Annotated in this window: 63 protein-coding genes and 1 tRNA gene (1 of these 64 cut by a window edge); 25 read left to right on the top strand and 39 right to left on the bottom strand. The window is 69.5% G+C overall.

Annotation, left to right across the window (positions count from 1 at the left end):
- Positions 1-527 carry the 5' portion of a flagellin gene (locus AC1U89_RS09785; RefSeq protein ID WP_479899515.1) on the bottom strand. 307 nt of this gene lie to the left of the window's left edge, so 527 of the gene's 834 nt are visible here — the first part of the coding sequence; its start codon is at positions 525-527; its stop codon lies off the left edge, out of view.
- A 107-nt stretch (positions 528-634) separates the two neighbouring features.
- Positions 635-1,651: an SDR family oxidoreductase gene (locus tag AC1U89_RS09780; RefSeq protein ID WP_479899514.1), complete on the bottom strand. Its 1,017-nt coding sequence runs from the start codon at positions 1,649-1,651 to the stop codon at positions 635-637.
- Between the two features lie 131 nt (positions 1,652-1,782).
- Here AC1U89_RS09780 and AC1U89_RS09775 point away from each other — a divergent pair, with 131 nt between their 5' ends.
- Positions 1,783-3,159 carry an MATE family efflux transporter gene (locus tag AC1U89_RS09775; protein ID WP_479899513.1) on the top strand — a complete coding sequence of 459 codons (1,377 nt, stop codon included), beginning with the start codon at positions 1,783-1,785 and terminating at the stop codon, positions 3,157-3,159.
- A 154-nt stretch (positions 3,160-3,313) separates the two neighbouring features.
- Here the strand turns inward: AC1U89_RS09775 and AC1U89_RS09770 are convergent, their stop codons facing one another.
- Both AC1U89_RS09770 and mdoH read right to left on the bottom strand, forming a co-directional pair.
- The gene (locus AC1U89_RS09770) at positions 3,314-4,231 is read right to left on the bottom strand and encodes a cobalamin biosynthesis protein CbiG (protein ID WP_479899512.1); all 918 of its coding nucleotides are present in this window, start codon (positions 4,229-4,231) and stop codon (positions 3,314-3,316) included.
- 91 nt (positions 4,232-4,322) lie between these two features.
- The gene (gene mdoH / locus AC1U89_RS09765; RefSeq protein ID WP_479899511.1) at positions 4,323-6,329 is read right to left on the bottom strand and encodes a glucans biosynthesis glucosyltransferase MdoH; all 2,007 of its coding nucleotides are present in this window, start codon (positions 6,327-6,329) and stop codon (positions 4,323-4,325) included.
- A 311-nt stretch (positions 6,330-6,640) separates the two neighbouring features.
- Here mdoH and AC1U89_RS09760 point away from each other — a divergent pair, with 311 nt between their 5' ends.
- The gene (locus tag AC1U89_RS09760; protein WP_479899510.1) at positions 6,641-6,985 is read left to right on the top strand and encodes a copper-binding protein; all 345 of its coding nucleotides are present in this window, start codon (positions 6,641-6,643) and stop codon (positions 6,983-6,985) included.
- Here AC1U89_RS09760 and AC1U89_RS09755 read toward each other — a convergent pair.
- A complete protein-coding gene (locus AC1U89_RS09755) occupies positions 6,982-7,590 on the bottom strand; it encodes a LysE family translocator (protein WP_479899509.1) in 609 nt (202 codons plus the stop codon). The genes AC1U89_RS09760 and AC1U89_RS09755 overlap by 4 nt on opposite strands.
- Positions 7,591-7,705: 115 nt before the next feature.
- Here AC1U89_RS09755 and AC1U89_RS09750 point away from each other — a divergent pair, with 115 nt between their 5' ends.
- A complete protein-coding gene (locus AC1U89_RS09750) occupies positions 7,706-8,014 on the top strand; it encodes a hypothetical protein (protein WP_479899508.1) in 309 nt (102 codons plus the stop codon).
- Positions 8,015-8,246: 232 nt separating this feature from the next.
- Positions 8,247-8,669: an RcnB family protein gene (locus AC1U89_RS09745; RefSeq protein WP_479899507.1), complete on the top strand. Its 423-nt coding sequence runs from the start codon at positions 8,247-8,249 to the stop codon at positions 8,667-8,669.
- 59 nt (positions 8,670-8,728) lie between these two features.
- On the opposite strand, the gene AC1U89_RS09740 is transcribed toward AC1U89_RS09745, so the two are convergent.
- The 7 genes from AC1U89_RS09740 to AC1U89_RS09710 all read right to left on the bottom strand — a co-directional run bounded on the left by AC1U89_RS09740 (position 8,729) and on the right by AC1U89_RS09710 (position 15,621).
- Positions 8,729-10,327 (bottom strand): hypothetical protein, encoded by a 1,599-nt coding sequence (locus AC1U89_RS09740; RefSeq protein ID WP_479899506.1) that lies wholly within the window; start codon positions 10,325-10,327, stop codon positions 8,729-8,731.
- Between the two features lie 48 nt (positions 10,328-10,375).
- Positions 10,376-11,593, bottom strand: a complete 1,218-nt coding sequence (locus tag AC1U89_RS09735) for an RtcB family protein (protein ID WP_479899505.1) — start codon at positions 11,591-11,593, stop codon at positions 10,376-10,378.
- A gap of 333 nt (positions 11,594-11,926) precedes the next feature.
- A complete protein-coding gene (locus tag AC1U89_RS09730; protein WP_479899504.1) occupies positions 11,927-12,232 on the bottom strand; it encodes an EF-hand domain-containing protein in 306 nt (101 codons plus the stop codon).
- Positions 12,233-12,329: 97 nt separating this feature from the next.
- A complete protein-coding gene (locus tag AC1U89_RS09725) occupies positions 12,330-12,719 on the bottom strand; it encodes an ExbD/TolR family protein (protein ID WP_479899503.1) in 390 nt (129 codons plus the stop codon).
- A gap of 3 nt (positions 12,720-12,722) precedes the next feature.
- On the bottom strand, positions 12,723-13,667 hold the full coding sequence (locus AC1U89_RS09720) for a prephenate/arogenate dehydrogenase family protein (protein ID WP_479899578.1): 945 nt from the start codon (positions 13,665-13,667) through the stop codon (positions 12,723-12,725).
- Positions 13,667-14,788, bottom strand: a complete 1,122-nt coding sequence (gene hisC, locus AC1U89_RS09715; protein WP_479899502.1) for a histidinol-phosphate transaminase — start codon at positions 14,786-14,788, stop codon at positions 13,667-13,669. Before hisC ends, AC1U89_RS09720 begins: the two co-directional genes overlap by 1 nt.
- 32 nt (positions 14,789-14,820) lie before the next feature.
- Complete coding sequence (locus tag AC1U89_RS09710; RefSeq protein ID WP_479899501.1) at positions 14,821-15,621, bottom strand: chorismate mutase; 801 nt, start codon at positions 15,619-15,621, stop codon at positions 14,821-14,823.
- A 241-nt stretch (positions 15,622-15,862) separates the two neighbouring features.
- Between AC1U89_RS09710 and AC1U89_RS09705 the strand changes: the two genes are divergently transcribed.
- Positions 15,863-16,150 (top strand): type II toxin-antitoxin system RelE/ParE family toxin, encoded by a 288-nt coding sequence (locus AC1U89_RS09705; RefSeq protein ID WP_479899500.1) that lies wholly within the window; start codon positions 15,863-15,865, stop codon positions 16,148-16,150.
- Positions 16,151-16,189: 39 nt separating this feature from the next.
- Complete coding sequence (locus tag AC1U89_RS09700) at positions 16,190-16,510, top strand: HigA family addiction module antitoxin (protein ID WP_479899499.1); 321 nt, start codon at positions 16,190-16,192, stop codon at positions 16,508-16,510.
- Here the strand turns inward: AC1U89_RS09700 and AC1U89_RS09695 are convergent.
- A complete protein-coding gene (locus AC1U89_RS09695; protein ID WP_479899498.1) occupies positions 16,507-17,517 on the bottom strand; it encodes a DUF2125 domain-containing protein in 1,011 nt (336 codons plus the stop codon). The two genes, AC1U89_RS09700 and AC1U89_RS09695, sit on opposite strands and share 4 nt — an antisense overlap.
- Before the next feature lie 30 nt (positions 17,518-17,547).
- Between AC1U89_RS09695 and AC1U89_RS09690 the strand changes: the two genes are divergently transcribed.
- Positions 17,548-18,111, top strand: a complete 564-nt coding sequence (locus AC1U89_RS09690; protein WP_479899497.1) for a gamma-glutamylcyclotransferase — start codon at positions 17,548-17,550, stop codon at positions 18,109-18,111.
- Here AC1U89_RS09690 and AC1U89_RS09685 read toward each other — a convergent pair.
- The gene (locus AC1U89_RS09685) at positions 18,108-19,238 is read right to left on the bottom strand and encodes an aspartyl beta-hydroxylase (RefSeq protein WP_479899496.1); all 1,131 of its coding nucleotides are present in this window, start codon (positions 19,236-19,238) and stop codon (positions 18,108-18,110) included. The genes AC1U89_RS09690 and AC1U89_RS09685 overlap by 4 nt on opposite strands.
- Positions 19,239-19,292: 54 nt before the next feature.
- Here AC1U89_RS09685 and AC1U89_RS09680 point away from each other — a divergent pair, with 54 nt between their 5' ends.
- Complete coding sequence (locus AC1U89_RS09680) at positions 19,293-19,898, top strand: aspartyl/asparaginyl beta-hydroxylase domain-containing protein (protein WP_479899495.1); 606 nt, start codon at positions 19,293-19,295, stop codon at positions 19,896-19,898.
- 51 nt (positions 19,899-19,949) lie between these two features.
- On the opposite strand, the gene AC1U89_RS09675 is transcribed toward AC1U89_RS09680, so the two are convergent.
- The 4 genes from AC1U89_RS09675 to ftsE are packed head-to-tail and all read right to left on the bottom strand — an operon-like array spanning position 19,950 to position 22,925.
- Positions 19,950-20,660, bottom strand: a complete 711-nt coding sequence (locus AC1U89_RS09675) for a lysophospholipid acyltransferase family protein (RefSeq protein WP_479899494.1) — start codon at positions 20,658-20,660, stop codon at positions 19,950-19,952.
- On the bottom strand, positions 20,657-21,280 hold the full coding sequence (locus tag AC1U89_RS09670) for a YdcF family protein (protein ID WP_479899493.1): 624 nt from the start codon (positions 21,278-21,280) through the stop codon (positions 20,657-20,659). The genes AC1U89_RS09675 and AC1U89_RS09670 overlap by 4 nt, the downstream gene beginning before the upstream one ends.
- Positions 21,277-22,167, bottom strand: a complete 891-nt coding sequence (locus AC1U89_RS09665) for a cell division protein FtsX (RefSeq protein WP_479899492.1) — start codon at positions 22,165-22,167, stop codon at positions 21,277-21,279. Before AC1U89_RS09665 ends, AC1U89_RS09670 begins: the two co-directional genes overlap by 4 nt.
- Complete coding sequence (gene ftsE, locus AC1U89_RS09660) at positions 22,164-22,925, bottom strand: cell division ATP-binding protein FtsE (protein WP_479899491.1); 762 nt, start codon at positions 22,923-22,925, stop codon at positions 22,164-22,166. The genes AC1U89_RS09665 and ftsE overlap by 4 nt, the downstream gene beginning before the upstream one ends.
- Before the next feature lie 83 nt (positions 22,926-23,008).
- On the opposite strand from ftsE, the gene AC1U89_RS09655 reads away from it, so the two are divergent.
- Positions 23,009-23,941 (top strand): MJ0042-type zinc finger domain-containing protein, encoded by a 933-nt coding sequence (locus AC1U89_RS09655; protein WP_479899490.1) that lies wholly within the window; start codon positions 23,009-23,011, stop codon positions 23,939-23,941.
- A 15-nt stretch (positions 23,942-23,956) separates the two neighbouring features.
- A complete protein-coding gene (locus tag AC1U89_RS09650; protein WP_029916943.1) occupies positions 23,957-24,484 on the top strand; it encodes a phosphoribosyltransferase in 528 nt (175 codons plus the stop codon).
- Between the two features lie 180 nt (positions 24,485-24,664).
- Here AC1U89_RS09650 and AC1U89_RS09645 read toward each other — a convergent pair whose 3' ends face one another.
- The 4 genes from AC1U89_RS09645 to argH form a co-directional block, all read right to left on the bottom strand.
- Positions 24,665-26,263 (bottom strand): methyl-accepting chemotaxis protein, encoded by a 1,599-nt coding sequence (locus AC1U89_RS09645; RefSeq protein WP_479899489.1) that lies wholly within the window; start codon positions 26,261-26,263, stop codon positions 24,665-24,667.
- 108 nt (positions 26,264-26,371) lie between these two features.
- The gene (gene lysA / locus AC1U89_RS09640; protein ID WP_479899488.1) at positions 26,372-27,637 is read right to left on the bottom strand and encodes a diaminopimelate decarboxylase; all 1,266 of its coding nucleotides are present in this window, start codon (positions 27,635-27,637) and stop codon (positions 26,372-26,374) included.
- 10 nt (positions 27,638-27,647) lie between these two features.
- Positions 27,648-27,953 carry a hypothetical protein gene (locus AC1U89_RS09635; RefSeq protein WP_479899487.1) on the bottom strand — a complete coding sequence of 102 codons (306 nt, stop codon included), beginning with the start codon at positions 27,951-27,953 and terminating at the stop codon, positions 27,648-27,650.
- The gene (gene argH, locus AC1U89_RS09630) at positions 27,950-29,368 is read right to left on the bottom strand and encodes an argininosuccinate lyase (protein WP_479899486.1); all 1,419 of its coding nucleotides are present in this window, start codon (positions 29,366-29,368) and stop codon (positions 27,950-27,952) included. The genes AC1U89_RS09635 and argH overlap by 4 nt, the downstream gene beginning before the upstream one ends.
- Between argH and AC1U89_RS09625 the strand changes: the two genes are divergently transcribed.
- The 3 genes from AC1U89_RS09625 to AC1U89_RS09615 all read left to right on the top strand — a co-directional run bounded on the left by AC1U89_RS09625 (position 29,369) and on the right by AC1U89_RS09615 (position 31,213).
- Positions 29,369-29,998, top strand: a complete 630-nt coding sequence (locus AC1U89_RS09625; protein ID WP_479899485.1) for a TlpA family protein disulfide reductase — start codon at positions 29,369-29,371, stop codon at positions 29,996-29,998.
- Positions 29,999-30,187: 189 nt separating this feature from the next.
- Entirely contained in the window at positions 30,188-30,391 is a 204-nt protein-coding gene (locus tag AC1U89_RS09620; RefSeq protein WP_479899484.1) for a cold-shock protein, read from the top strand.
- 72 nt (positions 30,392-30,463) lie between these two features.
- On the top strand, positions 30,464-31,213 hold the full coding sequence (locus AC1U89_RS09615; protein ID WP_479899483.1) for a GNAT family N-acetyltransferase: 750 nt from the start codon (positions 30,464-30,466) through the stop codon (positions 31,211-31,213).
- Positions 31,214-31,223: 10 nt separating this feature from the next.
- On the opposite strand, the gene AC1U89_RS09610 is transcribed toward AC1U89_RS09615, so the two are convergent.
- The 3 genes from AC1U89_RS09610 to AC1U89_RS09600 all read right to left on the bottom strand — a co-directional run bounded on the left by AC1U89_RS09610 (position 31,224) and on the right by AC1U89_RS09600 (position 34,127).
- Positions 31,224-31,610: a YidH family protein gene (locus AC1U89_RS09610; RefSeq protein ID WP_479899482.1), complete on the bottom strand. Its 387-nt coding sequence runs from the start codon at positions 31,608-31,610 to the stop codon at positions 31,224-31,226.
- A 9-nt stretch (positions 31,611-31,619) separates the two neighbouring features.
- Complete coding sequence (locus AC1U89_RS09605; protein WP_479899481.1) at positions 31,620-32,423, bottom strand: hypothetical protein; 804 nt, start codon at positions 32,421-32,423, stop codon at positions 31,620-31,622.
- 273 nt (positions 32,424-32,696) lie between these two features.
- The gene (locus AC1U89_RS09600; protein WP_479899480.1) at positions 32,697-34,127 is read right to left on the bottom strand and encodes an alpha/beta hydrolase; all 1,431 of its coding nucleotides are present in this window, start codon (positions 34,125-34,127) and stop codon (positions 32,697-32,699) included.
- 168 nt (positions 34,128-34,295) lie between these two features.
- On the opposite strand from AC1U89_RS09600, the gene AC1U89_RS09595 reads away from it, so the two are divergent.
- Genes AC1U89_RS09595 through AC1U89_RS09585 form a run of 3 tightly spaced genes read left to right on the top strand, consistent with a single transcriptional unit; the run spans position 34,296 to position 36,515 of the window.
- Positions 34,296-35,513, top strand: coding sequence for an acyltransferase family protein (locus AC1U89_RS09595; RefSeq protein ID WP_479899479.1), 1,218 nt, complete (start codon positions 34,296-34,298; stop codon positions 35,511-35,513).
- 35 nt (positions 35,514-35,548) lie between these two features.
- Positions 35,549-36,193 carry a hypothetical protein gene (locus AC1U89_RS09590; protein ID WP_479899478.1) on the top strand — a complete coding sequence of 215 codons (645 nt, stop codon included), beginning with the start codon at positions 35,549-35,551 and terminating at the stop codon, positions 36,191-36,193.
- 7 nt (positions 36,194-36,200) lie between these two features.
- A complete protein-coding gene (locus tag AC1U89_RS09585) occupies positions 36,201-36,515 on the top strand; it encodes a winged helix-turn-helix domain-containing protein (RefSeq protein ID WP_479899477.1) in 315 nt (104 codons plus the stop codon).
- 3 nt (positions 36,516-36,518) lie between these two features.
- Here the strand turns inward: AC1U89_RS09585 and gluQRS are convergent, their stop codons facing one another.
- Together gluQRS and AC1U89_RS09575 are read right to left on the bottom strand one after the other, a co-directional pair.
- Complete coding sequence (gene gluQRS, locus AC1U89_RS09580) at positions 36,519-37,358, bottom strand: tRNA glutamyl-Q(34) synthetase GluQRS (protein ID WP_479899476.1); 840 nt, start codon at positions 37,356-37,358, stop codon at positions 36,519-36,521.
- Positions 37,359-37,364: 6 nt separating this feature from the next.
- Positions 37,365-38,000 carry a TetR/AcrR family transcriptional regulator gene (locus AC1U89_RS09575; protein WP_479899475.1) on the bottom strand — a complete coding sequence of 212 codons (636 nt, stop codon included), beginning with the start codon at positions 37,998-38,000 and terminating at the stop codon, positions 37,365-37,367.
- A 541-nt stretch (positions 38,001-38,541) separates the two neighbouring features.
- On the opposite strand from AC1U89_RS09575, the gene greA reads away from it, so the two are divergent.
- Positions 38,542-39,021, top strand: a complete 480-nt coding sequence (greA, locus tag AC1U89_RS09570) for a transcription elongation factor GreA (RefSeq protein WP_479899474.1) — start codon at positions 38,542-38,544, stop codon at positions 39,019-39,021.
- On the opposite strand, the gene AC1U89_RS09565 is transcribed toward greA, so the two are convergent.
- Positions 39,018-39,857, bottom strand: a complete 840-nt coding sequence (locus tag AC1U89_RS09565; RefSeq protein ID WP_479899473.1) for a TolB family protein — start codon at positions 39,855-39,857, stop codon at positions 39,018-39,020. The two genes, greA and AC1U89_RS09565, sit on opposite strands and share 4 nt — an antisense overlap.
- Positions 39,858-40,069: 212 nt before the next feature.
- Between AC1U89_RS09565 and AC1U89_RS09560 the strand changes: the two genes are divergently transcribed.
- The 3 genes from AC1U89_RS09560 to AC1U89_RS09550 all read left to right on the top strand — a co-directional run bounded on the left by AC1U89_RS09560 (position 40,070) and on the right by AC1U89_RS09550 (position 41,305).
- A complete protein-coding gene (locus AC1U89_RS09560) occupies positions 40,070-40,633 on the top strand; it encodes an HNH endonuclease (RefSeq protein ID WP_479899577.1) in 564 nt (187 codons plus the stop codon).
- Positions 40,634-40,784: 151 nt separating this feature from the next.
- Positions 40,785-40,910: a hypothetical protein gene (locus tag AC1U89_RS09555; protein ID WP_255347309.1), complete on the top strand. Its 126-nt coding sequence runs from the start codon at positions 40,785-40,787 to the stop codon at positions 40,908-40,910.
- Positions 40,911-41,020: 110 nt separating this feature from the next.
- Positions 41,021-41,305, top strand: a complete 285-nt coding sequence (locus AC1U89_RS09550; RefSeq protein ID WP_479899472.1) for a hypothetical protein — start codon at positions 41,021-41,023, stop codon at positions 41,303-41,305.
- Positions 41,306-41,311: 6 nt separating this feature from the next.
- On the opposite strand, the gene AC1U89_RS09545 is transcribed toward AC1U89_RS09550, so the two are convergent.
- The 5 genes from AC1U89_RS09545 to AC1U89_RS09525 form a co-directional block, all read right to left on the bottom strand.
- A complete protein-coding gene (locus AC1U89_RS09545) occupies positions 41,312-41,842 on the bottom strand; it encodes a VanZ family protein (protein ID WP_479899471.1) in 531 nt (176 codons plus the stop codon).
- Positions 41,843-41,977: 135 nt separating this feature from the next.
- On the bottom strand, positions 41,978-43,738 hold the full coding sequence (locus AC1U89_RS09540; RefSeq protein ID WP_479899470.1) for a M1 family metallopeptidase: 1,761 nt from the start codon (positions 43,736-43,738) through the stop codon (positions 41,978-41,980).
- A 113-nt stretch (positions 43,739-43,851) separates the two neighbouring features.
- Positions 43,852-44,412: a demethoxyubiquinone hydroxylase family protein gene (locus AC1U89_RS09535; protein ID WP_479899469.1), complete on the bottom strand. Its 561-nt coding sequence runs from the start codon at positions 44,410-44,412 to the stop codon at positions 43,852-43,854.
- A 1-nt stretch (position 44,413) separates the two neighbouring features.
- Positions 44,414-44,983, bottom strand: coding sequence for a disulfide bond formation protein B (locus tag AC1U89_RS09530; RefSeq protein ID WP_479899468.1), 570 nt, complete (start codon positions 44,981-44,983; stop codon positions 44,414-44,416).
- Positions 44,980-45,585: a YqaA family protein gene (locus AC1U89_RS09525; protein ID WP_479899467.1), complete on the bottom strand. Its 606-nt coding sequence runs from the start codon at positions 45,583-45,585 to the stop codon at positions 44,980-44,982. Before AC1U89_RS09525 ends, AC1U89_RS09530 begins: the two co-directional genes overlap by 4 nt.
- 160 nt (positions 45,586-45,745) lie before the next feature.
- On the opposite strand from AC1U89_RS09525, the gene AC1U89_RS09520 reads away from it, so the two are divergent.
- On the top strand, positions 45,746-46,000 hold the full coding sequence (locus AC1U89_RS09520) for a DUF3297 family protein (RefSeq protein WP_479899466.1): 255 nt from the start codon (positions 45,746-45,748) through the stop codon (positions 45,998-46,000).
- A gap of 5 nt (positions 46,001-46,005) precedes the next feature.
- Positions 46,006-46,428: a hypothetical protein gene (locus AC1U89_RS09515; RefSeq protein WP_479899465.1), complete on the top strand. Its 423-nt coding sequence runs from the start codon at positions 46,006-46,008 to the stop codon at positions 46,426-46,428.
- On the opposite strand, the gene AC1U89_RS09510 is transcribed toward AC1U89_RS09515, so the two are convergent.
- Complete coding sequence (locus AC1U89_RS09510; RefSeq protein ID WP_029916884.1) at positions 46,425-46,607, bottom strand: DUF3606 domain-containing protein; 183 nt, start codon at positions 46,605-46,607, stop codon at positions 46,425-46,427. The two genes, AC1U89_RS09515 and AC1U89_RS09510, sit on opposite strands and share 4 nt — an antisense overlap.
- A gap of 108 nt (positions 46,608-46,715) precedes the next feature.
- Between AC1U89_RS09510 and AC1U89_RS09505 the strand changes: the two genes are divergently transcribed.
- The 3 genes from AC1U89_RS09505 (at position 46,716) to AC1U89_RS09495 (ending at position 48,529) form a co-directional block, all read left to right on the top strand.
- Positions 46,716-46,961: a hypothetical protein gene (locus AC1U89_RS09505; protein ID WP_479899576.1), complete on the top strand. Its 246-nt coding sequence runs from the start codon at positions 46,716-46,718 to the stop codon at positions 46,959-46,961.
- Between the two features lie 73 nt (positions 46,962-47,034).
- A complete protein-coding gene (locus AC1U89_RS09500) occupies positions 47,035-47,808 on the top strand; it encodes a hypothetical protein (protein ID WP_479899464.1) in 774 nt (257 codons plus the stop codon).
- Positions 47,809-48,007: 199 nt separating this feature from the next.
- Positions 48,008-48,529, top strand: a complete 522-nt coding sequence (locus tag AC1U89_RS09495) for a MarR family winged helix-turn-helix transcriptional regulator (protein ID WP_479899463.1) — start codon at positions 48,008-48,010, stop codon at positions 48,527-48,529.
- 48 nt (positions 48,530-48,577) lie between these two features.
- Here the strand turns inward: AC1U89_RS09495 and AC1U89_RS09490 are convergent.
- The 5 genes from AC1U89_RS09490 to kduI all read right to left on the bottom strand — a co-directional run bounded on the left by AC1U89_RS09490 (position 48,578) and on the right by kduI (position 52,604).
- A tRNA-Leu gene (locus AC1U89_RS09490) sits at positions 48,578-48,662 on the bottom strand.
- A 95-nt stretch (positions 48,663-48,757) separates the two neighbouring features.
- Complete coding sequence (locus tag AC1U89_RS09485; RefSeq protein ID WP_479899462.1) at positions 48,758-49,714, bottom strand: DUF4861 family protein; 957 nt, start codon at positions 49,712-49,714, stop codon at positions 48,758-48,760.
- A gap of 12 nt (positions 49,715-49,726) precedes the next feature.
- Entirely contained in the window at positions 49,727-50,488 is a 762-nt protein-coding gene (locus AC1U89_RS09480) for a FadR/GntR family transcriptional regulator (protein WP_479899461.1), read from the bottom strand.
- Positions 50,489-50,523: 35 nt separating this feature from the next.
- Entirely contained in the window at positions 50,524-51,714 is a 1,191-nt protein-coding gene (locus tag AC1U89_RS09475; RefSeq protein ID WP_479899460.1) for a glycoside hydrolase family 88/105 protein, read from the bottom strand.
- 47 nt (positions 51,715-51,761) lie between these two features.
- Positions 51,762-52,604, bottom strand: coding sequence for a 5-dehydro-4-deoxy-D-glucuronate isomerase (gene kduI, locus AC1U89_RS09470; protein ID WP_479899459.1), 843 nt, complete (start codon positions 52,602-52,604; stop codon positions 51,762-51,764).
- Positions 52,605-52,746: the final 142 nt, after the last annotated feature.

Below are 52,746 nucleotides of genomic sequence, written 5' to 3'. Positions count from 1 at the left end.
ATGCCCGACAGGGCCGAGCCGGTGGTCGACAGGTCCACGTGGTCGACGTCGATGGTGTCGGTGGCGTTTGCGTTGGCCAGGGCGCGGATCTGGCCGGTCGAGCCCGACGAGATCAGGTTGATCCCGTTGAAGTCGGCGGCGCCCACGGTGCGGTCGATCTGGCGCTTGAGGTTCAGGTAGTCGTCGTTCAGGGCCTTGCGGCTGGCGGTGGACAGGCTGGTGTCGGACGCCGCCAGCATCTTCTCGCGCATCTGGGTCAGCAGGTCGGTGACCGTTTCGCCGKCCGCCAGGGCGACGTCGGTGACCGACTGGCCGCGCTGCAGCGAGGCGCGCACGGCGTCCAGCGACTTGGACTCGGCGCGCTGGTTCTGGGCGATGGCCCAGACGGCGGGATTGTCCTTGGGGCTGGAGATCGCCAGGCCGGTGGCGATGTGGCGCAGGGTGTCGGACAGGTCGCGGTTGATCGCGTTCAGCGATTGCAGGGCGATCATCGCCCCGACATTCGTGTTGATGCTGTTCAACGACATCGACGGTCCGGTTCCAGGTTCGGCCGGGAAGCCGAAGGCGCGTTTTGCGCTTGGGAGCAACCTAGACGGGCAGGCTTAGCCGTTCGTTAGCGGTCGAGGTTAAGAGCCTAGCCCCCGTTGTACCCGCCGATGATCGGCAGCACCTCGCCGGTGATGTAGCTGGAGGTCTGGGGCGAGGCGAGGAACACATAGGCCGGGGCGATCTCCTCGGGTTGAGCCGGGCGTTTCATCGGGGTCTTGCCGCCGAACTGGGCCACCTGAGGCCCCAGCTTGTCGGCGGGGTTCAGGGGCGTCCAGACCGGGCCCGGGGCCACGGCGTTGACCCGGATGCCCTTGTCGATCAGGTGCGTGGCCAGCGATCGGGTGAAGGCGTGGATGCCACCCTTGGTCATCGAATAGTCCAGCAGGTCCTTGTTGCCGAGCAGGCCGGTGACCGAGCCGGTGTTGACGATCGCCCCGCCGGGCGGGATCACCTTCACCGCCGCCTGGGCCATGTGGAAATAGCCGTAGAGATTGGTCTTCAGGGTGCGATCGAAGTGCGCCTCGGTCAGGTCCTCGAAGTCCAGCACGTGCTCCTGGAAGGCGGCGTTGTTGACCAGGATGTCCAGCTTGCCCAGTTCGGCGACCGTGCGCTCGACGGCGGCCTTGGCGTAGGCCGGGTCGGCCACGTCGCCGGACAGCACAATGGCGCGGCGGCCCTCCATCTCGACGGCCAGTCGGGTGGCCTCGGCGTCCTTCTCCTCGTCCAGATAGCCGATGGCGATGTCGGCCCCTTCGCGGGCGAACAGCACCGCCACGGCGCGGCCGATGCCGCTGTCGGCGCCGGTGATCAGCGCCACCTTGCCCTCCAGCTTGCCCGAGCCCTTGTAGAACGGCGCGTCGTACATCGGGGCCGGATCGAGCCTGGCCTCGACCCCCGGCTTGACCTGGTGCTGCTCGGGGAAGGGCGGGGCGGGATAGGGGCGGGCGCCGGCCTGCATCGCCGGCTTGTCGTCCTCGTCCGCCTTGAATGAGCGCTCTTCCTTGGCGTCCAGCGGAGCCTGGATGTCGCGTTCGGCCTGGGCCGTCCGGTCGGCGGCGGCTTCGAATTCCGGGGTTTCGACGCCAAAATTATCGGGGGACATCTCAAGGCTCCTGAAGCTGAGACGGCGAAACCGGCGGGGCGGCCGGATGTTCCAAGCGCCACCGGCGGGACCGGGGTTGCCCAAAGCGCGGGCATCGGTCACCTTCCGCCCCTCTTTGAAAGGCCCTGAAGATGTCGCGTCCCGCGGCCGCGCCGGCTCCCCGCCCTGGGAAGCCGCACGGCGTCATTGTCTCCGACCTGATCGAACTGCTGCGCCTGGCCGGGCCGGTGGTGCTGTCGCGCCTGGGCATCATGGTCATGGGGCTGACCGACGCCATCGTGGTGGGGCACTACTCGGCCCGTCAGCTGGGCTTCCACGCCATGGCCTGGGCGCCGACCTCGATCTTCGTGACCGTGACCGTCGGCCTGCTGGTGGGGACCCAGGTGATGGGCTCGCGCGCCATGGGGGCGGGGCGGCCGCACGAGGCGGGGGCGGTGCTGCGCCGGGGCGTGGTCTACGCCTTCTGGCTGGGCCTGGCCGGTTCGGTCCTGCTGGTCCTGGCCGCCCCGCCGCTGCTGCACCACGCCGGCATCGAGAAGGCCCTGGCCGACGGCGCCACCGCGCCGCTGATCGTCTTCTCGCTGTCGATGACGCCGTATGCGCTGAGCGTGGCGCTCAGCTTCTGGCTGGAGGGCCTGGGCCGGCCGGGCCTGGTCACGATCAACATGTGGGTCGCCAACCTGGTGAACCTGGCCGTCAACCTGCTGCTGGTGCCGGGCACGTTCGGCCTGCCGGCCCTGGGCGCGGTGGGGGCGGCCTGGTCGACCTTCGTGGCCCGCAGCGTCTTCGCCCTGATGCTGGCCGTGGTGATCGTGCGCCTGAAGGACGCCCGGGCCGTGGGCGTGTTCGACAAGCCCGCCCATGACCCCGTCGCCGCCAAGGAGCAGCGCCGCGTCGGCTATGGGGCGGGGACGTCCAACCTGTTCGAGGTCTCGGCCTTCGCGGGCATGAGCCTGGTGGCCGGCTGGCTGGGCGGGCTGAACGTCGCCGCCTGGGCGGTGGTGCTGAACGTGGCGGCGGTGATCTTCATGGTCCCGCTGGGCCTGTCGACCGCCACCGCCGTGCAGGTGGGCCGGGCGTTCGGGGCGCGCGACAGCCAAGGCATGAGCCGCGCGGGCTGGATCGCCTTCGGCGTCACGGCCGTCTTCGCCCTTCTGGTGGCGGTGCTGCTCTATCCGCTGCGCCATCTGGTGGGCGGGGCCTATACCAGCGACCCGGCGGCCCTGGCGCTGATCGCCCCGGCGCTGGCGCTGACCTGCCTGTTCCTGGTCCCCGACGCCGTGCAGGTGGTCTGCGCCCAGGCGCTGCGGGCGCGGGGCGAGGTGTGGATTCCGGCCGGCACCCACATGATCAGCTACGCCCTGATCATGGGTCCGCTGGCCTGGTGGCTGGCCCTGCCGATGAAGATGGGCGTCGACGGCATCGTGGTGTCGGTGATCGTCACCAGCTTCGTGGCGGCCGGCTTCCTGCTGGGCCGCTACCGGATGCTGGACGTGATGGAGCGGTGATGAATCTCCCTTCTCCCCTTGCGGGAGAAGGTGGCCTCGCGCAGCGAGGTCGGATGAGGGGTTGATAGACGGATCAGCCGCGAGCGGCGGGCAGGGCGGCGCGACCCCTCATCCGTCGGCTACGCCGACACCTTTTCCCGCAAGGGGAGAAGGGTCAGATGGAAGCGCCCAGGATCCAGCCCTCTTCGGTCTCGGCGTCCGCCACCACGTCTTCCGGCGCGTCCTTGCTCGGTCCGAACAGGGCGGCCAGCTTGCCGGCCTCGTCCAGCTTGGCGAAGTGTTCGGCCAGGGCCCGCACCTGGGCGGCGTCCTTGATCTCGCCGGGAGCGGGGGTGGCTTTGACCAGCGAGGGATAGACCTCGGCGATCACCACCTGGACGCCCTCGAGGTCGGCCTCGGTCAGGGCCTTGAAGCCGGTCTCGAACGGCCAGACCCGGGCGGCGTCGCCGCGGGCGTCCTTCAGCCGGCGCGCGGCCGGGATGCCGACGATCGCCTGGCCGCCGACCGAGCCGTTGTAATAGAGTTTCCAGATCGAGGCCGCGCCCGTTCCTTTAGTCGTTTGGGCCGCCACGTCGGCGTGGCGGAACTCCGGCAGGTCGTCGGGGCCGTGCTCGCGGGCCTTCTTGGGCTGCAGGGTCGTCAGGGTGTCCTTGGGCGGGCAGCCCCAGAACGGGAACGGACCGCCGGTCAGCCGCCGGTTCAGCTCCGAGCCGACGCCGAAGCGGTTGTTGGTGTTGTCGGCCTTGTCCTTGACCATCTTGTTCAGCTGGTCCCACACCGCGCGCCACGGATGGTCGCCCTTCAGGGCCAGGGCCTGGGAGAAGCCGCGCGGGAAGCCCAGCGGGAAGTCGAAGCCGACCAGGGCCCGCTCATTGCGCTTCTTCAGGTCGTCGAGGATCGCGGCCAGCTTGGTCTCGGCCTCCTGGCGGGTGGCCGGGTTGAAGCTCTCGAAGGTCAGGCGGAACCGCACGTCGCGCTTCATCACGCCGATCCACACGGAGTCCGCCCCCGTGGTCGGCTTGGCCGCCGCGCTCCAGTCGACGATCACGTAGGCGCTGAAGAGGCGCGACACGGCGGACGCTCCGTTAGGATGGGATGAAGCGCGCTTCTACTCCGGTCGGGCGGAGGCGACCAGACGCTATCCGGCGTCCGGTCGCAAGATACTAGGCGGCGTTCCGTTCCGCGGCCTGTTCGGCGGCCAGGGCCGGGGCCGGCTGGCGGCTGAACCAGCGGACGGGGGGCTCGCAGACCGGGCCCAGGGCCGCGCGGACGATGGCCGGCGGGCGGCGCTCTTCCGGGGTCATGAACAGGCCGTTCGACTTGACGCCCAGGCCGGCCACCTTGTGGGCGCCCAGCATGGTCAGCGGTACGGCCAGGATCAGGCCGGCCAGGATCGGCGCCGTGGCCGTCAGCAGGTCGGGCGTGAACCAGAAGGCCACGGCCAGGGCCACGCCCGTGACGCTGATCCAGCCCATGGCGGCGAAGGCTTCCCTACCGGTGACCTTGTCGGCGTCGCGGCGCTGGGTGGCCCAGCCGCCGACCTTGCCGGCCAGGATCTCGACCAGGGCGCGGGTCTGGGTGAACATCAGCATCGGGGCGACCAGAGCCGAGAGCAGCATCTCGACGCCCAGGCCTGCCATGATCCGGCGACGGCCGCCGAAGCCCTTGATCTCGTTCGGACGCGAGAACACCAGGATCGAGCCCAGGATCTTGGGGCCGAACAGCAGCACGAAGGTGATGATCATCGCCCAGGCGGTGGCCTGGATCTCGCGCCAGTCGATCAGGGCGTGGGCCGCGGCTTGCAGGTCGGCCATGGTGAAGGCGGCCTTCTTCAGCTCGGGCATCAGCATGCGCGAGACGATGCCGGCCGACAGGGCCACGAACCACAGGGGCGACAGCACGTAGCTGAGCACGCCGATCACCAGGTGCAGGCGGCTCATCCAGTGCAGGCCGGGCAGGCCGACCAGCGGGATGTGCTGCACGTTGCCCCGGCACCAGCGGCGGTCGCGGGTGGCGAAGTCCAGCAGGTTGGAGGGGCTTTCCTCGTAAGAGCCGCCCAGATAGGGGGCCAGGTGCACGCCCCAGCCGCCGCGGCGGAGCAGGGCGCTCTCCAGGGCGTCGTGGCTCATCACCTCGCCGCCGAACGGCTTGGGGCCGCTCAGTTCGGGCAGGCCGCAGGTCTCGGCGAAGGCGCGGGTGCGGACGATGGCGTTGTGGCCCCAGAACGAGCTCTCCGAGCCCGACCACCAGGCCAGGCCCGTCCAGGCGACGCGGCCGTACAGGCGCGTGGCGAACTGCAGGGTCCGGGCGAAGATCGTCTGGCCGTTGATGATCATCGGCATGGTCTGGATCAGGCCCACGCGCGGGTGACGCTCCATGGCGTCGGCCAGGCGGACCATGGCCTCGCCGGTCATCAGGCTGTCGGCGTCCAGCACCAGCATGTGCTCGTAGTCGCCGCCCCAGCGGGCGACCCAGTCGGCGACGTTGCCGGCCTTGCGGCCCGTGTTCTGGGTGCGCTTGCGGTAGAAGACGTGGCTGGAGGCCTCGCGGCGGAAGCGGGCGAAGCAGGCCTGCTCGGCCAGGGCCACGGCGGCGTCGCGGGTGTCGCTGAGGATGAAGATGTCGAAGGCGCGGCTGTTGCCGGTCTCGGCGATCGAGGCGTCCATGGCGCGCAGGCGGGCGAACACCTCGGCGGCGTCCTCGTTGTGCACCGGCATCAGGATGGCCGTGCGGGCCTTGGGCTTGGGCATGGGCGAAGCGCCGCTGTCGTCGATGCCCAGCGGGTCCTTGGGTTTGCCCAGCAGGACCACGAAGCCAACCACGGCGGTGCAGAACCACAGGGCCAGGGCCAGGAACAGCGGGACCAGCAGGGTCAGGACGATGGCTTCCAGGCGGGTCACGCCGCCCAGGGCGATGGTGTCGTAGGTGGCCTTCCAGCCGGCGAAGGCCATGATCGCGGTGGCGACGAACACGCCCCAGCGGCGCAGGACCAGGTTCTCCTTCGCGGTGGCGGCCGGCTTGGCCTCGCCTTGCCAGAAGCCCAGGGGCTGGACCGGCATGGCCAGGGGCGCGTCGACGGGGATCTCGACCCGATCGTGCGAGGAGATCACCGTGTCATAGGCGACGCTCCGCGAGGAGGTCAGGTCGAAGAAAGCGCCGCGTTCGCTCATCAGGTCCATCGTCTCGGACGGCGCGGAAGGTCCGGGCCGGGCCCCCTCCAGAACTTTCGAAAGGCGCAAGGCCAGCTTCACGGGGCGCGCCAGGGTCGCTAGGGGATCGTGTCCGCTAGGATCGGCGCGCTCTGCTGGGCGGGTCTGGTGTTTCTCGACGACCGGCGTGGAGAGGCGCCGGCTCCTTTAGAGTAAAACCTCGATCACAAAATCGCTACCACATTCGTGATCGATTTCGCACCTGCGGCAAAAAACCTTGTATGAGGGACGTGTTCGGATCGATCCGTTGACTCGTGAATTCGTATAAAGCCATGAAAATAAAGATCATATCGGCGATTGCGATGCTGGCGGCGCTCTCTGCCTGCGGACCGGGCAAGCCGGCGAAAACCGCGTCCGAGGCTCCCGCGGCGGTCCCGGCGGCGCTCGCGACGAGCCCTGAATACGACTCGATCGGCGTGATCGCCGTCCTCGACGGCCAGGCGGTAACGCTCGATCACGAGGGCGCGAGCGCGGTCAAGCTCGCGCCGGGGCGCACGACCTTCCAGGCCTATGGCGACATCCTGGCGGAGGCCCCGCTGACGCCGGGCAGCCGCGTGGCGTTCAAGTTCCACAAGGTGGGCGACGCCTGGGAGCTGATCGAACTGAAGACCCGCTAGAGGAACGCCATCAGGGCGGTCGCCACGATCAGCCCGCCCATGATCCCGTTCATCACCCGCTCGGCCCTCGGCGACAGGCGGGTCTTGCCGACCGCGACGCCCAGGGCCAGCCAGGCCAGGTCGACCACCACCATCACGGCCACGCAGATCGACCACTTGATCCCCAGGTCGAGGGGCGGGCTTTGGCGGGCGATGGGATAGGCGGCCATCAGCGAGGCGAAGGCGATGTAGGCCTTGGGATTGGTCACGCCCAGCAGCGCGCCGCCCACCGCCGTCTCGGCGAACCCGGAGGACTTGGCCTCGCCCGCTTCACCCACCGGCGCGGTCGCGATCTTCCAGGCCAGGAACAGCAGATAGACGGTGGCGACGATCGCCAGGCCGTGCTGGGCGAACGGCAGGGCCTGGACCGCCGAGAACAGACCGGCCGCCGAGATTGCCGCGGCGGCCGCCAGGCCGACCTGCAGACCGCCGTAGAAGCCCAGGCCGCCGATCAGGCCCTTGCGCCGGCCGATCGAGATCAGGGCGGCGATGCCGGGTCCCGGCGAGCCCAGCAGCACCGTGGCCGCCACGGCGAACAGGGCGAAATTGGCGAGGTCCAAGGGCATGGCGGCGTCCGTCCGAAAATCACATAAAGATATCCTTATATGATTTTCGGAAGCGTCGCCATGGAACGGGGGAGGGACGGGGCCGTTGATCGGGTCCAACCCAAGGACATTTCCAATGGCTGACAACACCGCGCCGCAAGACGGCTCGCGTCCCGGCGTGCTGGGCGACTATTCCCAGGCCCAAGACCTGGGCCAGCCCGGCCATCCCGAGGACCGGGTCTCCGAGACCGACGTCAAGGAGGCCTTCCAGACCGAGGAGACGCCGACCAGCCGGGCCGTCGAGCCGGCTCCGGACGGCGAGAAGCACGACCAGTTGGCCGAACACCTCGACGCCGCCGAGGATCGCCAGGAAGCCCTGATCGACGAGAGCCTGGAAGAAAGCTTCCCGGCCAGCGACCCGCCCAGCGCCAAGCGGATCACCTGATCCGGGCATCCGCCGGACCACTCGATTTCCAGCCTGAAACTTGGAGGCGGGGCCGCAAACAAACGGCCCCGCTTTCGTCACCGGGACAGCCGATTGCGGTCGTGCGGTGTCGCCCCGATGAACCGTGGCCGTGGCTGACGTTCAGTCGCGGCTCAAGCGGCGCCGCGCATAACCGAGACGTCGAGACGAGGTCGCCGAGCGCGGCGGTCCGCCGGCGAAGGAGACGAGAGCCATGAAGAAGTTCCTGACCGCCGCGGTCGCGTTGTCCATCGTGGCTTCGGCCGGCGTCGCCAGCGCCCAGCCCGGTCCGCAACGCCCCGACCAGCACCAGCAGCAGGGCTATAACGACCGCGACCGCCACGACAACGACCGTCATGACGACCGCCACGACAGCCAGTGGGAACGCCACGCGTCCAAGCGCTACAAGGCTCCCAGCCGTTATCAGCCGCCGCGCGGCTACCAGGCCCGCCAATGGCGTCGCGGCGACCGGCTGCCGGCCAGCTATCGCGGCAAGGCCTATGTGGTCGACTACCGGCACTACGGCCTGGGCGCCCCGCCGCGCGGCTACCAGTACGTCCGGGTCGACAACGACGTGGTCCTGACAGCGATCGCCACCGGCGTCGTCGCTTCGGTCGTCTATCAGCTGTTCCAGTAGCCCCAACGCAGAACGCCGCCCGGTCCTTCGACCGGACGGCGTCTTGCCGTTCCCGCGCCCTAGTCCAAGGGGCGGCCGTCGATAAGCGCCTGGATGCTCTGGGCGATCTCTTCATCAGGCTCCCTGGCCAGGGCGGTTTTCAGGAGGAAGATCGCCCGCTCCGGCCATTGGCCGCGATCCCAGGTCGCCAAGGCGAGAAGCGCCATGTTGCGCGCCCGGATGGTGCGTGCGCGCAAGCCCAACTCTATCAGCGGCCAGCCCATTCCGGGAAAGCGTCTCAGATCCTGCAGGATGAAGTCCACCGCGTTGTCGTCCGCGTACTCCGGACCCCAGCCCATCGAGGTTTCCGGCCCGGATCCGACCTTCTCCAGATCTAGTTGCTCATGGGCCAGGGCAAGGACCTGCTCCACGCGCGCGGGATCATCGGTCCGCATCAGGAAGTACCAGTCGTCGGAGCGCAGATCGCGCTGGCGGCGCAGATAGTGCGGCCAGACATCCAATCCCAAGGCTTTGGCGACCTCGGCCGCCGGCCAGAAATCCTGACGGCTCTCGTTCAGCAGCCCCGCCTCGGCCAGTTCAGGCCACTGCGGCCGGGCCAGGAACGCCGCCGCGTGGGTGCRGATCGCCCAGCGTCGGGCGGCCGTCCATCCAGCCTTGTCACCTTCGATCCCCGCCTCGAAGCCCTGGATCGCCCGCATGTGCAGGAAGCGACGCAGGTCCGTCGAGGGGCGGGCGGCGACATGCTCGACATAGAGCCGCGTCGCCTCGGCGCCGTGGCCGTAGTCGTCCATGTCCTCTGCGGGGCCCCCCTCGATCAGGGCTTCGAGCAGCGCGCCCGCCCCGTTCAGGAGGGCCTCGCTGGGGGCGGGCGCTTGCAACGCATCGAGCAGGCGGCCTTCGACCGCGCAGGCATACGCGATCTCCTCCGTCATGATAGCGTTGCGATGGCCTTCTTCCAGCAGCCATCGCCGCAGTTCGGGGTCCTGGATGTCGCGCAGTCGGCGCACGGCCTGGATCCTGCCCCAGCCATGGGTCGATCGCGCCAGGGCCCAGATCGCCTGCTCGGAAGCCGCCGCATCGGGCAGCATGTGCGACATGGCCACGACGCTGAACAACGTCAGCTCTTCATAACGTCCGAGATGAAGCAGCAGATCGCGATCGGCGACGTCGGACGAGACCCCCAGCAGGCCGATGGCCAGCTTGACGGCCGACAGGTCCGGCGAGCCGCGAGCGATGCGACGTGCGATCGCGACCACGGCGACAGTATCCAGCTTGGTCTTGATCACCTGGGGGAGAAAGCTGTCGATCACGCCCAACACGTCGGCGTCGGCCATCAGTCCATGCAGATGCACGAAAGCCTCCGCGCCAGGCTTTCGCACCAGCCTGCCCAGAGCGGCCAACAAGGTCCGCGTCGAAATCTGCTTCGTCGACCGATCCGGAGCGCCGAACAGGGCGTCCTTGATCCCGGCGGCCCATTGAATGGCCTCGGGGTCGTCGGACTGGTGCGCGTCGAGCTCCAGTTCCTTGTCGGCTTCCCGTATGGCGGTCGCGGCCGCGATCCGGTCATACAGGCTCGCGGCGCCGGCTGGCCACGGGGCGGGCAGGGCGTCGAAGGCCGGCGCAGCGGCGCGCCGGGCGAACGGGTTCATGATCGGCATTCGTTGTTCCCCAATCGATCGCCGGACGCTTCCGCGCCCGGCGATCTACTAGCCCTTCACGCAAACGACCTGGCGCAGCGTGTGGACGATGTCCACCAGGTCGCTCTGGGCGGCCATGACGGCGTCGATGTCCTTGTAGGCCATCGGCGTTTCGTCGATCACGTCGGCGTCCTTGCGGCATTCCACCCCTTGGGTGGCCGCCACGTGGTCGGCGATCGTGAACCGGCGCTTGGCTTCGTTCCGGCTCATCGCCCGTCCGGCCCCGTGCGAGCACGTGCAGAACGAGTCCGGGTTCCCCCGGCCGCGCACGATGAACGACTTGGCGCCCATCGAACCCGGGATGATCCCCAGCTCCCCGTCCTTGGCCGAGACCGCCCCCTTGCGGGTGAGGAACACGTCCTTGCCGAAGTGCTTTTCCCGCGACACGTAGTTGTGGTGGCAGTTCACCGCTTCCTGCGTGACCACGAGGTCGGGGAAGGTGGTCCGGAGCACGGCCAGCACCTGCTCCATCATCACCTCACGGTTGGCTCGGGCGTACTTCTGCGCCCAGGACACAGCCCGAACGTAGTCGATGAACCCTTCGCTGCCTTCGGCGAAGTAGGCCAGGTCTTCATCGGGCAGGTTGATGTACCAGCGCCGCATTTCGTGCTTGGCCCGCTCGATGAAGTAGGTCCCGAACCGGTTCCCGACCCCGCGCGATCCCGAGTGCAGCATCACCCAGACGTCGCCGGCCTCGTCGAGGCAAAGCTCGACGAAGTGGTTCCCGGTCCCCAAGGTCCCCAGGTGGCCGTAGCCGCGCGGGTGGGCCGCCTTCGGGTGCCGGGCCACGACGTCGTCGTAGCCGGCCTTCAGGCCTTCCCACTTCGTGGCCGCGATCGCCGGGGGCTCGACTTGCCAGGCGCCCTTGTCGTTGCGCCCGCCGTTGTCGGTCCGACCGTGCGGCACCGCCGCTTCGATGTCCGAGCGGATGCCGAACAGGTTGTCGGGCAGGTGCTCGGCGCGGATCGAGGTGCGCACCGCCATCATCCCGCAACCGATGTCGACCCCCACGGCGGCCGGGATGATGGCCCCCACGGTGGGGATCACCGAGCCGACCGTCGCCCCCATCCCCCAGTGCACGTCGGGCATGACCGCGACGTGCTTGTGGATGAAGGGCAGGGCCGCAACGTTGCGCAGCTGCTTGAGGGCGGAGTCCTCGATGGGCACCCCCTGGGTCCACGCCTTGATCGGCGCCCCGTCGCTTTCGATGTGTGTGAAGCCGCTCATGGGCTTCTCCTTTTCCAATCCGCCCCTCCTGGCGACTTGGTCGGAAAGCCTCTCGCACAAAACGAAGAAACCCCTCCGGCCAGGCCAGGAGGGGTTCCTACGTGCATCCCGAGTTCAGACGAACCCTAGACCGTGATCCCCTCCGACGCGCACGCGCCCGTACCCTCGACCTGGCGGTCGAGCGTATTCAGCGCGGGCATGTAGGTCGGGGCTTTGTGCGCCATGGTCCTCATCCTTCGGGAGGCGGGCGATTACAGTGTTCGCCCAGCGAAGGGAAGGGGTTCTGGTCAAGGTTGTCCGCGGCGTGACCGAAAAGCCACGCCGCGTGACGTCCTAGTGATCGGCCGGCGGCGTCGCGGCCGGGGCGTCGCTCTGCTGTTGCTCGCGGCGGGCCTTCATCTTCGACATGGCGGTGGTCAGCTCCTCCACCGTGATCTTGCCGTCGCCGTCGGCGTCGACCAGCGCGAAGCGCTCTTCCTTGCGGCCGGCGGCGACCCACTCGGCCTTGTCGACGACGCCGTCGGCGTTCTTGTCCCAGGCCTTGTGAATCTTGTCGGGCGACGGCATCTGGGCCAGCGCCGAGCCGGCGGCCAGGGTGGTCAGCGCCGAGAGGGCCAGCGCGACGATCTTGCGGTTCATGTGGTTTCCTTCCGGGACGTCCCCTGGGGGCGGACCATCGACGCGGTATGTTGCGGCCATATTTCGGCGTTAGGCGCGATTGCGGCGCCCGGCTGGTCTAGTGAAAATCCTCGTTGATCAGGCCCACCTTGGACCAGCCGCCGCCCTGCAGGCGTTCCAGCACCGCCATGAAGGCGTCGAACTTAACATTCTCGGCGCCGCGGACCATGACGCGCTGCTCGCTTCTGTCGGGAACGGTCGAGACGGCGGCGACGTCGCGGGCGAGGGTGTCCAGGCCCGAGGGGCGTCCGTTGACCAGGATCGCGCCGTCGTTGTCGATGAAGACCTCGATCGGCTTGTGTTCGACCGGAGCCTTCGGCGTCGCAGCCGGCGGCAGGTCGACCTTGATCGAGACTGTGTTCGACAGCTTGGCGAAGAACAGCCCCCAGACGACCAGCGCCAGCGCGACCGACGCCAGGGTCAGGCCCAGGACGCGCTTCCAGTCCACGCCCTAGTGCTTCCCGCGGTCGCGGCCGAAGTTCGGCTCGGCGCTTTCCTGGCCGGCCGCCACGATGCCGCGGCGGATGGCGCGGGTGCGGGTGAAGTGGGCGTGCAGGGTGTCGGCGTCGCCCCAGCGGATGGCGCGGCTCATGGCCTGCAGGTCCTCGGTGAACCGGCCCAGCATCTCCAGCACCGCGTCCTTGTTGGCCACGAAGATGTCGCGCCACATGGTCGGGTCGCTTGCGGCGATGCGGGTGAAGTCGCGGAAGCCCGAGGCCGAGAACTTGATCACCTCGCTCTCGGTGACGTTCTCCAGGTCGGCGGCGCTGCCGACGATCGTGTAGGCGATCAGGTGGGGCAGGTGGCTGACGACGGCCAGCACCAGGTCGTGGTGCTTTTCGTCCATCAGCTCGACCTGGGCCCCGAAAGCGCGCCAGAAGGCCGACAGCTTGGCCACGGCGGCGGCGTAGTGTTCGTCGTCGCTTTCGGCCGGGGTCAGGATGGTCCAGCGGTTCTCGAACAGCTCGGCGAAGCCGGCGTCGGGGCCCGACTGCTCGGTGCCGGCGATCGGGTGGCCGGGAATGACGAAGACCTTGGACAGGGCCTCGCCCTGGGCCCGGAACGCCTCGCCGACATTGGCCTTGGTCGAGCCGACGTCGGTCAGGGTGGCGCCGGGCTTCATGTGCGGGGCCAGGGCGGCGACGACCTCGGGGGTCGACAGCACCGGGGTGGCGATGACCACCAGGTCGGCGTCCCTGACCGCCTCGGCGATGTCGCCGGTCACGTGCTCGGCCAGGCCCAGCTCGCTCACGCGGGCGCGGTGGGCCTCGCTGGCGTCGGCCACGGTGACCTGGCCGACCACGCCGTGTTCGCGGGCCGCGCGGATGATCGAGCCGCCGATCAGGCCGCAGCCGATCACGGTCATCTTCGGATAGAGCACGCCCGGATGGCTCATCATCGGGTCACGAACTCGCGCAGCAGTTCCACCACGGCCCGGTTGTGTTCTTCCAGGCCCACGGTGATCCGGATGGCGTTCGGCAGACCGTAATTGGCGACGGCGCGGACCAGATAGCCCTTCGACGCCAGGAAGCCCTCGGCCTCCAGGGCGGTGCTGCCGGCCTTGGCCGGGAAGTTGACCAGCACGAAGTTGGCGGCCGACGGCGTGACCTCCAGGCCGAGGCCCCCGATCTGCTGGGTCAGCCAGGGGCGCCATTGCTCGACCAGGGCGACCGAGCGCTGCTGGAACTCGGTGTCGGCCAGGGCGGCGATGGCCGCGTCCTGGGCCGGGATCGAGGTGTTGAAGGGCGGGCGGATGCGCTCCAGCGGGTCGATGATCCCCGCCGGGCCGTAGCCCCAGCCCACCCGCAGGGCGGCCAGGCCGTGCAGCTTGGAGAAGGTGCGGGTGACGATGACGTTCTCGGCCGTGCGGGCCAGGTCCAGCCCGTCCTCGAAGCGCGGGTCGGTGCAGAACTCGGCATAGGCGCCGTCCAGCACCAGCACCACCGACGGCGGCAGGGCGGCGTGCAGCGCGCGAATCTCCTCGCCCGTCAGCCATGTGCCGGTCGGGTTGGCCGGGTTGGCGATGAACACCAGGCGGGTGCGCTCGTCGACGCACTTGACCACCTCGTCGACGTCGATGCGCTGACCCGGCTCCTTGGCGAAGCGGACCTCGCCCTGGCAGGCGCGCGCCCCGATGGCGTAGGCGGCGAAGCCGTGCTCGCCCTGGACGATGTTGTCGCCGGGCTCGAGATAGACCTGGTTCAGCAGGGCGAAGATCTCGTCCGAACCGTCGCCCAGGGTGATGCGCTCGACTTCCAGGCGGTAGTGGGCGGCGATGGCGGCGCGCAGGGCCGCGCCCTTGCCGTCCGGATAGATGTGCATCCGATCGACCGCGTCGCGATAGGCGGCCTTGGCCTTGTCGCTGCTGCCCAGGACATTCTCGTTGCTCGACAGCTTCACCGGATGGGCGACGCCCTCGATCTTCGACTTGCCGCCCACATAGGCGGCGATGTCGAGGATGCCCGGCTTGGGCGTGGGGCGCGGCGCGGCGAAGCGGTCGGTGGAGGGAGCGGTCATCGAGGCAACTCGGGAACGAAGAGGCGGTCTTCTTACACGTCGAAGGGCGTAGGCGCAGCCCCGATGACGCCCGTCAGCGACCCCGGCGCGCGGGCCAGGCGCTCGTCGCCCGCCTGGTAGAAGCCCAGCAGCGAGAACAGCTTCAGCCCGCCGGCCTCGGCCACCAGCTCGGCGGCCACGCCGTCGTTGGACAGGGCTTCGACGATCGCGCCGGCGCCCTTGGCGCTGTCGGTGACCCAGAAGGTCTGGTCGCCGCCGGTGGGCTCGACCTCGACCTCGGCCACGGCGAAGGCGGCCTGCGGACCCCAGCGCTCCAGGCAGGGCAGGGCGGCGAAGATCTTCAGCCTCGGCTCGGCCAGCAGCCGGCCCCACCAGGCGCTGTCGGGCGCCAGGCCCAGGACCGAGACGCCCCACGGGGTCTTGGCGGCGGCCAGGGCTTCCTTGTCGGTGGCGACCACGGTCATCGGCGGGGCGACGCCGAAGCGCAGACGGGTCAGCTCGACGGCGCGGGCGGGGTTTGAGCCGCCCCAGACGGTCAGATGATAGGGACCCTGGCGCGTCAGGCTGTCGGACATCAGCTCGCGCCAGATGCGGATCACCAGGGCGTCGCTGGCGGCCTTGCGGGGGGCTTCGACCAGCTTGCGGACGATCAGGGCCTCGCGGCCGGGACGCAGGCCGAAACCGGTGTCGCCGGCCGCCTGCTTGGCCGCCGCCACCGCGCGCGCCAGGCCGGCCCGCTCGTCCAGCAAGGCCAGAAGCTCACCGTCGATGGCGTCGATACGCCATCGGACCTCGTCCAGCGAAGGCGTCGCGTCGCCTGCGTCGCTACCCATGATTTATCCCCGAAATTGGAGGCCGGACCATAGACTTTGCCGCCGGAGGCGCAATAGGGCAGGTCGCCGGCAAGAACTTTCCCTATTTCGACGATCTCGACGAACGGCGAGATGCAAGCCAGGGGTTGATCTGCCCTGATCGTGGCCAGCTGCATATCCCGACGTATCGCGTCGTGACACATTACAATTGAAATCCGTGTCGCGACGCGATACATTCCGGTATCGAGCACGGGCGACGCGAATGGCGATCCAGGGCTTCAGGGACGAGCGGGCGAAGGCGATCTTTGACGGGATCAATCCCGGCAAGGGCTTTCCTTCCGACCTGCTACGTCCGGCGAAGCGCAAGCTGGAGATGCTGCAAGCGGCGACCGTCCTGGACGATCTCCGCGTTCCTCCAGGCAACCGGCTGGAGGCGCTTTCGGGCGATCGGCAGGGGCAGCATTCGATCCGCGTGAACGACCAGTTCCGGCTGGTGTTCAGATGGACGGAGGCTGGTCCGACCGACGTGGAGTTCGTGGACTATCACTGACCACCGACGCATTGGGCGTGCGGCAGCAAGGAGAGAGCGATGAGCGCCAGCATCGCAGCCTCCGCAGATCCTCTCGCTCCGGTTCATCCGGGCGAGATTCTGCTGGAGGAATTCATCAGGCCGTTCGGCCTTTCGCCGGGAAAGACGGCCGCGCGTCTGCACATCGCGCGGCCTCGTATCGAGAAGCTGGTGCGGGGCCAGACGCCGGTGACGGTGGATACGGCCCTGCGTCTGGAAAAGCTGTTCGGGGCCACCGCGCAGTTCTGGCTCAATCTCCAGACCCGCTACGATCTGGAGACAGCCAAGCGGGCTCTGGCGGACGACATCGCGACGATCGAGCCGATCGACGCGGCCGCCTAGTAGACGCGCGGCGCAGGCCCCGTGTCGAACAGGCCCAGGCGGGTGCGGCCCTTCTCGAAGCGCAGCGTCGCCGACAGGGTCGGGTCGCGGCCCAGGGCCTGGGCGAGGGCCGCGGCGGCGGCTTCGGGGCTCCGGATCGCCTGGTCGGGCGTGGGGACCTCGCGGACGGTGACGTCCAGCGCGCCCTGCAGGCGGCCGTCGTCGTCCACCGTCAGGGCCCCCGACTTGGCCTCCAGCAGCGCCTCGCCGGCGTTCAGCTTGCCCTGCTGCACGGTCAGCGTGCCGCCAGCGTCGGACCAGTCGTTGACCGCGTCGGCCCAGCTGGTCCCGTGCAGGGCGCTGATCTTGCTGATCTTGGAATCCCAGATCAGGTCGGCGGTGCGGTCGGCGGCGATGCGGCCCATCAGGCCGGTGAAGCGGGCCTTGGCGCCCTTGGCCTCGAAGAAGATCGCGCCCTGGTCGTCGGGGCCGGGACGGACATGCAGCTGCAGGCCGGCCGTCGACAGCAGGGGGAACGGCGCGGCGCCGGGCGCCGGGGTGAACACCAGGTTCGCGCCCTCCACCGAGATTCGCGGCGGGTACTGGTTGAAGCCGGCGAAGCTGGCGCGCAGGGCCTGGCCGGTGATCTGGACATCGCCGTTGATCGGCCGGGTCATGATCACGCCCTGGGGCGCGATCACCACCCAGTGGCCGATGTCGTAGGCGTTGGCCTCGCCGTTCAGCACCGGCGCGCGCAGGGCCCAGCCGGACGGCTCGGCGACGCGGGCGTTGACCAGCTTGACGTCCATGCGGAACGGATAGCCGCTGAAGGTGCGGCTCTCCCATGACATGTCGTAGCCGCGCGCCTTCAGCGACAGGGCGGTGGCGTCCATCCGCTGCTCGGCCTGGCCGCGCAGCCACACCCAGCCGATGCTCCAGCCGACGGCGACKATCGCCAGAATGACGAAAGGCGCCAGCAGACCGCGACGCCGGGGCTTGCGGGACGGGGCGGCGGCGTTATGGGTCATGGAACAGGCGGCTCCGGTCGGGAACAGTAGATGAGCGTTGAAGGCAAGGGTCCAGAGGGGGAAGACCGCTGGGTGTTCGGATATGGATCGCTGATGTGGCGGCCCGGGTTCCCGTTCATAGAGCGAAGAACGGCTCTGCTCCATGGGCGCCGCCGCGCCTTCTGCATCTATTCGGTCCACCACCGGGGCACCTATGAGCGGCCGGGGCTGGTGCTGGGCCTCGCGCCGGGCGGGGCGGTGCGCGGCGTCGCCTATCGCGTGGCCGCCGCCGAATGGCCCGAGGTCTATGCCTATCTGCGCGAGCGCGAGCAGCCGACCGAGACCTATTTCGAGGCCTGGTCCGAGCTGAAGATAGACGGGAACGGTAAAGCGCAGGCACTGGTCTTCCTGTCGGACATGAAGCACGGCCAGTGGGCGGGGGCGCTGACCCTGAAGCAGCAGGCCGAGCTKATCGCCGGGGCCAGCGGGCTTTCGGGCCGCAACATCGACTATCTGCGCGACCTGGTGATGCACCTGCGCGAGGACGGGGTGCGCGACCACGCCATGGAAACCTTGCTGAAGATGGTCGAGGCGCGCGAAGGGGCGGCGGCCTAGGCCTCGCCCGCCCGCAGAGCCTCCAGCCGCCGATAGGCTTTGCCCACGCGCCGCTCGCAGATCGCCCGCAGGTCGTCGCCGGCCTCGCGCCGCTTGGCCTCGCCATCGGGGACGAAGCCCTGGTCGGGGGCCTTGGCGTCGCGGGCGCCGGCCGCGCGCATCGCCGCTCCCTCGTCGTCGGACGGAGTGACGCCGAAGTGAGGTAGCATCTTCGTGAGCAGCGCCTCGGGCAGGTCGGTGTAGTTCACCAGCCGTCCGCCGTCGGCCGGGTAGTGGCGCGCGGCCGCTTCGCATAGCGCGGCCAAGACCTGGGCGCAGTAGTCGGCGTCGGGCGCCTCCGGTGTGTCGAGGCCCAGGCGCGCCGAGGGGACCAGTTCGGGAATCATCTGCACGCCGCGCCGGCGCAGGTGCGAGACCAGCACCTCGACCGGCTCGCGATAGGCGAAGACCCAAGGGGTGTCCGGGAAGGCGCGCCGGAACAGCGGCAGGTCGCGCACATGCCAGCAGTCGAGCTTGACGAACAGGCGGGTCTCGCCGGCCCGGGCCTGGCCCAGGGCCGTGACCATGGCCCGCAGCGCCGCGATCTTGGCGTCATCGTCGAGCTCCAGCCGCAGCACCGCGTCGATTGGCGGGGCCTCGGAGATCACGACATTGGCGGGCGAGGCCGCCAGCATCTGGGCCGCCAGGGTCGAGCCGCAGCGCGACATGTGGAAGACCAGGCCGTCGGGCGCGCGAGGCGGGCGGTCGTCAGGGCCGGGCAGGGGCGTCTGCAGGCCCGCCAGTCGGTTCATCGGCCGATAGCCGGCCTCCATCATGTCGTCGGCATAGAACGGCGCGGTCAACCGCCGGCGACCGAACCAGCGCCATCGCACGACCAGGCGGCCGCCCATGTCGAGGACGTCGGCCGGCAGCCAGCCCGGCGGGGCGACCTCGCGCCAGGCGGGCGGGATCGACGCGGTCCGGACCGCCGAGCGGGTCTCTTCGGTCCCGATCGCCAAGCCCGCCGCCCGCGCGATTTCGGCCGCCCGGGCCGCGAACGTCTCGGGATGGTCGACGGCTTGGAGGGTGTCCCACAGGGCGGCGTCGTCGAGGATCAGGTCGCGCAACGCTTCCAGGCCCGTCGTCATCGTCTCCGCCATCCCCGCTTGCGGCGCCGCTCGAAACCGCACTAGCGTCACTGGATGGCCTACCCGGACAGATTGCAACTGCCGTTGAGCTTCGACCCGGCCCTGCTGCGGCGCGACCTGGACGCCCTGTCGGCCACGCCCTGGACCTCGCACTTCGTCCGCCAGAACTACGAGGGCGACTGGAGCGTGATCCCGCTGCGCTGCACGGCCGGCGAGACCCATCCGATCCGGATGATCTATTCCGACCCGACGGCCACCGACTTCGTCGACACGCCGTTCCTGGATGCCTGTCCCTATTTCCGCGAGGTGATCGCCGCCTTCGCCTGCGAGGTGCGCAGCGTCCGGCTGATGCGGCTGACGCCGGGCTCGGTGATCAAGGAGCACACCGACCTGGACCTGGGCGTCGAGAGCGGCACGGCCCGCATCCACGTGCCGGTGACGACCCATCCCGACGTCGAGTTCCTGCTCAACCGCACGCGAGTGGACATGAAAGAGGGGCAGGCCTGGTACCTGCGCCTGGGCGACCCCCACGCCGTGGCCAATCGGGGCGCGGAGGATCGGGTGCACCTGGTGCTGGACCTGATGGCCAACGACTGGCTGATGGGGTTCTTCGAAGGCTCCGCCGGGGACATGCCCTCGCGGCGTGTCCCCATCAGCTAGCGCTGAGCCAGGACTTGGGGACACGCCGCAAGGGCGTGTCCCCAGCCGGAACTAGAGCCCCTCGTCCTCCAGGGCCTTGGTGGCCGTGTCGATCCGGGTCTGCAGTTCGCGCATGAACTCGCCGCGCTTCAGGCCGGCGGGGATCGGCGGCAGGTATTCGAACACGATCGTGCCAGGCGGACGCAGGAAGCCGCGCGGCCAGTGGACGCCGCAGTTCAGGGCCAGGGGCGTGACCGGCAGCTCCAGCTCGCGATAGAGCGCCGCGATGCCGGGCTTGTAGTCGCCGGGAACCCCGACGTCGCCGCGCGTGCCTTCCGGGAAGATCACGACTTGGCGGGTCTCCTTCATGCGGTCGACGGCGTCGCGCACCAGCTTCTTCAGAGCGGTCGAATGGCCCCCGCGGTCGACGACGATCATGCGCGCCTTCAGCCCGTGCCAGCCGAACAGCGGCACCATCAACAGCTCCTTCTTCATCACGAAGCAGGCGTCGGGCAGCAGGGCGAACTGGCTGAAGACGTCGAACATCGACTGGTGCTTGGCCGCGACCAGGGCCGGACCCGTCGGACGGTACTGCTCGCCGCGCACCTCGACCTTGATGTCCGCCAGCCAGCGCAGGGCCCAGATCAGACCCTTGGACCAGGTCGACAGCGACCAGGTGTTGGCCGCGCGGGGCAGAGGGTAGGTCACGATCATGCCGATGGCCCAGACCACCGACCACAGCCAGAAGAACAGTTGGAACAGGAACGAACGCAGATAGATCAAGACGCTTCCTTCGCCGGCCTTTGGTCGGCCTTCTCCTTGGGGCCCAGGCTGAGGAACGCCTCACGGCCCAGGATCGCCAGATATTTGCAGTATTCCACGATCATGCGCCGGGCGCTCGTGCCGCCTTTCCACCAGCGGTGGGCGTTCAGGCTTTCGGTGACGACGGGGTAGGGGTGCAGGGTCACCTCGGGCATGGCCGCGTGCAGCTCCAGCATCGAGCGCGGCATGTGGTAGTCGGCGGTGACCACGATCAGACTGTGGTAGTCCTTGGCCTTGGCCCACTCGGCGCTCTCGCTGGCGTTGCCGATGGTGTCGGCGGCCGCGTAGCCCAGGTCGACGCAGCAGTCGTAGATCGGTCGCACGGCCTTGGTCACGCCCAGGACGTCGTCGCGCGAGGCCTCGCGGTTGACGCCCGAGATCAGCAGGCGCTTGCCCTTGCCGGCTTCCAGCAGCTTGGTGGCCTGCTCAAGCCGCACGTTGGAGGCGCCGGTCAAAACCACGACCCCGTCCGACACGGGCGGCTCGGCGGCGGGCGTGGACTGGTCGACGCGGCTGGTGAAGGCCAGCAGGCCCACGAACCAGACCATCACCACGATCAGCAGCGCTGCGAAGCTCTTCACGGCATGCCTCTCAACAGGCGCAGGGAGGCCGCGCGGGCGGCGATCCCGGCCACCAGCGCCGCCACCACCGGGCAGGGCAGGGGCGCCAGGAGATCGATCCAGGCCAGCGGCAGGACCGGCGTCAGTCCCTGGCCGCCCCCCACGAGCCGCGCCACCGCCCCGATCATGGCCGCGCCCGCGCCTCCCAGCAAGCCGGCGAAGAAGGCCATGCCCGCGAAGCGGTTCTGGAACAGGTTGGCGATGAAGCTGTCCTCGGCGCCGGACAGGTGCAGCACCTCGACGATGTCGTGCCGTGCGGTCAGGGCGGCGCGGGTGGCGAAGACGATCACGGCGGCCGCCGCCGTGGCGATCAGGGCGAAGACCCCGATGGCGGCCCAGCCGGCCAGGCGGGCGGCGTGCTCGATGTCGGCGATCCAGCGGCTGTGGTCGTCGACCACGGCGTCGACATTGGCGTCCTTCAGGGCCTTGGTCAGGGTCGCGGCGGTGGCCGGGGCCTTGGGGTCGAGGTCGAGGGTCACCAGGCGCGGCACGGGCAGGTCGGCGATCAGGGCCTCGCGGCCGATCCAGGGTTCCAGGAGCGCCTCGGCCTTGTCCTTGGGCAGGGCCCGGGCCTCGCTGACGCCCTTGACGCCCGACAGGGTCTCGGCGGCGCGGGCCGCGGCGCTGTCGGGACTTTCGCCGGCGCGGGGGCGGACCACCACGGTGGCAGAGCCGGTCAACTGGGCCGTCCAGCCGGTGGCGGCGCGGGTCGAGGCGATCGCGGCCAGGGCCGTCAGGCAGGCCAGGAAGCACAGCACGGCGACCACGAACACCAGCGAACCGTCGCGGGCGTCACGGGGAGGCAGCAGCTGGCCGGGCTTCCAGCGGGCGACGACGAATTCGCTCACGCCTCGTCCTCCTCGCCGTAGTCGTCGTCCTCGTAGGCGTAGGGCGGATCCGGCTCGTCGTCGGCGAACTCGACCAGGCGGCCCTGCTCCAGATGCAGGGTGGGGCGGTTGGCGCGGGCGACCAGGTCCTCGTCGTGGGTGGCGATCAGCACGGTGGTGCCCAGGCGGTTCAGCTCGACGAACAGCCGCAGCAGGCGCAGCGACATGGCCGGATCGACATTGCCGGTGGGCTCGTCGGCCAGCAGCACGTCGGGCCGATCGACCACGGCGCGGGCGATGGCCAGGCGCTGCTTCTCGCCACCCGACAGGGTGGCGGGCAGGGCGTGCATGCGGTCGCCCAGGCCCACCCACTGCAGCAGCTCGGCGACGTCGTCGCGATAGCTGGCCGGCTTGCGCCCGCCGATGCGCAGCGGCAGGGCGGCGTTGTCGAACACCGAAAGGTGGTCCAGCAGGCGGAAGTCCTGGAACACCACCCCGATCCGGCGGCGCACGAACGGCAGGTCCTCGGGTCGGGTCAGGCTGATGTCGCGGCCGAACAGCTCGACGCGGCCTCGTGACGCACGGTGGGCGAGGTAGATCAGCTTCAGCAGCGAACTCTTTCCCGCGCCCGACGGGCCGGTGAGGAAATGGAAAGACCCTKGGTGTAGGGTAAACGTGAGATCGCTGAGGGTTTCCGGCCCGCGTCCGTACCGCATCGAAACACCTTCGAAGCGGACGACCGGGACGGAGCCGCCATCCTGGACGTCATCGATGCGCAAGGGTGTGTCGCTGGGTCGTGTGGACATGGCTGGCAAAATCGGCGACCTCGTGTGTAGGAGCGGGGAGCGTCCGATTCGCGGCCATGATACTGACCTGTCCCGAGTGCGCTAGCCGCTATTTCGTCGACGATTCCAAGGTTGGTCCCTCGGGTCGTACGGTGCGCTGCGCCTCGTGCGGCGCCCGCTGGACCGCGCGCAACGAAGACGATCTCGACCTGTTCGAGGAACCCTCGGCGGCCGACCTGGCCGCGGCCGAGGTGCTGGCCAAGCTGGAAGCCCAGAACGCCGCCGACGATCCCGAGACCCCCGTCGACCAATTGCCGGGCGAGGAACTGCCCAAGGTGTTCCGCGCCCGCGCCGACGCCGAGCGCCGCCTGAAGGAAGCCAAGACCACCGGCATCATCTGGGGCGGCATGGTCGCGGTGATGGCGGTGTTGCTGGGCTGCGCCTACGTCTTCAACATGAACGTGGCGCGCGTGCTGCCGACCACGGCGGGCGCCTACGCCTTCGTCAACCGACCGGTCAACACCGTCGGCCTGGTGGTCGAGGACCTGAAGGCCGAGCCGACGATGCAGAACGGCCACGCGGCCATCACCATCACCGGCGTCATCCGCAATATCACCGACCATCCGGTGTCGACCCCGCCGCTGCGGGTGGCCCTGCTGAACAAGCACGAGAAGCGCGTGGCCGGGCAACTGGCCGCCGCCGCCGACCCGCTGATCCCGCCCAGCCAGACCCGGCATTTCGCCGTGACCCTGCTGGACCCGCCCCGCACCGCCAACACCCTGGAGATCGGCTTCGCCCTGGAGCCCGGCGCGGCCAAGCACGCGGGACCGGCGGGCCATGTGGAGAAGACCTCGAACCCCGAGGCGCCGTCGCTGCGCGGCGCCCAGGACCAGCCGGCCGAACTCGCGGCGGGCGGGCAACCGGCGGTCGATGAAGCGCAAGGGGCTGGACACGAGCCCCCAGGTCATGAGACCGGAACGGTCGAACCGGCTGCGGCCGACCATCATTGACCAAGAAATCCTGAAATGACCGAACGCCCCGCCCCCGAAGTCCTGATTTCTCAGGAGGAAATCGCCGAGCGGGTGGAAGCCCTGGCCAAGGCCATCGCCCCGCGCATCGACAACGACACGGTCGTCGTCTGCCTGCTGACGGGCGGCCTGTGGTTCGCCGCCGACCTGACCCGCGCCCTGTGGCGCGCCGGACGCGACGTCCGCTTCGACGCCCTGTGGCTGGCCTCCTATCACGACGAGCGCAAGAGCTCGGGCCGCTGCGAGGTCCGCGCCGACCTGCAGCGTCCGCTGGTCGGCCGCCGCGCCCTGGTGGTGGATGACGTGCTCGACACCGGCCTGTCGCTGGGCGAGGCCGCCAAGCTGGTCAAGGACGCCGGCGCCAGCGAGGTGCTGACCGCCGTCTTCGCCCGCAAGCCGTGGGACAAGCCGCGCATCGAACCCGACTTCATCGCCTGGGAAGCCCCGGCCCGCTACCTGGTCGGCTACGGCCTGGACGACGAAGGCAAGAGCCGCGGCCTGCCGTACGTCGGCGCGCTGGACTAGGACTCCCGATCCTTCTCCCCTTGCGGGAGAAGGTGTCAGCCGCAGGCTGACGGATGAGGGGTCTCTCAAAAGCAAAAGCCGCGATCAGCCGAAAGGCCGGTCGCGGCTTTTGCGTTCTTCAACCCCTCACCCGACCCCGCTTCGCGGGGTCACCCTCTCCCGCAAGGGGAGAGGGACGACTCAAGCGGCTCGGCGCTCGCCCATTGCGCCCTTCTGCCCCACATCGAAGATATCCACCCGCGCCGACAGCTCCCGGCTCTCGACCTGCAGGGTCTGGGCGGCGGCGGTGGTTTCCTCGACCATGGCGGCGTTGCGCTGCACGACGCGGTCCATCTCGGCCATGGTGGTGTTGACCTCGCCCAGGCCCTGGGCCTGGTCCTGGGCCGAGCGGGCGATGGCGGTGACCTGCTGGTCGATCCGGGCCACCACCGCGACGATGCGCTGAAGGGCTTCGCGGGTGCGGCCCACGCGCTCGACGCCGGCCGCGACCTGGGCGCCGGACTCGTTGACCAGGCCCTTGATCTCCTTGGCCGCGTCGGCTGAGCGCTGGGCCAGGGCCCGGACTTCCTGGGCCACCACGGCGAAGCCGCGACCGGCGTCGCCGGCTCGGGCGGCCTCGACCCCGGCGTTCAGGGCCAGCAGGTTGGTCTGGAAGGCGATCTCGTCGATCACGCCGATGATCTGGCCGATCTTACCGGATGAGGCCTCGATCAGGGTCATGGCCTCGACCGCCTCGGTGACCACCGGGTCCGAACGCTCGACCTCGGCGCGGGCGCTGGCCGCGGCGGCGTTGGCCTGGTGGGCGCCCTCGGCGGTGGAGCGAACGGCGGCGGTGATCTGGTCCAGGGCGGCGGCGGTCTCGACCAGGCTGGCGGCCTGCTGCTCGGTGCGGTCGGCCAGTTCGTCGGCGGCGCGGGCCATGTCGGCGACGCCCGCGTCCATGCTGGCGGCGTTGCCGGTGATCTCGCGCATGGCTGCCTGCAGCTTCTCCATCGCGCCGTTGAAGTCGGCGCGCAGGGGCTCGTAGCGCATGGCGAAGGGCTGGGTCAGGCGGCAGGTCAGGTCGCCGCGCGACAGGCGGGCCAGGCCCGCGGCCACGGTGTCGACGACGAACGCCTGCTCGGCTTCCAGCGCCGCCTTCTGGGCGATCTGTTCGGCGTTGTCGGCGTCGCGGGCGGCGCGCGCGGTTTCGGCGGCGGCGTTGGCGGCGTCGGCCTCGCGCGCGGCGGCCAAGGCCTTGTCGGTGCGGGCGCCGACGGTGACGAACAGGCGCGAGACGCTGGCCGTCAGCCAGATCAGCGACCAGGCCGTGACCACCGTGACCCCGGCGTTGAAGGCGATCCGCAGGGGCGTCACCGCGCCCAGCATCAGCAGGTCGGGCGCCAGGATCGACGCGCCGATGTCAATGGCCACCATGGCGGCCGCGCCAGCCGCCACCACCCGCCAGTCGCCATAGGCGACCAACAGGGCCAGGGCGGCCAGATAGGCCATGCGCGCATCGGTCTGCCAGGCGTGGCCGGAGAAAGCGGCGACGAACAGGGTGACTTGGCCGGCCAGGCTGATGGCGGTGGAGATCCGCTGGGCGGCGCTGTCGCGCCAGATCGCGAAACCGCCCCAGGCCATGGCGCCCAGGGCCACCGACCCGAGGGCCAGGCCCAGCACCGGGCCGCCGGCGAACAGGCGAGCCGCCGGCACCAGCATGATCATCGCGGCGATGCAGGCCAGGACCAGATGGCCCCCGACCCGCCGCTGGGCCTCGATGCTGTCGAACTCGATCATGCGGCTACTCCACATTGCAAAACGCACAGCGACGTTTGGGTTGTKGAGGTTAATCCCCTGTAACGAGTAGGGGCTTTGCGGCCTAGGTACGAATACCTAGGGCTGAGCTCAGATCCAGTCCGGCGGGACGTCCCGGCCCAGCATTTCCTCGTACGAGGGCCGGGCGCGGATCACCGCGTACTTGTCGCCGTCGACCAGCACCTCGGGCACCAGCTGGCGAGTGTTGTACTCGCTGGCCATGGCCGCGCCGTAGGCGCCGGCCGACATGAAGGCCACCAGGTCGCCCGGTCCGAACGGGGGCAGGGCGCGGTCGCGGGTGAAGGTGTCGCCGGTCTCGCAGACGGGTCCGACCACGTCGTAGACGGTCTCGCCGGCCCGCTTGGTCACGGGGCGGATGTCGTGGAAGGCGTCGTACATGGCCGGACGCACCAGGTCGTTCATGGCCGCGTCGATCACCAGGAACTTGCGGCCTTCCGGGCGTTCGTGGACGTGGATGACTTCCGAGACCAGCACGCCGGCGTTGGCGGCGATGACGCGGCCCGGCTCGAAGGCCAGGGTCACGGGCAGGCCCTGCGTGACCTCGCCGACCATCCTGGCGAATTCGGCCGGCGAGGGCGGCTCTGGGTGGTTGAAATAGGGCACGCCCAGGCCGCCGCCCAGGTCCAGCCGTTCCACATGCAGGCCTTCGCCCAGCAGCTGTTCGACCAGGCCCCGCATCTTGCTGAAGGCCGCGCGCATGGGCGCCAGGTCGGTGATCTGGCTGCCGATGTGGCAGGCCACGCCGATCGGTTCGAGATTGGCGTTGTTGCTGGCGTTGGCGTAGAGGCGCGCGGCCTCGGCGAACGACACGCCGAACTTGTTCTCGGACTTGCCGGTGGCGATCTTGGCGTGGCCGCCGGCCGCGACGTCCGGATTGACCCGGAACGCCACCTTGGCCTTCACGCCCAGCTCGGCGGCGACCTGGGCGATCAGGTTCAGCTCGGGCTCGGACTCGACGTTGATCTCGGCCACGCCGGCCTGCAGGGCGAAGGCGATCTCGCCGCGCTTCTTGCCCACGCCCGAGAACACGATGCGCTCGGCGGGGATGCCGGCGGCCAGGGCGCGGCGCACCTCGCCCTCCGACACCGTGTCGGCGCCGGCGCCCAGCTTGCCCAGCACCTTCAGCACCGCGACGTTGGAATTGGCCTTCACGGCGTAGGCGACCAGCGGATCGACCACCCCGGCGGCCAGGAGGGCGTCGCGGAACACCGTGAAGTGCCGCTCCAGGGTGGCGCGGGAATAGACATAGACCGGCGTGCCGACCTCGGCCGCGATGCGCGCCAGGGGGACGCCTTMGCAGGCCAGGCCCTCCGGGCCGTATTCGAAATGGTTCACTTAAGAAGGCCTAGTTGGGCTGCGAGCTGGGGAAGCCGGCGCCCGAGGGGCCGCCGAAGGGATCGGACTGGGTGCCGCCCAGCGGCGCGGCGCGGGTCGTGCGGTTGCTCGACGCCGGGTCCATGTTCTCCTGGGTCCCGTTGGCGCGGGCCGGCTGGTTGGCCTTGGCCGAGCTCTCGCGGCGCTGGGCCTCGTAGGCGGCCTTCTTCTGGGCGTTCCACAGCGGGGCGGGGCGCTCCAGCTCGGCCTGCTTGCCGCAGGCGGCCGCGGTCAGCGCCAGGGCGGCGATCGTGAGGAGGGTGAGGGGACGGATCATCCGAGCAGTTCCTTCCAACGCGCGATCTGGGCGCGGACCTGGGCGGGAGCGGTCCCGCCGTAACTCATGCGGCTGGCCGCCGAGGCGGCCGGGGTCAGGACGGCGTAGACCGCGTCGGTGATCCGCGGCTCGATGGCCTGGAACTCGCCGAGCGACAGGTCCGCCAGATCGACGCCCTTGGTCTCGGCCGCCTTCACGGCTGAGCCTGTCACGTGGTGGGCGTCGCGGAAAGGCATGTTCAGTTCGCGGACCAGCCAATCGGCCAGGTCGGTGGCCGTCGAGAAGCCCGCGCCGGCGGCGGCGGCCATCTTCCCAGTGTTCGGCGTCAGGTCCGAGACCATGCCGGCCATGGCCAGCAGGGACAGCTCCAGGGCGTCGAAGGCCTCGAAGGTCGGGACCTTGTCCTCCTGCATGTCCTTCGAATAGGCCAGCGGCAGGCCCTTCATGACCACGGTCAGGGTGGTCAGGCTGCCCAGGATCCGGCCGACCTTGGCGCGGATCAGCTCGGCCGCGTCGGGGTTCTTCTTCTGCGGCATGATCGAGCTGCCGGTCGTGAAGGCGTCGGTCAGCTTGATGAAGCCGAACATCGGCGTCGTCCACAGCACGATCTCCTCGGCCAGGCGCGACAGGTGCGTGGCGGTGATCGAGGCGGCCGACAGGGCCTCCAGGGCGAAGTCGCGGGCCGAGACGCTGTCCAGCGAGTTGGCGGTCGGGCGGTCGAAGCCCAGCGAGGCCGCCGTCTGGTGGCGGTCGATCGGGAAGGGCGAGCCGGCCAGGGCCGCGGCGCCCAGCGGGCACTCGTTCATCCGGGCGCGGGCGTCGCGGAACCGCGAGGCGTCGCGGCCGAACATCTCGACATAGGCCATCAGGTGGTGGCCGAAGGTCACCGGCTGGGCCGGCTGCAGGTGGGTGAAGCCCGGCATCAGGGCGTCGGTGTAGGCCTCGGCCTGGACCAGCAGCGCCTTCTGGAGCGCTTCCAGCTGGGCGGCCGAGCGGTCGGCGGCGTCGCGCACCCACAGGCGGAAGTCGACGGCCACCTGGTCGTTGCGCGAGCGGGCGGTGTGCAGCCGGCCGGCCGTCGGGCCGATCAGCTCGCGCAGCCGCGCCTCGATGTTCATGTGGATGTCTTCGTATTCGTCGCGGAACGGGAAGGCCCCGGCCGTGATCTCGCCCTCGATCGCGTCCAGGCCCTTGAGGATTTCCTCGCCGTCGGCGCTTGCAATCACGCCCTGGCTGATCAACATCCGCGCATGGGCGCGGGAGCCCGCCAGGTCCTGCGCCCACAGGCGCTTGTCGAAGCCGATGCTGACGTTGATCGCCTGCATCAGCTCCGCCGGCTTGGCCGAGAACCTTCCGCCCCACATGGCTTGGCCCTGGCCGTTGGCGGCGGGCTTGTTGGAGGCGTTGTCGGTCATATGAGCCAATTCCAGTCGGAAAGAGACGAAGCCGCGCGAAAGCTCGGCCCGCTGAAGTGGGTGATCGGCGCCGCCCTGCTGATCGGCGTCGCGGCGGTTCTATACGTCATCGCTCAGGCTTCGTTCAAACCCGCAGGTGTGGCTGACCTCAACGAATTCAAGAAAGCGTCCTTAGCAAAGCTGGACGTACCGGCCCAGCCGCGCGCCGCGCCGGCCACGGTGTTCACCGACGGGGCCGGAAAGCCCCACACCCTGGCCGATTTCAAGGGTCAGGTGGTGGTGATGAACCTGTGGGCCACCTGGTGCGCGCCCTGCAAGAAGGAGATGCCTACCCTGGGCAAGCTGCAGGCCGCCTACGCGACCCAGCCGCTGAAGGTGCTGCCGATCAGCGTCGACCGCGACAGCGACCTCAACCTGGTCCAGGCCGAGATGGCCGCCAATCCGCCGCTGCAGGTCTACCGTGATCCCGGCTACAAGCTGTCGTTCGAGCTGGACCCCCGCGCGCAGGGCTATCCGACCACCGTCCTCTACGACAAGCAGGGGCGCGAGCGGGCCCGGCTGGCGGGGCCGGCCGAGTGGGACAGCCCCGAGGCCCGCGCCCTGGTCGAGGCCCTCCTGCGCGAGCACTGACCGCAGGCGGGTGAAAACCCGCGGCGCACGCCTAGGAATATCCGTGTTTTTTGAATTGACCCCTCAACGGGCGCGTGTCCACTGTGACGTGCAATCCTGGATTTGGGCCCGCGAACGCTACCCGGACGACTGAGATTGTTACCGCCCGCTTGTCCGGGCATTGGATCGGCTATCTCTAGGAGACACTCCATGGCGACCGGCGTGGTGAAATGGTTCAACGGCACCAAGGGCTTCGGCTTCATCCAACCCGATGACGGCGGCAAGGACGTGTTCGTCCACATCAGCGCCGTCGAACGCGCGGGCCTGCGCGGCCTGGACGAGGGCCAGAAGGTCAGCTTCGACACCGCCGAGGAGCGCGGCAAGATCGCGGCGGCCAATCTGAAGCCGCTCTAGGCGCTCGCCTCTACGCGAATTCGAAGGGCGCCGGCTCCAACGAGCCGGCGCCCTTCTGCTATGGATGAGCCGATGACCGTCGATCCCCGCTTCCTCGAGACCGTCGCCGATCGCGCCTGGCCGGCGCGCCAGAGCGGGGCCCTGGGCGGCTGGCGGCTGAACGCTTCGGACGGCTGGTCGCTGCGGATCAACGCCTGCTGGCCGCTGGGCGAGCCCGACCGGCCCATCGACGAGGCCATCGCGGCCACCGAGGCCTTCTACGCCGCGCGCGGCCTGCCGACCCGCTTCAAGCTGTCGGACGGGGCGGTGGCGCCGGCCAACCTGTCCGAGCACCTGCGCGCCCGCGGCTACCGGCCCACCCACGGCACCCTGGTGATGGTGGGCGAGACCGCCGGGACGATCGCGGCGACGACGGATCTGGCCGTGACCCTGTCGCACGCGCCCGACCCGGCCTTCGAGGCCGTGCTGACCGCTAGCGCCGCCGGCAACGCCGCCGACGCCCGCGAGCGCCTGGACGCCCTGGCCCGCATCCCCGCGCCCGCCCGGTTCGCGCGGCTGGAGGTCGGCGGCGAGGTGGCCGCCCTGGGCGCCAGCGCCGTCGACGGCGAGTGGGCGGGGATCTTCGGCATGCGCACCCTGCCGGGACACCGCCGCAAGGGCCTGGCCAGCCGGATCCTGGCGGCCCTGCTGCACGAGGCCGCGACCCTGGGGGCGCGACGCGCCTATCTGCAGGTCGAGGCCGACAACGCGCCGGCCATCGCCCTCTACAGCGGCCTGGGGTTCGTGCCGGCCTACGGCTATCGCTACTGGATGGTCGAGTAGGGGCCGGGCCTCAGACGACGCGCTCGATGATCGCCATGAACAGGGCGACCCCTGCCAGCGCCAGCAACAGCGACATGAACAGCACCGACCGCCCCAGCCGGAAAGCCCCGGTCTTGCGGACATGCCTGACCGTGATCCAGTAGTCGATCACGCCCATGACCATGGCGGCCGTGCCCATGGCGACCAGGAACAGGCCCACCTTCTGCGGGCTCTCCGGCCGCGCCAGGGAGCCGGCCTTGGCGGCGGTCTMCAGGAACTTGTAGATCGTGAAGCCGAAGCTGAGCATCGACAGCGAGGTGCGCAGCCAGGCCATGAGCGTCCGGTCGGCCGCCAGCACCGTGCGCACGGCGCCGAGGTCGGAGGGCAGGACGGGGCGGGATCCCGGGGTCTCGGTCATGGCGCGGCTCTATTTCGGATAGAGGAAGGTGGCGATGAACCTCAGGCCCCACTCGGGACCGACGCCGTCCTGGGCCGCGTAGGCCCGCACGCCGCCGCCCAGCGACACCCTCTGCTCGCCGAACTTGTAGACGTGGGTGACCGTCAGGTTGATCGGCACGGTCCAGCCCTTGGTCTTCCAGTTGTAGCTGCTCTCGGCGTTGATCCCGTAGGTGGTCGTGGCCTTGTCGGTGTAGCTGAAGAAGGGCTGGATGAAGGTCTGGCTGACATCGGGCCGGTCATGGTCGCCGGCGTCGGCGAACGACCAGATGTGGTTGGCCAGCACGCCGTAGGTGTAGCCGTGCTCCTGCTTGAGCAGCAGGGCGGTGGGGCCGGCGCCCCATTTCTTGGTCCCCAGGTCCGACTCGCCCGTTGGCCACAGCACGGCGGGGCCGACCGCCCAGACCAGGCCGTTGTGCTCGGCCTTGGGCGAGAAGAAGAAGCTCTGGGTGGTGTCGCTTAGGCCGAACGCGGTGCTGTCGCCGGGATAGGCGTGCTCCTTCTTCACGATGGGCACGATGGTGCGGACGATCAGGTTCCAGTCCTGGTTCAGCGAGAGCGGGATCACCGGCTGGACGTTCAGGGTGTAGCGCCCGCCGTCCTCGGGGCCGTAGCAGCAGTCGTAGTTCTGCTGGAAAGGGACGCTGATCAGGTTCGAGACCGGATTGTTCAGCTTCTTGGCCAGCTCGACGTCGGATTCGTGGGCCTGGGCCAGGGCGGGGACGAGGCAGCAGGCGGCCGCGGCGAAGATCGACCAGGAACGGCGCTGTTTCACGATGAGCCTCCGCCGAGCCCGTGCGGACTCGGCGAGGACTATCCGGCGCGGGACCGAGGCGCGCCATGGTGCGAAGCCCTACGGGCGCTTCGGAAAACCCTGGTGGAAGAGCGTGGGATCACACCCGCTTGCCCCCTACGGATCGCTTCGCGATCGTCTTCCCCCATAGGGGGAAGAGGGCAGGTGAGCGCGTCCTCCGCCCCCCATGGGGGCGGACAGACCGCGGAGCGGTCAGGTGGGGGCAAGTGGGTGAGCCACCGCCCCTTTCTGAACTTACTCCAAATCGAACACGAACTTGTCGTGCTCGGGATGCAGGCAGCTCTGATCGATCGGCGCGGTCGGATCGGCCAGGAAGCCGCGGATCATCTTGCGGGCGCAGGCGCTGCCGCGCGAGACGCCGTGGGTGGCGTTGGGGATGATGGTCAGCTGGCCCTTGGAGAAGCGGCTTACGGCGGCCTTGGCCACGGACGGCGGGCAGCCCGGGTCGATCTCGGCGGCCAGGAACAGGGTCGGGATCGGGCTGGAGACCGGCTGGGCCTCGACCGGGTCGGGCGCGCCGACCGGATAGGCCTTGCAGACCTGGAACAGGCGGCCGAACGACTTCTCGGTCAGGCGGCTGACCACGTCGCGCTGGGCGCCCTGGCGCGTGGCCGCCTCGCTCTCGAACGGGAACTCTTCCTTGCACAGGTGGGTGAAGAACTGGGCCTCGCGATAGCCGGCGCCGGCGCGGGTGTCGTCCAGGGCCGACAGGTCGCCGGCCGCGAACTTGGCCACGGTGGCGGGCAGGGCGCGGGCGTCGGGGCCGCTGTAGGCCGCGTCCATCAGGAAGCCGCCCAGCAGGTCGGCGGTGTAGGTCTGGCCGTTCTGGACCACGGGCGCGGCCAGCAGCTTGGCGGCCACGCCGTCGAGGTCGGCCCCTGGATGCGGATACTTGGCGTTGCAGGCCGCGTCGGCGGCGCAGCGCTTGAAGATCTCCTTCACGGCGTCCGACACCATCTCCGGCCCGCCCTCGGCCCACTTGGCCTCCGGCGTCCAGGGCGAATCCAGCACCACGGCGCGCACGCCGGTCGGGTCGTGCTTGACCACCGCCAGGGCGATGCGGGTGCCGTACGAGACGCCCATCAGGTCGATCTGTTTCAGGCCCAGGGTCTTGCGCAGGTCCTGGATGTCCTTGACCACCTCCTCGGCGTTGTAGCGGGAGAGGTCGACGCCCGACTCCTTCAGGCGCTGGGCGCAGGCGATGGCTTGCTGGGCGGCCGCGTCGCTCAGCGGGCCGGCGTCGTTGAGGGCCAGGGTCCCGCAGTCGAGCAGGGGCTGGGCCACGCCGCCGCCGCGCTGGTCGAAGAAGATCCAGTCCTGGTCGACCGCCACCAGCTCGCGGCCGCTGACGCCGCGCAGCAGCCGCCCGACGCCCTCGACCAGGCCGCCGCCGGGGCCGCCGTGCAGATAGACCACCGGGACCGCGCCGGGTTTGGGGGCGCTGGCCCGGACGATGGTCACGGGAAGCGAGACGCGCCGCGTGCTCGGCCCGCCCCGCGTCTCGTCGACGGTCAGGGTCCCGCATTCGATCTTGTTGGCCACGCCCGAATAGTCGCCGGCGCAGGCGCCCGGGGTGAACTTCGGTTCGGCGGCGTGGGCCGAGCCGGCCAGGGCCAGGGCGGCGAACGCGCCGGACAGGGCGGCGCCCCAGATCATCTTGCTCATGTGAATCCCGTCGTGCTGAAGCCCAGCAGTGAGCATGACGGCGGGGAGGGGAGCAAGGGCGGGTTGGGCGGCGTCCCCAACCCTCGCGTCGCATAACGACGTCATATCAACTAGTTTACAAAACAAACAAGTTGATGCACGGTCCAGCCATCGCAACGGAGCCCGGCCATGCACGCGCCTCTGAAATCCCTGGAAACCCCGGCCCAGGCCGGGCCCGCCGCCCGCAATGCGCCCGTGGGGGCGATGCGGGCCTTCCTGACCCTGCTGGTCGTCGCCCACCACGCGGTGCTGACCTATCATCCGTACGCGCCGCGGCCGAAGGCGTTCGCGGCCCCGCCGATCCTGTGGACGGCGTTCCCCGTGGTGGATCCGCAGAAGTTCGCCGGCTTCGGCCTATTCACCCTGGTCAACGACCTGTTCTTCATGTCGCTGATGTTCCTGGTCTCGGGCCTGTTCGTCGCCGAGAGCCTGAAGGCCAAGGGGGCGGGCGGTTTCCTGAAGGGCCGGGCGCTGCGGCTGGGCGTTCCGTTMGCGGTCGGGGCGGGGCTGCTGGCGCCGCTGGCCTATTATCCCGCCTGGCTGCAGTCGGGCGGCGCGCCGATGCTGGGCGCCTATGTCGAGGCCTGGACCCACCTGCCGTTCTGGCCCAGCGGCCCGGCCTGGTTCCTGTGGGTGCTGCTGGCCTTCGGCGCGGTCGCCGCGACGTTGAACGCCGTGTTCCCCGGATTGATCCCGGCGCTGGGCCGCTGGACGCGGGGCGCCGCCCAACGCCCGGGCCGCGCCTTCCTCGTCCTGGTCGCGGCCAGCGCCCTGGCCTATGTGCCGCTGAACATGGTGCTGCCCTTCGGCCATTGGACGCTGGAGGGGCCGTTCACGATCCAGACCGGCCGGGCGATCCACTACCTCGTCTACTTCCTGGCCGGCCTGGCGTTCGGGGCGGCKGGCGTGGGGCAGGGCCTGACCGATCCGCAGGGCGCCCTGGCGCGCCGCTGGTGGGCCTGGCAGATCGCGCCGGCCCCGGCGGTGATCGCCGCGATCGCGGTCTTCATCGTCGCCTTCTCGCCCAACCCGCCGCCCAAGCCGGTGCTGGACGTGGTGGGCGGCTTGGCCTTCGTCCTGGCCTGCGCGACCCTGTCGTTCGCGGTGATGGCCGTGTTCCTGCGCTTCGTGCGCAAGACCGGCCCCGTGGGGCGCAGCCTGCAGGCCAACGCCTACGGCATATATCTGACCCATTACGTCTTCACCGCCTGGCTGGGCTGGCTGCTGCTGCCCCAGGCCTGGGGCGGGCTGGCCAAGGGGCTGGCGGCGACCGGCGGGGCGATCGCGCTCAGCTGGCTGCTGACCCTGGCGCTGCGCCGCTTGCCGCTGTTGGGACGAATCCTGTGACCGGCCATGATGCGCAACCGAGGGGGACCTTGCCCATGAACGACCAAATCAAGTCCGTGCACGACGATCTGGCCTTCCTGCGGACCCTGGCAGAGGGCCGGGGCGAGGGCGGGATCGGCGTGGCCGGCGGCGCGCTCTACGGATCGGCGGGGCTGATCTACGGCCTGGAGTGCCTGGGCCACTACGCCCAGGCGACCGGGGTGCTTCGCATGTCGGTGGCGGGCAATCTGGCCCTGGCCTGGGTTCCGACGCTGATCTTCCTGGTCCTGATGACCGTCGTGATCGTGGTCGACCGCAAACGGCCGACCCACGGCGTGGCCAATCGGGCGGTCAATGCGGCCTTCCAGGGCGCGGGGATCGCCAACCTGACCCTGGTCGTGATCTTCGCCACGGCCGCCACGCGCAACCACGATTTCCGCTACTGGCTGTTCCATCCGGCGGTGGTCTTCGTGCTGCAGGGCGCGGTCTGGTACGTGATCTTCATGCTGCGCAGGAAGCTGTGGACGGCGCTGGTCTCGGCCGGATGGATCGGGGCGGGCCTGGCCATGGGCCTGCTGATCGATCGCCCGGACCTCTTCCTGCTGGTGGCCACCCTGGGGCTCTTCGCCCTGATGATGGTCCCGGGCTTCTGGATGATGCGCCAGGCCATGCGCCAGAACGCCGTGACGGCGGCGGCTTGAGGCGGGCGTGAGCGGCAGGTTCGACATCAGCGGACTGGACGACGTCATCCACGGCCGGGTGCGGCTGGGGATCGTCGCCTACCTGGCCAGCGCCGAGGTGGCGGACTTCACCGAGCTGAAGGACCTGCTGGAGGTGACCCAGGGCAATCTCTCGGTCCACCTGCGCAAGCTCGAGGACGCCGGCTATGTGGCGATCGACAAGAGCTTCGTCGGCCGCAAACCCCTGACCCGGGTGCGCCTGACCGACCAGGGGCGGGCGGCCTTCGGGGCCTATCTGAAGGCCATGGGCCAGCTGGTGGAGCAGGCCGGCGGCGGAAGCTGAGGCCTAGAGACCCATCTCCGCCCGCAGCTGGACCGGCGTCACACCCGCCGCCCGTAGTTCGCGCAGGGTCTGGGCCTTGTCGCGTTTGGCGTAGCGCTTGCCGTCCGGACCGACCAGCAGGCGGTGATGGCGGTAGGTCGGTGTCGGCAGGTCCAGCAGGGCCTGCAGCAGGCGCTGGATGTGGGCCGCCTCGAACAGGTCCTGACCGCGGATCACGTGGGTGACCCCCTGCAGGGCGTCGTCCAGGACCACGGCCAGGTGATAGGCCACGCCGACGTCTTTGCGGGCCAGGACGATGTCGCCGGCGGTTTCGGGGCGGGCCGGGATCCGGCCGGCCTCGCCGCCGGGGCCCGCGCCTTCCTCGACGAAGCTCAGGCCGTCGAAACCGCCCAGGGCGCCGCGGGCGGCGTCCAGCGACAGCCGCCAGGCGAAGGCCTCGCCGCGGTCGAGCCGGGCGGCCTCGTCGTCGGGATGCAGCGGGCCGCCGACGAACGGCTTGGCCGGCTCGTGCGGAGCGCGGCCGATGTCCAGCTCCTTGCGGGTGCGGAAGCAGCGATAGACCAGGCCCTTGTCGCGCAGCACGTCGATGGCCCGGTGATACTCGGCCAGATGCTCGGACTGGCGACGGACGGGCTGCTCCCACTCCAGGCCCAGCCAGGCCAGGTCCTCCAGGATCGAGGCCTCGAATTCGGGACGGCTGCGGGTGGCGTCGATGTCCTCGATCCGCAGCACGAACCGGCCGCCTTCAGCCTGGGCGGCGTCGAAGGCGGTCAGGGCCGAGAAGGCGTGGCCGCGATGCAGATGGCCGGTCGGGGAGGGGGCGAAGCGGGTGGCGAAGGTCAAGCGGACCTAGGCCTGGTCGAGCTTGGCGAACATGCCCAGGTGTTCGAACACGCCGCGCAGGAAGGCCTCCTCGCCGCCCAGGGCCTCCTTCAGCGGCGCGAACTGCTTGAAGCTGATCATCTCGGCCAGGCCATGGCCGGCGCACCAGGCGGCGATCGTCGCCAGCTCCAGGTCGATCGGCGAGGCCGTGCCGCCGCTGCGCTCGTCGATGGTGTTGCGCACCTGGCAGTAGGCGCCTTCTTCCTTCATCTGGTCGGGCAGGGCGTCCTTGTCGCGCGAGCAGTCGTACATCACGCGATAGAGGGCGGGGTTGTCACGGGCGAAGCGGACATAGGCCACGCCGAGGCTGGTCATGCGCTCCTTGCCGTCGACAGCCTTCGCCCGCGCTTCGGTGAGGGCGGCGTCCAGGGCGTGCCAGCCTTCATGGGCGACGGCGTCCAGCAGTTCGCCCTTGTCCTTGAAGTGGTGGTAGGGCGCGGCCGGGCTGACGCCGGCTTCCCGGGCCACCGCCCGCAGCGACAGCGCCGCCGGGCCCTCGGTCTCGAGGATGCGACGGGCGGCCTCGACCAGGGCGCGGCTGAGGTCGCCATGGTGGTAGGGGCGGGCTTCGGACGGCGCCAAGGAGGAGGGAGTCTGGGTCATCTCGGACACTGTAACCGTTCCTGTTCAAAAATCCATCCTAACGGCGTAAAGATTCATCTTGACGGCGTTCAGATGGGTGTTATCTAAGCACTGTCCAGATCGGGCTCGGTCTGGAACGAGGGGCGGCCATCTCGATCACCGCGCCTCGCAACCCAAACTCAAGGATGTGTGTCATGACCAATACCTTCTTCGCCTTCGAAACCGCCCTCGACCGCATGGCCGTCGGCTTCTTCCTGGCCGCCGCCGTCGGCGTCGCCGCCGCCCTGATCGGCGTCGCGATCTAAGCTCCGGTAGCGTTTGTGGCCGACGGGACCCAGCGGATCCCCACGCCGTCCCGCCGACACGATCGCCACCGAAGACCTCGACTGAAGTGTTCGAAGCCGCCCGCGCTTTCCCGCCGGCGGCTTTTGCATGTCTTGATCCCGTCTCTTGATCCGAGGGGGCCACGCGCCTAGGTCGGATGCTCCCGAGGCGGAACATCCCGCGACGGGCCGGATTTTCCTGACATGACTTCCCGTTTCCCCTCCGCCGAGCTGCGAGCATGAGCGTCGCCTTCACCAAGGAAGGCGACAGCGAGGCGTTCGCCGCCGACCTGCTGGACCGTCCGATCTCGCCGCATCCGAACCTGGTGACCGCCGACGGCCTGGCCCAGATCGAGGCGGCGCTCGCCGACGCCCGGGCCGCCTACAGCGCCGCCCAGGCCGGCGGCGACGTCGCCCAGGACCGCACGGCCATGGCCCGCGCCACCCGCGACCTGCGCTACTGGTCGGCCCGCCGCGCCAGCGCCCAACTGCGCGAGCGCGACCCGTCCGCCCAAGGCCTGCAGTTCGGGGGCACCGTCACCTTCGACCGCGAGGACGGTCGCCGCCAGACTTTCCGCATCGTCGGCGAGGACCAGGCCGACCCCGCGAACGGCTCGGTGTCCTACGTCTCGCCGGTGGCCCGGGCCCTGCTGGGCAAGGGCGTCGGCGACACCGCCATGGTGGCGGGCGGCGAGGTCGAGGTCGTGGCGATCGACTAAGGCGTCGGAACCTCGAAGATGTCCATCCGGCCCGGGCCCAGGGTCGGGCAATAGGCCGAATAGAACAGAACGCCCGGACGCCCGGGATCGACGGCGGGTCCGTTGTTGATCGCCTCGGAGCAGTTCGCCGGCGCGGCCAGGACCTTGCTCGGACCGAACCGCCCGTCGTCGCCGCGTCGGGCGCTGCGCAGGGTGACGCGCGTCTCGGCCTTCAGGTCGCCCGAGCTGAACACCAGGGTGCGGCCGTCGGCCAGGAAGGTCGCGTCGAAGTCGTCCTGCGGGCCGTTGACCTCGGGTCCAAGGCCGCGCACCGGGGCGTCGCCCGCCAGCTCGCCCTCGAACAGGTCCTGCCCGCCCAGCCCGCCATGGCCGTCGGACGAGAAGATCAGCCGCCCGTCGGCGGTGGGGGAGGGCGCCCATTCGTCGCCGGGCGTGTTGAAGCGCGGGCCCAGGTTGCGCGGCGTTCCGAATGCGCCGGTCGCCGGGTCGCGGTCCACGGCGTAGAGGTCGTCGCCGCCTTGGCCGCCCGGGCGGTTGGAGAAGAAATAGACCGTCCTGCCGTCCGGCGAGAACGCCGGGTCGAAGTCGTTGTCGGGCCCGTCGAACGACACCGCCTCGGGCTTGGACCATCCCGCGCCGTCGCGGCAGGTCTGCAGGATGCGCCACGGCGTCTTCGGCGCGCCGATCGAGCCCCACAGCACGCATCGGCCGTCTGGGCTGAAGGCGGGGCGGACCTCGCTGTCGGGCGAATCGACCACGCCGGGCAGCAGCGGGACAGGCGGGCCCGACGCCAGGAAACCGGCCAGGGCGATCGCGGCGAGGGCGGGCGGCGGCATGGCTGAAGCTCCCCGAGGTGCGCCGCCGACCATAGCCGCGATCGTTCACGCGCCAAGTGCAAGGATGTCTTGGTTCTGTCGTCGAGTTGGCTCATCCTTTCCATGCGTTCGGGAATGAATGGCGATTCCCGAGAACGCGCAGGAAGGAGGCCCGTCTTCAGTCCGACCGCGTATCCGCTTCATCGGAGCCCGTGCCGCTCCAGAGGGAGGCCCTGATGCAGGTGCTGTCCCGTCCACCGTCCGGCATGCCGGCGCTCGTCCTCAACGCCGACTACCGGCCCCTGAGCTACTATCCGCTGTCCCTCTGGCCCTGGCAGGAGGTGATCAAGGCGGTGTTCCTGGAGCGTGTCGACGTGGTCTCCACCTACGACCACGTGGTTCACTCGCCCTCGTTCGAAATGAAGCTGCCCAGCGTGGTGTCGCTGAAGCAGTACGTGCCGCAGGATCGTCCGCCGGCCTTCACCCGCTTCAACCTGTTCCTGCGCGACGGGTTCTCCTGCCAATATTGCGGTTCGCCCGACGAACTGACCTTCGACCACGTGATCCCCCGCTCGCGCGGCGGCCGGACCACCTGGGAGAACATCGTCACCGCCTGCGCGCCCTGCAATCTGCACAAGGGCGGCCGCACGCCGCGCGAAGCCKGCATGCATCCGTTCCACACCGCGCGCCGGCCCAGCATGCACGAGCTGCAGGATCGCGGTCGCCGGTTCCCGCCGGGGCACCTGCACGCCAGCTGGCTGGACTACCTCTACTGGGACATCGAGCTGGAAGCCTGACCGCGACGACACTGAGTCGCGAAAATGTCTACAAAACAAAGCTTTGTGGCTCTGCTTGCATCGACTCGCCGCTGGGCGGACCCCAAGGGCGGGGGCCATCCAGTGGGAGGGTTCGATGCTTGCCAGTCCTTCGACGCCTTCGAGGCTTTCGATGCTTTCCGGTCCGACGCTTCACGAGCACGGACACGCCCTGAGCGTCAAACGTCGCCTGCGATGGCTGATGGCCGCCATGACGCTGGCCAATGTGGTCCTGTGGACCGTGGTGTTCGGTCTGTAGGGCTCGCCAGGGCCAAGCGCGCGCGGTTGGCCCGCCCGGGCGCGCAACCCGGGCGCCCGCTCACGGGTTCTATCCCCAACGCCTTCGGGCGAAGAATCGGGAGAGACCCCATGATCTTTGGCCATAAAAAAGAAGAAACCGGCCGCCACTTCACGCACGGCACCAGCGCCTCGACAGCCGACATGGCCAGCGACGGCAAGGTGCGGCACGAGGACAAGCATTTCGACGCCCCGCATTCCCGCGAGGCCGAAACCCCGCTGACCGAAGGCGAAAAGCACGATCAGCTGGCCGAGAAGGTCGAGTGCTCGGAAAGCCGCCAGGAGGCCCTGCTGGACGAAGGTCTGGAAGAGAGCTTCCCGGGCAGCGACCCGGTCAGCGTCAAGCGCATCACCTAGGACGGATCAGGCTCGGCGCGGAAAGCGTCGGGCCGCCCGGCTGGCGAAGCTGGTCGGGCGTTCGGCCTCCGTTTCGGCGGGGGCCGGGAAGACGGCCGAGATCACCGGCGCCAGGCGCCGCGCGCCGCGACGGCGATCCTGGGCGGCGATCTCGGCGAAGGTCGCCGCGCCGCGCTGACGGGCCAGGGCGCGAAGGTTCTCGATATGGCTGGCCAGATAGACGACCGCCACGCCGGCCGTGTCGGCCAGCAGGTCGCCGATCGAGGCGCTGCGGTCGGCGGTGAACAACTGGGCTACCTCGACGCTGGCGCCCAGCAGGATCGCGGCGACGGCCAGGTCGTTGCGGCGCATGCGCGGGAAGGCCAGGAACGAGACGGCGACCAGGCCGCCGAAGCAAAGGGCGTGGGCCGCCTTGTCGCTCAGGCCGAACACCTGCTCCAGGCCCGGCCAGGGGCCCAGCATCAGCACCGCGGCGGTCAGGGCGCCGACCACCAGGACGGCGCGGGCGGTGGTCACGACATGGTTGGGCGTCAGCATCGGCTTCCTGGCTCGCTACGAGCTCAAAGCCTTAYGGCGCCTTGGCCTACAAGCCGTGAAGGAACAGGGTCAACGGAAGATGACCAAGGCCCGCCGCGTCCCGGAATCCCGGGGGCGGCGGGCCTCTGGCGTCGATTATTTCTTCGCCTCGGCCTTCTTGGCCGCTTCGTCGGCGTCCTTCTTCCAGGCCGCGTAGGCTTCCAGATAGGGCTGGCGGCGCAGGATCTTGGAGGCCGGGTCGACGATCACCGGCACGGTGTCGCCCACCTTGATCCGGCCGGTGTTGTCGCTCATCGGCGCGGTGACGATCTTGTCGCCGACCTTCACCTCGACCGGCATCGGGAAGGCCTTGCCCGAGGGCGTCTTCCAGCTCAGCACCAGGTCGTCGCCGTCACGCGTGGTCAGCAGCTCCGGCAGCTTGGCCTGGTAGAAGTAGGCGTCGAAGAACCACTGGTAGTCCTTGCCCGTCACGTCGTTGACGATCTTGATGAAGTCCTTGGTCGTGGCGTAGCGCGGCGCGAAATTGCCCGGCTTGGGGTCGGGGCGGCCGTAGACCAGGGTGCGCACCGACTTGAAGAAGGCCTCGTCGCCGATCGTGGCGCGCAGGGTGTGCATGACGTTCGAGCCCTTGGCGTAGATGTCGTTCGCCGGGCCGCCCTCGGGCTTGTAGACCTGATCCTCGGTCATCACCTTGTCGGAAACGATCGGGAAGGCGTTCTTGGACTGCACGCGCTGGGCGTTCAGGCGGGTCATGTATTCCATGTCGCCGTGCAGCCATTGCGAGAACAGCGGCTGCATGTAGCTGCCCAGGCCCTCGTGGATCCACATGTCGTCCCAGTCGACATTGGTCACCTGGTTGCCGAACCATTCGTGCGACAGCTCGTGCTGGAACAGCCAGTCGTAGCCGTAGACGTCCTTTTTGTACTCGTTGCCGTAGGCGTTCATGGTCTGGTGTTCCATGCCCAGGTGCGGGGTCTCGACGACGCCCAGCTTCTCGGACCGGAACGGGTAGGGGCCGATCATCTGCTCGAAGAAGTCCAGCGTGGTCGGGAACTCGGCGAACAGGGCCTTGGCCTTGGCCGGGTGGTCGCTCTTCAAGTACCAGTACTCGATCGGGAAGCTGTCGCCGAACCGGCTCTTGTAGGTCGCTTCCAGCTTGTCATAGGGACCGACATTGACCGCGACGGCGTAGGTGTCGGGCTGCTTCTGGCGCCAGTGGAAGGTGCGCCAGCCGCCCTTCTCCTGCACGTCCACCAGCACGCCGCCGGCCGGGGCCGACAGCGGGGCGGGCACGGTGACGTAGAAGTCGACCAGCAGCGGCTCGCCGGTGGGGAAGTCGATGCACGGCCAGAACAGGTCGCAGCCGTCGCCCTGCACGGCGCTGGCGATCCAGGGCTCGCCGGTCGGGGTGGTCTTCCAGACGAAGCCGCCGTCCCACGGGGCCTTCTCGGCCTCGTGCGGCTGACCGGCGTAGCGGATCTGGACGGTCGTCTTGGCGCCCGCCCGGATCGGGGCGGGGAGGTTGATGGTCAGCCGGCCCTCGGGATTGGTCCAGGTCGCGGGCTTGCCGTCGACCAGCAGGGCGCTGACCGCGAAGTTCTTGTCGAAGTCCAGGACGATGCGGGGCAGAGCGCTCTTGGCCGCCAGGGTCAGGGTGGCGTCGCCCTCGATCGACTTGGTCTGGGGGATCACCTTCAGCTTCAGGTCGACGTGCTCGATCGTCACCGCCGCTTCCTCGGCGGGCATCTGGCCGCCGGTGCCCAGGGTGAGAGCGGTGGTCGGGGCCGGCTTGGGCGGGTTGACCGGCTTGGCGGGCGTCGCGGCGTGGGCCGCGCCCAGGGCCAGAAGCGACACGGCGCACAGGGCCGCGGCCCGGCGTTGAAACTGGATAGGCAAAGCGAAACTCCCCTCGCGACGCGATTTTCCGGCGACATGGGTAAGCTCGGCCACGCAGGTCGCCAAGCGGGAAGTTTCGGGGACGGTTCGTTCGGCGTTTCGGTGAACGCCGGTCAGATTTTCTCGCTGATCTTGATCGCGGCGCGGCAGCCGGCGCGGATCACCGCTGACAGCAACGGATAGGCCGGCGCCTCCAGGGCGCCTTCGTTGATGGCGATGTCCTTGTGGTGCAGCTCGTCGTCGCGGAACTGGCTGAGTTCGGCGGCCAGGGCCGGGTCGCGGGCCTCCAGCTCGGCGATCTGGCCGGCATAGTGCTGCTCGATCACCGTCTCGACCGCTTCGGTGCAAGCGTGGGCGGCCTTTTCGCCCAGCAGGGCGGTGCCGGCGCCCAGGGCGAAGGCGGCCGCGCGCCAGACGGGCGACATCAGGGTGGGGCGCACTTCCCGTTCGCCCAGCAGCTCGTTGAAGCGGCTCAGGTGGACCTGTTCGTGGCCCTCCATCTCCTGCAGCTGGTCGGCGATCCGCTCGCGGCCCGGAGCCTGGCGCATCACCGCCTGCTGGCCGCGATAGATGTGGACGGCCGCCAGCTCGCCAGCCTGGTCGACCCGCAGGATTTCCGCCAGCCGCGCCTTCTGGGCGCCGGCGCCGGGACGGGGAGGGACGGGCTGGCTCATCTCAGGCCGCCTTACGGAAGCCGGCGAAGAACGAGGCGACGGCCAGGCCTAGCGAGATCAGGGCGTTCCAGCCGGCCATCGACAGGCCCAGGAAGATCCAGACGGCCTTGTCGCACGACGGGGCGGCGATCTTGGCGCCCTTAAGCATGGCCGCCAGGTCGCCGGCCGTGGCGCCCGCGCCGCCGACGGCGCAGGCCGCGGGGCCGGGCCAGAACTTCCATTCCGCGCCGGCGTGATAGACGGCCACGCCCGCGCCGTAGAGGAAGCCGAGCCCGATCAGCAGGATCAGCGGCTTGCGCGCCCGGTCGGCCCAGGGCGTGCGCGACAGCACCACGCCGGCCAGGGCCACCGTTCCGGTGACCCAGTAGACTTCGCGCTGCTTGAGGCACAGCAGGCAGGGCGCCAGCTTGCCGAAGGTCTCGAACGCGTGGGCCGCGCCCAGCATGACGGCGCAGGCCAGGAAGGCCACGACGGCCCACTGCTCGGCGATCAGGTCCAGCGCGCTGCGCGTCGGGGCCGGACCCGTGGCGCGGATATGGACCACCTTGTCGTCGACGTTCTCGATCGTCATCCCGCGCACGCTCCGCCACTGCTTCCGCCCAAGAAGTGGCTCGCCGTGAGGCCGATGACAAGCAGGGCGATCAGGATACCGGCGAACAGGGCCAGACGCTTTTCGATGACGGGCAGCATGGCCGGCCCGAATTTCTTGACCACCAGGGCCACCAGGAAGAAGCGCGCGGCCCGGGTCAGGACCGAGGCGAGAATGAACATCGGGAAGCTGAAGGCGGCCAGGCCCGAGGCGATGGTCACCAGCTTGTAGGGGATCGGGGTCAGGCCCTTGGCCAGGATCACCCACACGCCGTAGTGGTCGTACCAGCACTTGAACTCGGTCATGCCGCCGGGGTGGCCGGTGACGCTCATCAGCCAGACGCCCAGCGGCTTGAGGAAGAAGCCGATCGCGTAGCCCAGGATCCCGCCCAGCACCGAGGCCAGGGTGCAGATCGCGGCGTAGCGCCAGGCCTTCTCCGGCTTGGCCAGCACCATGGGGGCCAGCATCACGTCGGGCGGGATGGGAAAGAACGAGCTTTCGGCGAACGAGACGGCGAAGAGGCTGGCGGGGGCATGACGGGAGGCGGCCAGGCCCATGACCCAGTCGTAGAGGCGACGCAGCATGCGGACTCCGAAAAGAGGACGCGCCGTAGCTAGCAGGCGACCATGACCTTGTCGCGGCGGTTCGCGCGATCGCGTGCAATCCTATTGGAATTGCGGCCCCGGATGGCTATCACGCGCGTTCGACGGCGCTTGCTGTCCAAATCCTTCGAAAGACGATCCCATGAGCGACACGCTTCCCGACCGCCTGGCCACCAACCCGAGCAGCCCCTACCACGACGCCGACGTCCTGGAGCGCGGCGTGGGCATCGTCTTCAACGGCGTCGAGAAGACCAATGTCGACGAGTACTGCGTCAGCGAGGGCTGGATCCGCGTGACCGCCGGCAAGGCCGTCGACCGCAAGGGCAACCCCATGACCATCAAGCTGCAGGGCAAGGTCGAGCCCTACTGGCGCAACGACAACGCCGAAGAGGCCTGAGCCCGATGGCCCCGCGCCGCCTGATCGACCTGCCCGGCTTCGCCGACCTGGAGACCCGGGCGCTGATGAAGCCGTCGTTCGCCGACCCGGAGGCGCGGGCCCAGTTCCCCGAGATCGACCAGCTGGCGCGCGACACCTTCGGCCTGACGGCCGACGAGGCGGCGCTGATCCCCGACCCGCCGGGCTGGGACGGCATCGACGTCAAGTCGATGCGCGAGCAGGCCGACCAGTTCGAGCTGGAGGGCTGGGACGTCACCGATGACAAGCGTCGGCCGCTGCGGATCCTGGGCCATTTCAGCCATCCGCTGTGGTTGGCCCTGCGCGGCGTGGCCGGCCACCTGCCGTTCGAGCCCGAGCCGGAGGATTTCGATCCTTCGACCTCGTCCCTGGCGGCCGAGGCCGCGAAGTTCCGCCGGGATAAGCGCTAGCGCTTCTTGCCCAGTTCGGCGCCGATGTCCTTGATCGAGTTGCCGACCTTGCGGTGGGCCGCCACCAGTTGGTCCTTGGTCACGCCCCAGCGCTTCATCCAGTACTCCACCTGATGGCGCTCGCGCGGATCCAGGCGGTCCTCGTCGCGGAAGTCGCGCTTGCCCTTGGGAACGCCCATCTTGGTCTCCTTCGCTACGCCTAGCGGCCTATCCCGCCCGGCGGACGTTGTCGAGGCGAGGACTAGAACACCGAAAGGCTCCGCATGAGCGACCCCGACCTCGAATCCATGGCCCAGGACGAGCTTTCCCGCGCCATGACCCTGACCTGGCGCGACCTGAACAAGGTGATTCCCTGGGGCGACACCTTCGAGGGCATCTCGCCGGCCGGGCGCAATGTCGAGGTCGAGCGCAACTACCTGTGGTCCGGCGAGCCGGGCGGCGACATCCTGTGCGAGGTCGCCGTCTATGGCGGCCCCAGCCGCTACGACCAGGGCGCCCGGGCTAGAGGCGTGATTTCCGCGCCTTCCAGATAACCTTGGTCGTGCAAGCGGCGCCATGATGCGTTAACCATGTGACTCTTGCTTGCCTGATGCTGGAGGGGGTCCGGTGTACCAGTCAGAGTTTCCCGTCGATACGCCGGTTCCGATCTTCGATCCCACCCTGCTGGCGGGGATCGCCCTGGTCGTGATGGCCGTCGCCATCCTCACCTATTTCATCGGCAAGCACGTCGGCGGGCGCGGGCGCGACGACCGCTGGCGCGAGGCGCCCAAGACCATCCACGAGGCGATCAAGGCCAAGTGCGTGGCGGCCACCAGCGCGCCGTCCGGCGAGCTGCTCTACAAGGCCCAGGACCTGGTCGAGGAAGTGCAGCGCCGGATCGGTCCGGTCCTGGCGTTCGGCGGCCCCGCCGCCAAGGCGCTGAAGGGCATCACCGAGGCGCTCAAGGGCGAACCGCCCGAGGACAAGGACAAGGACAAGGCCAAGGGCGCGCACGGCGCGCACGGGGCCAAGAAGGACGACAAGCATGGTCATGGGCACGGTCATGGCCATGGCCACGACGACGGCCACGGCGGTCACGGCCACAAGTCGGAGACCGAGCTGGAGCTGGCCGCGGCCAATGTCACGATCCTGGGCGGCCAGACCCTGGTCCTGACCGGCCACCGTCCCGAGCCCGACCACGGTCCGGGACACGACGAGCATGAGGACGAAGAACCGAAGGTGCTTGACCACAAGGACTATTCTCGCCAAGTCCGCATGGCCGTTGTGGAATTTTCCGATTTCTGGAGCCGGGGCGATTGTCTCAACGAACTTCGACGCTGCCAGGCGGCGCTGACCCAGACCGAGCCGTTCGAGGACGACAAGGGCGCGGGAAAGCACTGACGATTCGGCTCCGCCGTCGCCCGGCGCCCCTTCGCTGTGCGTCCCCGCGGTCGATTGCACAACCGCCGAGCGAAAACCCCGCTTTCCCGTCCTCCGGCTTGGCCGTCATTGAGCGGGGCCGTCGCGCCGCGCCAGATCGGGCCTTGTCGACGCGAGCGACCGCCAGAGTCGCGGGCGTAAGGAGGACGAAAGGAAGCCCATGGCCGCGACGGTCTCACCCATGACTCAGTTCCCCGCCGAAGGCGCCCCCGACCACGTCTCGCTGGCCGATTATCTGCCCTATCAGCTAGTCGTCGCCGCCAATGCGGTGACCCGCCTGGTGTCCCGCGCCTACGAGGACCGCTTCGGCCTCAGCATCCCCCAGTGGCGGCTGATGTCGGTGCTGGCCGAGGGCGCGCTGACCCAGCAGGCCGCCGTCGTGCGCACGGCCATGGACAAGGTGCGCGTCAGCCGCGCCGCCCAGGACCTGGTCGAGCGTCGCCTGGCCGTGCGGATCAGCAACCGCGTGGACCGGCGTTCGCACAGCCTGGAGCTCACCGCCGCCGGCCGTCGCCTGTTCGCCGAGATCGTGCCCCTGGCCCGCGCCTACGAGGCCGCGCTGCTGGCCGGCCTGCAGCCCAGCGAGGTCACTACGCTGAAGCGCCTGCTGGGCCAGCTGGAAACCGCGGCCGGCACGCTGTACGGGGCCGACATCGTGGCCAACTCCGCCCGCGCCGAATAGGCGGCGCCGACGAGGCGGTCTCGTCTCGATCGGATTGTCGGAAGAGTATGGTGCGGGCGGTCGGGGTCGAACCGACACTCCTTTCGGAACCGGATTTTGAGTCCGGCGCGTCTACCAGTTTCACCACGCCCGCGCTTCGGTCCGGCCCGGAGGTCGGCGAAGGGAGGGTTGTCTAGCAAAGGCTCGGCGCGGGCGCCAGCCGCCTTTCGACGGCTGGACGTCCAAGCTTCAGTGCGTCGGATCGAAATCCGGCGTCTGGGCCTTCACATAGGCTTCCCAGCCGGCCCGGTCGTGGAAATCCAGGCCTTTGTCCCAGGCCGCGCCCATGTAGTAGACGAACGGCTTGCCGGGCTCGACCTTGACCAGGACGATGTAGTTGTCGGCGTCCTGGCGCACCTCGACCAGGGCCTTGGGGTCGACCATCAGGGCGATGCCCATGGTGCCCTTCACCGGATCGGTGGGCTCCCAGTACGAGACGCGGCCGGCGCCCAATTCTTCCTTGGTGAACGCGCCGCCGGCGCCCTGGTGCGTGGCCTTGCGCTTGCTGATGCCGATGCCGATCACCAGCGGGCCCGGCTTGTCGGAGCTGATGGTCGAGACCATCCGCGTGAAGTTGGTGCCCAGGGGCAGGGTGAAGGTGCGGGTCTCCCAGACCTTGCGGTCCACGTCGACCGGCCAGGGAGCGTAGGTCACCTTGAACTGGGCGACGTCGCCGCCGGTCTTGAGGATCTCGTAGGACTTCCAGTTGCGCGAGGTCCACAGCTTGTTGTCCTGCCAGACGCCCAGGCCGCCCGCGCCGCGGAAGGTGTTGACGTCGTAGAAGTCCATGCCCTCGCCGTGGAAGTCGTGCTGCTTGCCCGTCTTCAGCTGGCGCTCCATGAACGGCCAGCGCACCAGCTTGCCCCAGGCGTCGACGCCCGAGGTCGAGGGCGGCTCGGCCGCCTCCAATGCGGGGCCGTAGATGCGGTGGGCGGTGCGGTCGTTTTCCCAGAGGATGTCGTCGTAGCGATAGGGCGCGTAGGCGACGACCGCGCGCGGCTTCTGGCCCTCGGCGTCGGGCTTGACCAGCACCGGCTCGACCAGCGGGGGCAGGGCGCCCGGGGCCGGCGCGGCGGTCTGGGCGCAGGCCAGGACGGGCAGGGCCAGGCTCGCGGCGACCGCGAGGGACAGGATCGGCTTGGACATGGGGCGCTCGCTCTAGATTTCGGTGCGCCGAGCCAGCTCGCGTCGCTGCTCGGCCATTTTCTGGCGGGTCTGCTGGAGGGCGTCCAGCTCGGTCACGGCCAGCAGATCGTCGATCACCTGGGCCAGATGGACGTGGATCGCCTGGCGGGCCGCCTTGGGGTCGCGCTGGCGCAGGGCGGCGATGATCTGGCGGTGCTCCTCGACGAAGTCGCCGCCGCCGTGGGCGCGGGCCCGCCGCAACATGGCCACGCAGCCGGGCGACTGCAGGCGCAGGGTCCACAGGTCCTCGACCCCGGCCTCGATGGCGGCGTTGCCGGTGGCGCGGGCGATGGCCAGGTGGAATTCCTGCTCCAGCCGCTCGACCTCGTCGGGCGCGAAGCTGCGGGCCATCTGGCCGACGATCTGGTCCAGATGGGCCAGGTTCTCGTCGGTGACGGTGGCGGCCGACAGGGCGCAGGCCTCGCCCTCGAACAGCCGGCGCGCCTCGGTCAGCTCCAGGGCCCCGACCTCGACCTCGGCCGGATCGTCCACGCCCGGCGCCGCGACGGCGTTGACATAGACCCCCGATCCCTGGCGCGCCTCGACCAGCCCCTGGAACTCCAGGGCGATCATCGCGTCGCGAATGGTCGGACGACTCACGCCGAAGTCATCGGCCAGTTCACGCTCGGACGGCAGCTTGTCGCCCGGTCCGTAGCGACCGTCGTTGATGGAAGTCGCGATCGCGCGGGCGATCTGCTGATACAGCTTCTGGGGGTCTGAGGCGCCGGTGGTCATGTCGATCATCCTAGCGGGCACGGGCGAAGGGGCAATCAGCGTCGCGGCTTGGCGACCACCGGGGTCAGCCTCGAGACCTCGCTGGCGGCCAGCAGGAAGGCGCCGACGCCGTACAGCTGGGTGTCGTCGGGGCCGACCTGGTCGGGCGCGGCGCCCACGCGCTGCACCCAGCCCAGCTTGCCGTCCGGCTCGACCGCGGCGGCCAGGGCGGTCCAGCCCTTGTCGATCGCCGGGCGGTACTGGGCGGCTGGCAGCAGGCCGCGGTTCACGCCCCAGGCCAGGCCGTAGACGAAGAAGCCGGTCCCGCTGGTCTCGGGCGTCTTCTGCGGCTCCAGCAGCGACACCGGCCAATAGCCCTGGTCGCCCTGCAGGGTGACGATCTTGGCGGCCATCTGCTTGAACAGCGCCTCGTAGCGCGGCCGGCTGGGATGGTCCTTGGGCAGGTCCTGCAGGATGCGGGCGACGCCGGCGAAGGCCCAGCCGTTGCCGCGCCCCCAGAAAATCTTGGCGCCGGCGTCGCTGCGCTTGGCGATGAAGCGGCTGTCGCGGAAATAGAGGTGGTCGGTCTTGTCGTAGAGCAGGTCGGTGGTCGCCCAGAACTCGCTGTCGGCATGGGCCAGGTAGCGCGGGTCCTTGGTTTCCTTGCTCAGGGCGATCCAGGCGGGCGGGGCCATGAAGATGGCGTCGCTCCAGCACCAGCGGGCCTGGCAGTAGGGATCGCCGCCCTGGGGCGGCTTGGCCTCGAAGCCCAGGTCGACATGCGAGGGATCGGCCAGGACCGCGTCGAACCGGGCGCGGGTCGGGGCCAGCTTGGCCGGATCATGGGTGCGGGCGGCCGACCAGATCCACACCGCGCTGGTCGCGTCGGCGTCGGCGTGGCGCGGACGCTTGTCGAAGCCCCAGCCCTCCTTCTCGCCGTGGGCGAGGATGGCGGCGGCGTACCTGGGGTCCTTCTGGGCGTCGGCGAAGGCGGTCAGGCCGATGTAGAACGCGGCCTGGATCCAGTCGCGCGGCGCCTCGGTGTCGCGTCGGAACTGCGAGGCCGGCACGTAGTCGAAGTTGTCCATGTGGGCCAGCTGCCAGTCGGCCACATGGGCGCCGGCGGCCAGGACGGCCGCGTTGGCCGGCTTGGCGGCGACGGACTTGGCGGGAGGCGTCGCGCAGGCCTGCATCGGCCCCAGCAGGGCGGCGGTGGCCAGAAGCGCTCCGGTCAGGCGTCGCAGCATCGTCTCGTCTCCCAAATCGTTCTTGTTCTTGTCGGCCCGGTCAGGCCCTAGCGCAGGTCGGCCAGGGTCAGGTGGTCCATGTCGTCGAAGTCCAGGTTCTCGCCGCCCATCGACCAGACGAAGCGATAGGCGGCCGTGCCCACGCCGCTGTGCATCGACCAGCTGGGCGAGAACACCGCCTCGCCGTCGTCCATGAACACCGTCCTGGGGTTGGTCGGCTCGCCCATGATGTGCATCACCCGGGCGGGGGCGGCGTCGAAATACATGTAGATTTCGCTGCGCCGGCCGTGGGTGTGCGGGGGCATGGTGTTCCACACGTTGCCGGGCTCCAGTTCGGTGAAGCCCATGACCAGCTGGCAGGTCTCGACCAGGCCGGGGCGGATGCTCTGGCGGATCACCCGACGGTTGGCGGTCTTCTGGTCGCCCGCCTGGATCGCCCGCGCCTCGGCCTTGCGCACCACCCGGCTGGGATGGGCGGCGTGGGCCGGATAGCTGACGAAATAGAATTTGGCCGGCGCGTCGACCGAGGCGCTGGCGAAGGTCACGGCCTGGACGCCGCGGCCGACATACAGGCTGTCCAGGTTGTCCAGCTCGTGGCGCGCGCCGTCCAGCTCGACCCAGCCGGGCCCGCCGATGTTGATCACGCCCAGTTCGCGACGCTCGCAGAAATAGCCCGAGGCCAGGCGGCGGTCGGTGGGCAGGGGCAGGGGCGCGCCCAGCGGGGCGGCCGAGCCCACCACGGCGCGATCGACCTCGACATAGGTCATCGACACCTGGCCGGGCTGGAACAGGTCGCTGATCACGAAGGTGTCGCGGATGTCCTCGGCGGTCATCCGGCGCAGGCCTTCGCGGTCGGTGCTGGGGCGCAGCTTCATGCCGGGTCCGCTCATCGGGCGCGCTTCGCCTGGTGGCCGGCCGTCGCCTGCGGTGGTGTGCGGATCATTCGCCCCTCAATCCTTGTGACCAATCTGGCATTACCAATTTGCCGCTCAGCCGCAAGGCTAAATGACCATATTCCACAGCCATACGCAA

Source organism: Caulobacter sp. 05T431, assembly GCF_056665975.1.
The sequence above is the reverse complement of the archived record's forward strand: the minus strand, read 5'-3'. Positions and strand labels throughout refer to the sequence as shown.

Bases quoted from the DNA above. Each gene is read 5' to 3' on its own strand.
- AC1U89_RS09780 (WP_479899514.1), bottom strand. From the start codon at position 1,651: ATGTCCCCCGATAATTTTGGCGTCGAAACCCCGGAATTCGAAGCCGCC.
- AC1U89_RS09775 (WP_479899513.1), top strand. From the start codon at position 1,783: ATGTCGCGTCCCGCGGCCGCGCCGGCTCCCCGCCCTGGGAAGCCGCAC.
- mdoH (WP_479899511.1), bottom strand. From the start codon at position 6,329: ATGAGCGAACGCGGCGCTTTCTTCGACCTGACCTCCTCGCGGAGCGTC.
- AC1U89_RS09760 (WP_479899510.1), top strand. From the start codon at position 6,641: ATGAAAATAAAGATCATATCGGCGATTGCGATGCTGGCGGCGCTCTCT.
- AC1U89_RS09755 (WP_479899509.1), bottom strand. From the start codon at position 7,590: ATGCCCTTGGACCTCGCCAATTTCGCCCTGTTCGCCGTGGCGGCCACG.
- AC1U89_RS09750 (WP_479899508.1), top strand. From the start codon at position 7,706: ATGGCTGACAACACCGCGCCGCAAGACGGCTCGCGTCCCGGCGTGCTG.
- AC1U89_RS09745 (WP_479899507.1), top strand. From the start codon at position 8,247: ATGAAGAAGTTCCTGACCGCCGCGGTCGCGTTGTCCATCGTGGCTTCG.
- AC1U89_RS09735 (WP_479899505.1), bottom strand. From the start codon at position 11,593: ATGAGCGGCTTCACACACATCGAAAGCGACGGGGCGCCGATCAAGGCG.
- AC1U89_RS09730 (WP_479899504.1), bottom strand. From the start codon at position 12,232: ATGAACCGCAAGATCGTCGCGCTGGCCCTCTCGGCGCTGACCACCCTG.
- AC1U89_RS09720 (WP_479899578.1), bottom strand. From the start codon at position 13,667: ATGAGCCATCCGGGCGTGCTCTATCCGAAGATGACCGTGATCGGCTGC.
- hisC (WP_479899502.1), bottom strand. From the start codon at position 14,788: ATGACCGCTCCCTCCACCGACCGCTTCGCCGCGCCGCGCCCCACGCCC.
- AC1U89_RS09710 (WP_479899501.1), bottom strand. From the start codon at position 15,621: ATGGGTAGCGACGCAGGCGACGCGACGCCTTCGCTGGACGAGGTCCGA.
- AC1U89_RS09705 (WP_479899500.1), top strand. From the start codon at position 15,863: ATGGCGATCCAGGGCTTCAGGGACGAGCGGGCGAAGGCGATCTTTGAC.
- AC1U89_RS09700 (WP_479899499.1), top strand. From the start codon at position 16,190: ATGAGCGCCAGCATCGCAGCCTCCGCAGATCCTCTCGCTCCGGTTCAT.
- AC1U89_RS09685 (WP_479899496.1), bottom strand. From the start codon at position 19,238: ATGACGACGGGCCTGGAAGCGTTGCGCGACCTGATCCTCGACGACGCC.
- AC1U89_RS09680 (WP_479899495.1), top strand. From the start codon at position 19,293: ATGGCCTACCCGGACAGATTGCAACTGCCGTTGAGCTTCGACCCGGCC.
- AC1U89_RS09655 (WP_479899490.1), top strand. From the start codon at position 23,009: ATGATACTGACCTGTCCCGAGTGCGCTAGCCGCTATTTCGTCGACGAT.
- AC1U89_RS09650 (WP_029916943.1), top strand. From the start codon at position 23,957: ATGACCGAACGCCCCGCCCCCGAAGTCCTGATTTCTCAGGAGGAAATC.
- AC1U89_RS09645 (WP_479899489.1), bottom strand. From the start codon at position 26,263: ATGATCGAGTTCGACAGCATCGAGGCCCAGCGGCGGGTCGGGGGCCAT.
- AC1U89_RS09635 (WP_479899487.1), bottom strand. From the start codon at position 27,953: ATGATCCGTCCCCTCACCCTCCTCACGATCGCCGCCCTGGCGCTGACC.
- argH (WP_479899486.1), bottom strand. From the start codon at position 29,368: ATGACCGACAACGCCTCCAACAAGCCCGCCGCCAACGGCCAGGGCCAA.
- AC1U89_RS09625 (WP_479899485.1), top strand. From the start codon at position 29,369: ATGAGCCAATTCCAGTCGGAAAGAGACGAAGCCGCGCGAAAGCTCGGC.
- AC1U89_RS09620 (WP_479899484.1), top strand. From the start codon at position 30,188: ATGGCGACCGGCGTGGTGAAATGGTTCAACGGCACCAAGGGCTTCGGC.
- AC1U89_RS09615 (WP_479899483.1), top strand. From the start codon at position 30,464: ATGACCGTCGATCCCCGCTTCCTCGAGACCGTCGCCGATCGCGCCTGG.
- AC1U89_RS09600 (WP_479899480.1), bottom strand. From the start codon at position 34,127: ATGAGCAAGATGATCTGGGGCGCCGCCCTGTCCGGCGCGTTCGCCGCC.
- AC1U89_RS09590 (WP_479899478.1), top strand. From the start codon at position 35,549: ATGAACGACCAAATCAAGTCCGTGCACGACGATCTGGCCTTCCTGCGG.
- AC1U89_RS09575 (WP_479899475.1), bottom strand. From the start codon at position 38,000: ATGACCCAGACTCCCTCCTCCTTGGCGCCGTCCGAAGCCCGCCCCTAC.
- greA (WP_479899474.1), top strand. From the start codon at position 38,542: ATGAGCGTCGCCTTCACCAAGGAAGGCGACAGCGAGGCGTTCGCCGCC.
- AC1U89_RS09565 (WP_479899473.1), bottom strand. From the start codon at position 39,857: ATGCCGCCGCCCGCCCTCGCCGCGATCGCCCTGGCCGGTTTCCTGGCG.
- AC1U89_RS09555 (WP_255347309.1), top strand. From the start codon at position 40,785: ATGCTTTCCGGTCCGACGCTTCACGAGCACGGACACGCCCTGAGCGTC.
- AC1U89_RS09550 (WP_479899472.1), top strand. From the start codon at position 41,021: ATGATCTTTGGCCATAAAAAAGAAGAAACCGGCCGCCACTTCACGCAC.
- AC1U89_RS09545 (WP_479899471.1), bottom strand. From the start codon at position 41,842: ATGCTGACGCCCAACCATGTCGTGACCACCGCCCGCGCCGTCCTGGTG.
- AC1U89_RS09535 (WP_479899469.1), bottom strand. From the start codon at position 44,412: ATGAGCCAGCCCGTCCCTCCCCGTCCCGGCGCCGGCGCCCAGAAGGCG.
- AC1U89_RS09530 (WP_479899468.1), bottom strand. From the start codon at position 44,983: ATGACGATCGAGAACGTCGACGACAAGGTGGTCCATATCCGCGCCACG.
- AC1U89_RS09525 (WP_479899467.1), bottom strand. From the start codon at position 45,585: ATGCTGCGTCGCCTCTACGACTGGGTCATGGGCCTGGCCGCCTCCCGT.
- AC1U89_RS09520 (WP_479899466.1), top strand. From the start codon at position 45,746: ATGAGCGACACGCTTCCCGACCGCCTGGCCACCAACCCGAGCAGCCCC.
- AC1U89_RS09515 (WP_479899465.1), top strand. From the start codon at position 46,006: ATGGCCCCGCGCCGCCTGATCGACCTGCCCGGCTTCGCCGACCTGGAG.
- AC1U89_RS09510 (WP_029916884.1), bottom strand. From the start codon at position 46,607: ATGGGCGTTCCCAAGGGCAAGCGCGACTTCCGCGACGAGGACCGCCTG.
- AC1U89_RS09505 (WP_479899576.1), top strand. From the start codon at position 46,716: ATGGCCCAGGACGAGCTTTCCCGCGCCATGACCCTGACCTGGCGCGAC.
- AC1U89_RS09495 (WP_479899463.1), top strand. From the start codon at position 48,008: ATGGCCGCGACGGTCTCACCCATGACTCAGTTCCCCGCCGAAGGCGCC.
- AC1U89_RS09485 (WP_479899462.1), bottom strand. From the start codon at position 49,714: ATGTCCAAGCCGATCCTGTCCCTCGCGGTCGCCGCGAGCCTGGCCCTG.
- AC1U89_RS09480 (WP_479899461.1), bottom strand. From the start codon at position 50,488: ATGACCACCGGCGCCTCAGACCCCCAGAAGCTGTATCAGCAGATCGCC.
- AC1U89_RS09475 (WP_479899460.1), bottom strand. From the start codon at position 51,714: ATGCTGCGACGCCTGACCGGAGCGCTTCTGGCCACCGCCGCCCTGCTG.
- kduI (WP_479899459.1), bottom strand. From the start codon at position 52,604: ATGAGCGGACCCGGCATGAAGCTGCGCCCCAGCACCGACCGCGAAGGC.